This is a genomic window from Hymenobacter bucti, assembly GCF_042681145.1.
Classification (GTDB): domain Bacteria; phylum Bacteroidota; class Bacteroidia; order Cytophagales; family Hymenobacteraceae; genus Hymenobacter; species Hymenobacter bucti.
The window spans coordinates 57,060-114,730 of sequence record NZ_JBHUFD010000019.1 but is presented as its reverse complement, the minus strand read 5'-3'; the positions used below and the strand labels follow the sequence as shown (position 1 = coordinate 114,730).

Sequence of the window (57,671 nt, the reverse complement as noted above, 5' to 3'; positions counted from 1 at the left end):
TGCGAAAGGACACGAATACTGGTCCCGTGGGGCGGTCCAACCGCTGCACCCAGCTTTGCAACGTGCGGATGGGGCACAGCTTGAAATCCGGGGAGTAGAAGATAGCCTTTTCCTCAGCCGCCCCCAGCTGGTTGGTTTTGCTCTTGGCCAAATTGACAATCAAGCCTTCCTCCGAGAACGCCAAATCCTCCACGTTCAGCGCCGCCAGCTCGGAGCGGCGAAAAGCCCCTGTAAAGCCCAGCAGCAAAATTACCCGGTCACGCAGGCCAGCCAACGTTTTGCCGTCGATGCTTTTCACCGTGTGCTTAAAGTTGGCGAGCGTAAACGCCGGGGCCTGTTTTTGCCGCACGCCCTTGAGGCGGGCAATGCCCTCCATCAGGACTTTGAATTTCTTGTCATCCGTAGGCGAGTCCACGCCGCGCAGGGCGTGGGCTTTGGAAACGGCCGCGCAGTGGCGCTGAATAGTGGACACCTTCTTGCCGGTTTCAGCCAGGTGCGTGACGAAGCCCGCGAGCGTCGCGACCGTTGCCGGCAGCGGGTCGAGCTCGTGTTCGGCGCACCACGCCCCGAAGCGTTTCAAATCCCCGGCGTACGCTTTGGTCGTGTTAGCCGCCCCGCTCAGCCCGGCCTCGACGTACCGACTCGTGTGCTCGGCTAAGTGCGCCAACGCGGCCGAAGGGTTCGTGGGTATAGCAAGGGCAGCACCGTTTTCCATGTGACCTATATATAAAGGAGTAAAACGTGATTTTGGCGTTTCAAAAGCGAAGATAGGGATAAGGTCCGATAAGTAAGATTTATCGGACCTTATCCTAAAGGTGGGTATCAAGCTAACTAAATTATATACTAAGTTAAAAAGCGGGTTTTGCTCATATTGCACTAGGGCAGCTTGACGCTTTTGGTGACGCTGATAGGCACCGCTGGCCAAAGCGGCACGGGATAGCGTCGCTATGCCCCGCTCGAAACGAACCTGAATAATCAGCCGACGCTGAAGCGGTGTCCTCCGGACTTGTTAACTACTTGCGTAATACCCTCCCAAGTAGGTCCCTGGTTGTGAGGCCAACTAGTTGTAAGCAATTGGCCTCCGCTAGAAGACAGTGCTTGTTAAGTACCGTTAGGAACCACTCTTCTTAAAATCAGTGAATTCGACGTTATATAGGCGATTGGGTTTCAGATACACCATGTTTTCCTGTAAGTCCAGCACTACATTAAATCTTTTCAGGACATCATTACCCAAAATATGAATGTTTTTATTCTTAAGTGGCTTGTTGGTCGTCACTTGCTGAATGGGCACATTTTTTAACTTGTACTCCCCAATTTGTAACATTTGAAGACTAGACGTAATAACTGGAATTTCATTTCCCTGCGCCCCTTTCATAATTACCTTTTTGATTGCTCTCATCTTAGCAGTCGGAAATGCAGCCTGCTTTAATAAATCATTATCCAGCATAACCGTCCTTTGATAGCCGGTATCAAATAAAAATAGGTCTTTATTTATAATTCCATCCTGTTTTATCGAGCTACTAATTAATAATAAGTCTTTGTAAAACTCGATGGCAAGTTTGGTGTAGCGTTTATCTTTCGCTACGCCTTTTGGCAGCAGGTAATGGACTACTAGTATGTTTTTGTCATAATTCAATTCTACTACTTTATTTTTAAATAAATCCCACCCAAATCTGCCGTCCGTCTCCTGCGCGGTCAATTCGGCGTCGTATACTTTTGTTTGGTAATCTGTTTTGCCAATCTTTAAAGTATAGCTGACATTGTAAAGCTTTGGAGCAACTTTTAATTTATTCTTTAAGACGCTATTTATCAAAACCAATTCGGTTGTTCCCGTATCAAAGTTTAAAGCGAGCGTATCCACCTGGTTAAAGATTGCGTTGACATACATGTTATTTTGCCCATTCAGGTGGAAGGCAATCGTATCACTTGCGGGTGGTTTTTGAGCCAAACTAGGCAAGGCTATCAGCATCAGGGCACCGAGGAAGGACTGCTTCATGTCAGGGAGGGAGTTTGAGAAGAGGGAATGTACTATCTCCCTGGCTAACAAGCGTAACAGACCCACTAGATTTTGGCAGTACCGACTTCGGGTGCAAGCCACTTCGTTAAACGACTTTACCTGGGGACAGCCCTGTAGAAGCGGATGACTAGCCCCGCTCTAGCAAGCTGAAGAGCAGTTGCCATGGCAGCATACTCCAAGTTGTTCAACAGCAAGCTGCTGCCATAGCAGGTGCAAAAGAGGCTCTTCTACTATCCTAAGCAAAACCCCTTGCTTAGCGGCTAAATAGTAAGCTTGTTAGAAAGCCGGCATAGGTGCCCTAAAACTTGGTTTTAGGGCACCTATGCCGGCTTTCTAACAAGCCCTCAAGCAGATTACTTCTGGAACGCGGCCGCGAATTCTTGGGCAAAATTTTCCAGCTTCACTTCCCCGAGCGTAGCCGGGCGGTGTTGCGCGTAGCCCTGCCATATGCTGCCATTGTGAATGGCCGCATTCAACTCCAGCAACTGTGCAATGACGGGGGCAGGCATCTGCTGCTGGGATAAGCCTGCATAGCCCTGTTCCGGCGTAAATGTGCGCCACTGCAAGTCGGGCCGACCGATGGCCTCCCCCAGCACGCGGGCCACCTCGGTGGGGGTGCGCTCGTCGCTGGCCACGTAGCGTACCCGCGGGCCGCTGGACCGGGTCAACTCTTCGGCGGCCGCGGCAGCGATGTCTACCGGCGCTACCAGGGGCAGTAAGTCGTCGCCCCCGAAGGTGGCGCCCATAAAGCCGGCCGCTTTAATCATGCCCTGGTAATGCAAGAGATTGTAATAGATGTAGCCGGCGCGCAAGTGTGTGACGCTTACGTTGGGTAGCTGATTAAGCAGCCCCTCGATGTCGTGCGAGCCGACAATGAGGCCCGTTCCGCTGGGCAGGTCGGCTCCCCAGGTGCTGAGGTGGACCACCCGGTTCACCCCAGTGGCCTGGACAGCCTGGGCGTAGGCCGCGCCGACGGAGCGATAGTAGGCCCGGTTATCGGGAGCCGTAAAGTGAGGCGGTACCATGCAGTAGACCGCATCGGCCCCTGCAAAGGCGCTGGTCAAAAAGTCGGCATCTGTGACGGAGCCAATGGCGGCGGTAGCGCCTAACGCCACAATAGCACCTTGCTTGTCGGAGCTATGACTGATAACGGTGACCTGGTGGCCCTGCTGAAGGAGCGCTTCAGTCAGAGGTTTGCTGACGTTCCCGACGGAACCGGTGACGATGATTTTCATCGCACAAAGGTGCGGGACTGCGCTAAGCGCACCTAGGACCTATTATCGGCAATAGTAGGCAAAAAGTCGGAAAATGGCTTGCTCCCTATGGTTAGCTGTTGCCGGTAGGTCGTCGGCGTCCGTCCCACAGTGTGGCGGAAATAGCGCGCAAAAGCGGACTGGTCGGCAAAGTGTAGCTGGTCGGCTATCTGGGCGACGGTCAAGGCGGGGTTTTGCAGGAGTAGCCGCGCTTCTAACGTCACGGCTTCGGCAATCAAGGACGCCGCGCCCCGGCCGGTGACGGCCCGAATGGTCTCGGTCAGGTGCTTGGGCGTGATATACAAGTGGCTGGCGTAGAAGGCTAAGTGACGTTCCGTGGTACAGTGGGCGCAGAGCAGGTGCTTGAACTGCCGGGTCAGCAGCTGCGCGCGCGACTGGCCTGGGTCCGCCCTTCCGACTAAGGCCGCATAGGCCGCCGCCGTTTCGTAGAGCAGTACCCGCAATCTGCTCTGCAGCAGCTCTGTGCGGTACAAGTGCGACTCGTGATAACTCTGGTGTAATTGCTCAAGGGACACTTGTAGGCGCCCGAACAGCGCGGGTGGTAACGGGAGCACGGGCGCAGCCGCGCTCTCAAAGTAGGCGAACTGCCCGAGATGCCCCCCGGGAGCAGGAGCCATAAAGTTGGCGGTGAACAAGACATCACGTGACACAAAGTCGGCCGACCGGGTGCGCCACTGCTTGAGGCAGTGGGCGGGCAGGACGAGCAGCGAGCCCGCCTGGACTTGGTACGTATCGAGATTGACTTGCAGCTCCGCGTGGCCCTGGAGGCAGAGCCCAATGGTATAATAGGTACTGCGGAACAGCTGAAAACAAGGGGAGGGCAGTGGCGCTGCTGCTGGTTCCAATAGTAGGACGCCCGCGGGCTGCGCTTCGTAAGTAGCCAACGCGCTTAGCGTCAAGAGGGGAATAGCAAGGGGCAGCATCCTACACGTAGCGCTGGGGACAGTGGCAGGGGTGATAGTAAAGGTGGTAAACCTTACCTATCGGCACTAGGTTGAAAAACGCAATTTCGACCGTACTCACTTCCAAAAACGGATAAATTCCTAACGGAGCACGTACTATCCGCTCGCTAAGGTCACGCCAAGCAACATGGCTAAGACAGCGCGACGCCGCCGTTACTGCTGCTGAGTACGCCGTGAGCAAGGCTGTAGTATGTGTTGGGACAATGTGGACATACCGAAAGCTAGGCAGTAGATGGCTTACTGGCAAGCCTACCCTCAACAACTAGTAGCAAGTGTAATGAGCAAATAGCGCAGCCTTAAACGCTTATAAGATGGAGCTACCCATTTTTTCTATCCCAATGTGTGCAAGCAGTGCTAACCACTAGCGCTAAGCATGCTATAGTCACTTCATGTAGAAAGCTGCAAGCATATGATATACAATATTTTAACACATGTTAAACGTACGTTTGTAAAATGACTATAGGCAGTATAGTCGCCTAAATCTGACTGCTTCTCCCCGTGCCCGACTACTTTGCCTACTACCGCGTCTCAACTAAGCAGCAAAGCGCTTCCGGTCTCGGGCTTGAAGCCCAGCAGGCCGCAGTGGTCAGCTTTCTCAAAGGTGGCCGGCCGCAGGGCGAGTATCTCGAAATAGAGAGTGGCAAGAAGAACCAGCGCCCGCAGCTGCTCGCCGCTATGGCGGCTGCCCGGGCGGCGGGCGGCGTGCTGCTCATTGCCAAGCTGGACCGACTCTCCCGCAATGCGAGTTTCATCTTCGCCCTGCGCGACTCGGGAGTGGACTTCGTCTGCTGCGACATGCCCGACGCCAATACCCTGACCGTGGGTCTATTTGCCGTGCTCGCCCAGCATGAGCGTGAAACCATCTCCAAACGCACGAAGGATGCGCTCGCCGCCAAACTCGCCCGGGGCGCTCAGCTGGGAACCCCGGCTAACCTCACGGACGAGGCGCGCCAGGCCGGCTTGCTCCTGCGGCAACAGAATGCCCGGCAGCACGCGGGCGTGCGGCAGGCTACGGCCTTGATTACGTCTCGCCGGGCCCAGGGGGTAAGCTTTCGCCAGATTGCCGGCGAACTCAATGCGCTCGGCTTCACGGCCCGGCGTGGGGGGACATTCAACCAAAAGCAAGTCCAGCGCCTGCACGAACGAATTCCAGTAACGCCTGCGGGAGCTACTTCCAAGTGACCATATAATAAGGAGTGGAGTACAGGTGCTACTTGGACACAAACGTTAGGCCATACAAGGGTGGTTCACTTGAGTTTTTGTCAACGGGAAGGTCACAGAGTCTACCACTGCTTAGCTTAGCAAGACTCCAGCACCTGTTCCAGGCGAGCGCGGTGCACTTCGCCCCACTCGGTCATGGCCTCTACGATGGGCAGCAAGGTCCGGCCGAAATCGGTGAGATAGTACTCTACTTTGAGGGGTAGCCCCGCGTACACCGTCTTGCCAATTAGCCCGTGCCGCTCCATCTCATTGAGTTGCACGTTGAGTACGCGCCGACTGGCGCCGGGAATGTGATGAAGCAGGAAGCTGGGCCGCAGCGGCCCTTGGACCAGACAGTACAAGATGGAGGTTTTCCACTTGCCATTGAGTACCTCCTTGGTCAGGAGAATCGCGCAATCGAAGGGCTTGGGAATTTTCTTCTGATACATACAATGTATTCCGGTGGGGTTCGAACTGGAAGCAACCGCCCGCTGCCAGTACGGGTAAATTTATCGCGGGAGGATAAATTTACCCGTACTGGCAGGTCGAGGAAGGGCGGCGGAATTTTGTGGGATCGCTATCAATCGTGGTGGCGCCCGCACCTCACCTAGGCTTTAATATTATGACTACTGACAGCCACACCTCGTCCACTTCCAGCGTAAGCTCTCCCTATGACACCTATGCCACCCTTCAGGTTTCGGTGGTGGACGGCATCGCCTGGGTCACGATGGACAGCCCCCCGGTGAACGTACTGAGCTTGAAGCTTATCGCCGACCTCTCCCGTTTCGCGGCTGCCGTCCGCCACGACGAGCAGGTGCAGGTCATTGTGCTGCAAAGCGCCAATCCCAACTTCTTCATCGCCCACGTCGACATGGAACTCGTCAACCAGTGGGAGGAAGCCGCGCGGGTAGCCGCCGAACTCTTCCCCGAGCCTTCCCCACTCAACGTGTTCCAACAGCTTAACGAGCAGTGGCGCACGCTGCCCCAGATTACCATTGGTAAGCTGCAAGGACTCGTGCGCTGCGGGGGCAGTGAGCTGGCCATGGCCTTGGATATGCGCTTTGCGGCACGGGGTCAGGCCGGCATCGGCCAAACGGAAGTCCTGATGGGGATCGTGCCCGGTGGCGGGGCCACGGCCTACTTGCCCCGCCTGATTGGTCGCGCCCGGGCCCTGGAGGTGATTGCGGGGGCTAACTTATTTGACGCCGACTTGGCCGAGCGTTACGGCTGGATCAACCGCGCCCTGCCCGCCGAGGAACTGGATAGCTTCGTGGCGACGCTGGCTCGCCAGATGGCCGCCCTTGCCCCAGGGGTGGCCCGGGCGGCCAAGCAGGCGGTGGACTCGGTGCACGAGCCGCTGCCCGTAGCCCTAGCCCAAGGTGATGCGCTGTGGCAGCAACTGGTGTTTCAGCCCATCGCCACGAGCAAGATACTGGGTGGTCTAGCGGCGGGTGCCCAGACCCCGGCCGGCGAGCGCGATCTGGAGGGGCTGTTGCGTAGCCTGTAGCGCAATTGGCCGCTTCCCTTCGAAAAAGGTCGATAAAATCCGGCGTATAGCGACCTCGCACCCTCAATAAGAACGCTTCACAGCGCTAGTCATCTACCGGTTGCGGGGCACCAGTTAGTAACTCATATCCCTCTTTAGGATGCGCTGAAGTGGTCCTGGCAGGAACAGCATACTGGTCCTTACGTTGAACAGCCCCACCCAGCTTCAGCAGGGTGGGGCTGCCTATCGTTAATGCTTACTGTACTCAAGTGGTGCGCTGCGTCGGGTTGTCAAACTCAATTCTACTGCCTTCGGACAATCGCTGGGTTGCTGCACAAAGCTCCGGTAAGGTTGGCTATATAGGAGGCAGCGGCCATTAACTGGTTGCAGACCCAACAACTACCATCTCCCCAGACGCGGGGCTGAAGCTCTTTGGTCCGAGCAGAGACAATAGGTAGTGCTACACCTTCCTTATCACTACCTATCTGAGAAGCGTGAAACCAGTCACCTCACTCACCTGAGGAAAACTTTCTCTATCATCGACTGGCTCTTTTAGATGGGGAGCGTACATTATCGGCTTAGTTCAGTGATTAACCATTGGCGCGTGTCTGGAGTAGTTAGTTGAGCGACCACTGCTAAAAAGCCGGCCGTCGTACTAACTCGCTCAGCGGCGGTCTGCGCCAGGATAGCATAGAACTTTTCCGTCCCCACTCGGGCGTGTAAGGCCGCCAGGATGACGGTTCCCTTGTCATAAATTACGCGGCGGAACAGCGGATAGGGGGCTTTCTCCCGGTCAAAGCCAATGATAGCCGGGGCGTTCGCTGCTGACTGGACGCGCTTGGCCAACTCGATCCGGTAGCCCGTCGAATCGCCACCCGCTTGCAAATACAGTAGGCTTGAATAAGTGGCAAAGGCCTCATTGAGCCATTCGCTTTCGTCGTGGACGGAGCCCCACCACTTGTGGCTTATTTCGTGCGCTAGATAGACCAAAGGGAAAAAGTGAAGTACTTTTCTCGTGCGTTCCACAGCGTGCTTTTTCAATCTTAATACAGGCTCTGAAGGCCTAGCGGAACTGTCCAAAGTGGCCGTAGAACAGGAAGGGGATGCTCATTTAGCACGGGCTCGGACGCCCACCGTTATAAGGAATCTTATTCCTTCCTGTCGCAACGAAAACCCAAGTTTAAGCTTCCGCTCAAACATAGGACGTTATAAGCTCCGCATTCACATTGAGGTGGACCTTTATGGGTACAGAAGACGTGCTCTTCCGCGCTAAGCCAGACAGCCCCGGCCTTCATCAGAAGGCCGGGGCTGTCTGTATTTAACACCTGTGGAACCTGATTTTTGCTTTCGAACACTAATTTAGTTATGGTTGCTACCTCTGTGCAATGGAAAGTTAGCCATGGCACCTTGGCCCAGATGCTGGTCAGGTATGCTTCCTGTCCTCACTTAACAACTAGTTTATCTAGGCAAGAAACGTACAGGTAGAAGCGCTAGGCTATTTGCAAACCGGAGAGTTCGCTTTTCTGAGACTTACGGCGTTGGCGCAAGCGCCGCAGACCATAGGCTACGCTACTGTTTTAACACCAGTTTCTTCACGACCACGCCGGCGCTAGTGCGCAGGCGCAGGGCGTAGACGCCGGTAGTCAACTGCCGCAAGTCTAGTTGGTGGGCTACCGAGCCCTGGGCGGGCAGGGTGAGGGTCCTTACCTCGCGGCCTAATGCATCAACCAGCGTCGCCGTTACGGCTTGGCGGCCGAGGCTGGCGGGCAGCTCGAGCCACGCGCTGGTGGTGGCGGGGTTAGGGTAAAGGGCTACTTGCTGGACCAGCGTGGCCGGAGCAGTGGCCAGCGCTTGCTGCGGCGAGAACACCAGCTCGAAGCGGCCGGTGAGGAGCGCCGCGGCATTGGTGACCGTGAACTGGTAGCTGGGCTGCAGGCGCAGGTCGGTAACGGTGCCGAGCTGCAAGTCGCGCAGGTACACGGGCACGGCGCCTAGGTTCAGCAGCTGGTTGGCCGTGAAGGTGTACACGCCGGCGGCGGGCACGCCCACGGCTAGCGGCACTACCCGCGGGCTGGTGCCAAGCGCGGGCTGGCCGTCGATGCTGAGGCGCTGGCCGCTGGTCAGGCTGGTGCTCAGGTTCAGGCCCGTGGGGTTGGGCAGCTTCTCAGCATCAAACTCGGGCTCGAAGCCACTGCCCGCGCCGTTTTCGAAGTACACATACGCCTCGTCGACAAGCGCATTGCCGGCACCTTGCAGCGTGAGCTGCACCAGCGGCCGGGGGTCGGCGGTGGGGCGCTGGAAGGTGGTGCCGTTGGGCGTGGTCAGGCAATACTTGTTGCGGAAGGTCAGGGTGGCGCTGGTCTGGCCGGGGGCCACGCGGGCGAAGAAGGCCTGGCCTATCGGCAGCACGGGGTTGCCGATGCCGTTGATGTAGACGCGGTAGTACCCGCTGTACTGGCTGGTGCTGCTGTAGGTATAAATAGAGGCTTCCACGCCGATGCGGTCGGCAGCGGCTACCCGCGAGTAGTCGAGCGGCGCGGGGTACGGGTTGCCAAGCAAGTGCCAGCCACTGTCAAAGTAGTTGTCGCGATTGCTGGTAAGCGGCACCGACACGTCGCCGCTGTTGAGCGTGCCCTGGAAATCAACTACCTCGCTGGCCCCGATGTTCACGGTGTAGCCCCGGCCCACAGTTAGCGGGTCGCTGAGCGCGGTGGGCGAGTAATAGCCTTTATCGAAAAGACTTAAGTTGTTGATCAGGCTCAAGCGGCTCTCGTCGTAGCCGTACACCGTGGGGAAAGGCACTTGAGCCGTCGGCCTGGCGGCAGTGTTATAAGCTGGGTTGACCACAGGCGTGAGGCTGCTGGTCGTCAGGTCGGCCACGGTCGCATTGCTCACCGGCGCCGAATAATGGCGGTAGCCCGGGCCAGCGTTCACGCTGGGGTCAATGGCCCGCTGCACGGTGGCCGTGCCCACTACCACGCCGCCGTTGTTCACCACCAGCCCATCGGTGGCTACGCCGCCGCTGGTGCTGGAAAGCAGCGTCAGCGACTGGCCGTTGGTGGTCAGATTCCCCGTCAGCGTCAGCACACGCTGGAAGCTGGCGCTGGTACCCAGTGAGGCGCCGCCCGCGCCGATGTTCAGGCTCCAGAAGGGCAGTGGGCTGCTGCCGCCCAGCGTTTGGGCGGCGCTGCCGCTGGTGGTGACAGTGCCACCAGCGGCGGCGAAGGTACCGTTGTTGGTCAGGTCGCCCGTTAGGCCGAGCGTGCCGCCGCGCTGAGTCAGGGTCGCGCCGGGGTTCAAAGTCAGGTTTTTGACCGGTGCCGTGCCGGCCGCGAGTTGCGGCGAGAAGCTGGTGCTGGCTGGGATGAGGGCATCAATGGTGGCCGTGGGCACGCCCGCGCTCCAGTTGCCAGGCGTGTACCAGTCGCTGCTGACGAGGCCCGTCCAGGTCGTGGCTGTGACGGGGGCGGCGTAGGTAACGCTCAGCGGGCCAGCGGCCAAGTTGCCGTTACCTACCGCATCCTGGGCCGCGTTGGGGGCCACGCTCACCGCCACTGCGCCGTTGGCGGTAGGCGTCACGCTAAAGCTATAGGCGTTGCCCGCGCTGGTGATGGCCGAGGTAAGGGTACCGTTGGTTACGCTCACGCCGCTCGCCGTGAAGCCCGTGACGGACTCCGAAAACGTGACCGTGAGCGGAATGGGCGACGTGCTGGTGGGGCTGGTAGCCGTGGTACTGAGGGTGGCCGTGGGGGCCGTGGCATCTACCGTGAAGGTACTGGAGTTGCTGGCTGCACTCACGGGCTGGCCGTTCAGCTGGGCCGTGGCGTAGGCAGTGTAGTTGCCACTGGCCAGCACACTGCTAGGCTGCACGCTGAAGATGCCATTCGGGGCGGTGGTTGAGAAGGTCGTGGTCGTACCGGTGGCATTGGTGAGCGTCACCGTCACGGTGCTGCCGCTGGAGGCCATGCCGGCGAAGATGGGCCGCCCGCCCGTGGTGCTGCCATTAACTGGGGTGTTCAGCACCGGGGTAGCCGTAGTAGCCTGAGTGGTGGTAAAGCTGACGGCAGCGCCGTAGCTGGTGCCCACGCTGTTGATGGCGTAGGCGCGCACGGTGTAGGGGGTACCGGGCGTGAGGCCCGTGATGGGTTCAGCGTAACTACCCGAGCCCGAGCCATTGGCGTCTTGGGTTACCCCGGTCCCGCCGATGGTGGGGGCCGCGTTAGTGCTGCTGTACACCACGCCCCGGTCCGTCACGGCGGCGTCGCCGTTGTTCGTGACGTTGCCGCCCAGCACGGCGCTGGTGCTGGTAAGGCTGCTGGCTGCCGCCGTAGTCACGGTGAGCGCGCTCGTCACCGTAAAGGCGACCCCGTTGCTGGTGCCGCTGGGCGTGGTCACGGTCACGTTGCCGCTGATGGCCCCAGGGGGCACGGTGGCCGTGACGGTACTGTTATTGACGACGACAAACGTAGTAGCCGCCGTGCCGTTGAAGCTCACCGCGGTGGTACCCATTAAATCATTGCCCGTGAGGGTAATGGTCATCCCCAATGATGCGCTCGTCGGGTTGATGCTGGTGAGGGTAGGGGCAGCGTATAAGGTTGTATTAAGCAGCACCCCAATTGTATTGCTGTTGAAATTAGTCGTAAGCAGGTCGGGCTTGCCGTCGCTATTGACGTCCGCCGCCGCGAGGCCCATAGGATTATTGCCGCCTGTGCTGTATGTGGTGGCAATCGGCTGAAAGGTGCCGTTGCCGTTACCTAACAGTACCCCGATTGTGTTGCTATTGCGGTTGGTGGTAAGCAAGTCCAGCTTGCCGTCGCCGTTGACGTCGGCCACCGCAATGCTAATGGGATTGCTGCCGCTTGTGCTGTAAGTAACAGCTGCCTGAAAGGTACCGTTGCCGTTACCTAGCAGCACCCCAACTGTGTTATTGCCATTGTTGGCCGTGAACAAGTCAGGTTTGCCGTCACCGTTGACGTCAGCCACCGCAATACTATAGGGAAAGCTGTTGGCACCCATGCCGTAGGTCACAATCGGCTGAAAGGTGCCGTTGCCATTGCCTAGTAGTACCCCAACCGTGTTATTGCCGTTGTTGGCCGTGAGCAGGTCGGGCTTGCCGTCGCTGTTGACGTCAACTACCGCGATGCTGTAAGGAGAGCTGTTACCGCCCGTATTATAGTTAATGGGTGCTTGAAAGGTGCCGTTGCCATTACCCAGTAGTACCCCAACCGTGCTGAGGATGAAGTTAGTCGTAAGTAGGTCGGGCTTGCCATCGCCATTAACGTCAGCTACCGCGATACTATAGGGAAAGCTGCTGGGACCCGTGCTGTAGGTAGCCGTCGGTTGAAAGGTGCCATTGCCATTGCCTAGCAGCACCCCAACCGTGCTACTGCCCTGGTTGGCTGTGAGCAGGTCAGGCTTGCCGTCGCCGTTGACGTCGGCCACCGCAATGCTAATGGGGTTGTTACCGCCCGTGCCGTAGGTAGTGGTAGCGGCAAAGGTGCCGTTGCCGTTACCCAGCAACACCCCGACCGTACCAGTGCCGTTATTGGCTGTGAATAAGTCAGGCTTGCCGTCGCCGTTGACGTCGGCCACCGCGATGCTAATGGGGTTGTTGCCACCCGTGCCGTAAGTAGTGGCAGCGGCAAAGGTGGCGGCAGGATTTTGGGCCTGGACGGCGCCGGCCATAACTAGTAGCAGCCCTAGCGCTGCTAGCGGGCGGGGCAGCCAAGAAGAATAGGGGTGTTCCATATAGCAGAAGGAGAAAGGGAGATCGTAAAATGCGGATTCAAAACTACTACTGTATAGCGCTGCTATAATGTAGCTCCCTTCCGTGACCTTCGATGCCCGCTAGTAGATGTAGCCTTCGGCAGCTTTATGTATATGGGCAGGGCCAATGCGAGCGCCCAGGACAGTTTCGCGCAGCCCGCAGGCCTGGTTGAACGGCTGGCGGGATGAGCTGGCCCCCTTCTTTTTGCCCGCTAGCTACGTCAACTACTAGCGCCTAACATAGCACCGAGTTTTGGCTCGGAAAGGTGCGATGGCTGTTGCAGAACTCATCAATCTTCAAGCAAACAGCACCAGTTAGCAGCTAAGCTCAGGTAAAGGGTCGTTGTAAACGGCCTTTTTAGCTTGGTGTACTCGAAGAAACCTGACTTGGAGGTGTCGCGTCGAATTCTGTAACAGCCACTGCACCATTATGATGCCCCCTCCCCTATTCCACTCGACAGACTAATAAGCTGCGTTTTGGCGGATCAAGAAGTGGGCTCCGAAAGTTTTTGGCAGGTAGTTTTGCGAGCTATCCTTATTAAGCATTAAGCCAGGCAATACTTTTTCGGCTACGCCCGCGTGTCGGCCATCAACTAGGACCTCGACACCCCACAATAGCTTAGTGGTCCAGCCAGTACTTAAAGGCCGGCGCGCGGCCGGCGCTGACAACCAGGGCCTCCTCCGCGACCGGGGGCGCTACCCGCAGCACCAGGCGGCCCTTGAAATACGGCCGAATTTCCTGCACCGCGCCGATACTCAGGATGAACTGGCGGTTGATGCGAAAGAAGTTCCGGACGTCTAACTGGCCTTCCAACTGGTCGAGCGTGTCGGGCAGGATATACCGCTTGCCGGAGTGAGTGACGAGGAACACCACGCCCTCTTCAGCCAGAAAATACGCCACCTGGTCCACCGGCACGGCTTTCAGGGCCTGCCCGGCTTTCACCAGGAAGCGTGCGCGGGGCGTGGTGTGGACCAGGCGCTGCACGTTTTCGACGGCGGCTGGCAGCGTGGCGGGGTGCCGGGTTTCGTACTTCTGCAGGGCGCGCTCCACCTCGGCGGCTTGCAGGGGCTTAAGCAGGTAGTCCACGCTATTCACCTGAAAGGCCTGGATGGCGTAGGCGTCGTAGGCGGTGGTAAAAATGACGGGCGCGCCCACCGCCACCTGCCGGAAAATGTCGAAGCTGTTGCCGTCCGACAAGTGGATGTCGCAGAAGAGCACATCGGGAGCCGGCTGCGCGCGCAGCCAGTCCACCGCATCCTCCACCGAGCCCAGCAGCGCCAGGATGCGCGCGGCGGGCCGCAGGCGGGTGAGCAAGGCGGCCAGCGCCTGGGCGGCCAGGGGCTCGTCTTCGATGATAACGACTCTCATGCAGCGGGAGCGGTCAGGAGCGGGAGGCGGACGACGAAGAATTCCGGCGTGGGTACGATTTCCACGGGGCGGTCCGTGAGGTGGTGGTAGCGGCGTTGGATGTTTTGCAAACCCAGGTGGGTGGAGGGCATCACGTCGGTGCGGGGCTGCCGGTTGTTTTCGACCACCAGCAGGCCATCAGCCGCCGATACTTTGATGCGCAGGGGCTTGCGGGTGGTGGAGCCGTTGTGCTTGATGGCATTTTCGAGCAGCATTTGCACGGTGGTGGGCGGCACCAGGGCCTGCTCCCAAGCCTGGTCCACGTCCCACTCTACGCGCAGGGCCGCGCCGAAACGAGTCTCCATCAGGCTGGCGTAGGCGCGCACTAAGGCCATCTCGGTGCGTAGGGGTACCAGCGGGTGCGCCCCGGAGTCGAGCAGGGCGCGGTATACGTCCGCCAGCTGGCCCAAGAACTGCACGGCCCGATCGGCGTCGAGGTGAATCAGGGAGCCCAGCACGTTGAGGCTGTTGAACAGGAAGTGCGGGTCCACCTGGTTTTTCAGGGCTTCCAGCTGCGCCTGAAAGGTTTCTTTTTGCAGCTGCGCCACCCGAACCACTTCCTGCTCCAGGTTTTTGCGGACGTGCTCGCGCTCCACGAAGTAGTAGAAGAACAAGGACAGCACCGCGCTGACGGCTAGCGACAGGCGCAGGGCTTGGGGCGACGTTTCGGCTGTGGGTACCAGGTAGTGCTGCGGCCAGGTGAAGAATACTAGCCAGAAGACTAAGCTGACCAGTACTACGCACAGCCCTTCCACCAGAGCCTTGACCGGAGCGGGCGGCCCGGTCAGGCGGTCGGCCCCGAAGAGGCGGGCAATGGGCGCATGGACCCAGAAGGTGGCCAGCAGAAAGACAAACACCAGTAGCAACTCCTGGTAGCTGGCCAGCGCGCCGCCCCACAAGGTGCCATACTGGATGAACACCGTCACTTGGAAGACCGCCGTGGCGGCCAGGGCGGCCAACGCAATTTTTCGAATCATGGGGCCAAGTTGAGGCGACGCTGGCGCCAGGACAAACTTACCAGCCCGCCCGCCGAAAAGTCGCCTTCGCCCGGCCATTTCGCTCGGCTTATCTCCCGATTCAAGGCCCCGAAATCCGTCTTCGGCAAAAAGCGCTTTCGGCCGGGCGGAAAGCGGGGGAGGTTTGTCCCATCCTAGCAGCAGCCGGATGCTGCTGCTATCTCTTTCGCCCCAAACCCCCACTCCGCATGAAACTGCCTGCTTTTGATAAACCGCTGCGTATTTCCCGGTCCCGGGTCTTGTGGAAACTGACAAAGGCCGCCCTGGACCGGGACCGGCCGGTGCTGGTGCAAATCGTGGTAACCCGCCGCTGCAACCTGGCCTGCGGCTACTGCTACGAGTACGACAAGGTGTCCAAGCCCGTGCCCTTGGCCGAACTGAAAGCGCGGGTAGACGCCCTGCGGAAGCTAAAAGCCGTGTTTGTGACCCTTAACGGGGGCGAGCCGCTGCTGCACCCGCACATCGCCGAACTGGTCCGCTACATCGCCGAAGCCGGCCTGGTGCCGATGCTGAATACGAACGGCCACGTGCTGAAGGCTCCGCTCATCCAGCGCCTGAACGAGGCCGGCTTGTTTGGGATGCAGCTGAGCTGCGATAGCCTAGAAGACAACGAGGTGACCGAAAAAAGCATGCGCCGACTGCGTCCCAAGCTGGAGTTGCTACGCCAGCACGCTAAGTTCATGGTGCGGGTAAACGGCGTGCTGGGCTCCGGCAACCCGGCCGAGATGGAGGAAGTGGCCAAGGTGGTAGTCGGCTTGGGCTTCGGGTTCCAGTGCTCGCTGATGCGCGACAGCCACGGGCAGGCCCTGCCCCTGAGCGAGGAAGCCCTGCAAGCCTACCTGCGCATTCGGGCTATGAAAGGCCGCTTACCGCAAGTGCTCAACGATAACTTCCAGCTGCCCCTGGCCCGCGGCGAAAGCAAGCCTTGGAAATGCCGGGCTGGGGCTCGCCACTTCGAGGTCGATGGGGCGGGCCTAGTGCACCTGTGCCAGCCCAAAACCGGCTCGCCGGCCAAGCCCCTGGCCGACTACTCGGTGGCCGACATCCGCCAGCAGTTTGACTGCGGGAAGACGTGCTCGGCCCGCTGCCCCATTGCGTATGCCCACCTGGGTAGTCGGCTCGACGGCTTCCGGCGCCAGTATAGCGCCCAGGCCTGATGGAGCTGAGCCTGATTATCCCGGCCTTTAACGAAGCGCTACGCATTGGGCCCACGTTGCGGGGCGCGCATCGGTTTCTGGCCGCGCGCCCCGCCAGCTTCGAAATCATTGTGGTTGACGATGGCTCGACGGACGACACGGTGGCGCTGGTCACGGCCCTGGCCGGCGAGTTGCCCGGCCTACGCGTGCTCTGCTCCCCGGCCAACCGGGGTAAAGGCCACGCGGTGCGCCTGGGCATGCGGGCGGCCACGGGGAGCATCCGGGTATTCGCCGACGCCGATGGCTCCACGCCCATCGCCGAGCTAGATGCGCTGCTGCGGGCGCTGGCCGCCGGGGCCGATATTGCCATTGGCTCGCGCTACCTGGCCGACTCCCGAGTCACGCGGCCCCAGCCCTGGTCGCGCCGGGTTTGGAGCCGGCTCGTCAACCGGGTGGTGCAGCGCGGGCTGCTGCCCGGCATAGCCGATACCCACTGTGGTTTTAAGGCTTTTACCGCCGCCGCGGCCGCGCACATCTTCGCGGCCTGCACCGTGGACGGCTGGTCGTTTGATCTGGAGGTGTTGGCCCGCGCCCGCGCCTATGGGTTCTGCATCCAGGAAGTGCCCGTGCGCTGGGAAAACGACGAGCGCAGTAAGGCCCGCCTCCGGCAGCTGCCCCAGGAGTTTCGGCACGTGTACCGCCTCCGGCAGCAGCTGCGGCAAATAGATTCTGTATCCTGCACGCTCTCAGTTGCAAAGGTTAGTTAACGGCTGCTATTACTCTAATTAAAATTCTACTTATACGCATGGATTCAGGTTCATTAGTGGTCGTGTTCTTGCTTTTATTGCTAGCCATAGTAATCGGCATTTGGTGGTCGGGGCAGCGCTTCTGGCACTATAGTTTAGCGCCCACGCTAGCAGGCGCTAGCTACTGGACCAAGGTAAAACTGGTCTTGCTGGCGAGCCTGTGGCACTTGCTGGTATACGGCGTCACGGCGGTATTCTTTTTGCCGTGGCTTAAAGGCGCCGCCCACGGAAGTGGTGCTTCGTCAGGCGATTGGCAGCAGGCGCATTTTAATCACGACTTCTGGCTGCTGGTGCTCGGTGGCCTGGGTGGGGCAGCTACGCTCTTCGTGCGTGGTCGGCGGGTAGCGGCACTTTGCTGGCTGGCGGGGGGTGTGCTCGTGCTGGCCGGCTTTCGCGGCCCCCGCACCTATCAGGGTTGGGCGAGCGAACAGCGGCCGCAGGTAGAGCGCCCCCTGTCAAACGAGCGCGCATTCACCAGCCTATCCGCCGCGACACCTGCGCCACCAAGTTCATCTGGTGGGGCGGCCAGGGGAAGTGTTGCTGACCTCCTGGACCACCCCACTCCCCACGGGCGGCCGGCTACCTTTTTATGACAGCCTAATGGATTTACTCTTTCTTTTTGCCTTTATTGTTCTGCCGCCGCCACTCATGGCCTTACTGGTCGCCTGGCTCTGGCAGCTGAGCCGCCAGACGGCCCTACCGGGTGTGGAACGCTATGTCCGCTTGGCCGGGATCCTGCTCCTGGCAGGGGGGCTTACCTGGGCGCTCCACTACTGGCTGGGAGGCATTACCCAACCGATACCTTCGGCACACGCCGCGGGTCACAGTGCCTGGCCCTGGGCCCGAAAGCACCTAGGCCTTGCTACCCTCCTGCCCCTAGCTGGGGTAACCCTTTCTTTGGGGAGCAGTTCAGCGCGCCGGCTGGGTGCCCTCAGCTTCGCGTCTGGGGTGGCCCTGGCGAGCGGCCTTTTCTTTTTCCCGCCTTACTTGTCGCAGCAGACCGAGCAGCGTCTGGCCCAAGCGCGGCAGGCGTCGCGCAACAACGAGGCGACCGGGTGGCAGTTTGCTATCAAAGACTCGTTCCAACTGGAGGTGGTGCGGCGGGGTAACCTCTACGCCCCCGTGCCTAACATGAAGCCCCCCGAGTTCCCCGGGGGCGACGCGGCCCTTGCGCAGCAGTTGGCCCGGTTGGTCGCGCCGGCCGTCATTTCGGACGCCTACCGCATCGGATTTGCCGCCACGGTGGAGGTAGAGTTCATTCTCGAGCCGACGGGTCGTCCCACCCTGCCCCACGTCAGCAGCGGCCTCGGTCCGGGCTACGATGAGGCCGCCGTTTACGCCGTCACGCAGCTACCCGCCTTCCACCCCGCCCGCCGGGGCGACGGTCAGCCCATTGCCATCGGCTGGCAAGTACTTGTGCCTTTTAACTAGTTAGGCTAGCCGCGGCTGATAGGTGCGCTCTGTTTCAACTGCTAAAGCACGTAGGAAGCTAATTGAAGTTCGCAGAACTGGTTTACGGAATCAACATTTATAAAGCACCCCATCAGCTAAACAGAGTAAGCACCCTCCAAAAAAGGAGCGTTTTTTGGAGGGTGAATTTGCTTTCTGGTGGCACACGCTACTTTCAGGCGTTTCTTCTCAACGCCTTCGATGAACTACTCGCCTCGCCTGCTCTTAGGTCTGATTCTTCTCCTAGGTGCTGCGTGCAGCTCGCCATCTCCCCCAGCAACCGCCACACACTACCAGGCAACGCTATCCCCCGAGCTATGGGCCACTGTGCGTACCTATACGCACTTAGCCCATCTGCCCAAGAAGCAGGACGCTGTCATCCTCAATTGGACAGCTGTCCGGGATGGCCTAGTGGTCTACACGATGTCAACACACAGCTATCCCAGGCGCTTTCAAGACTATCCGCTATTCTGGGCTTATGCAGATAGCACGTTGGTGTTCGTTTATGACAATAAGTATCCCAATTTGCTGGCTGACTCGCTCGGGCTGAAACGAGAAATCGATACGGTCATCCGGACAACTGGCGTGGCGCTATCTCACCAAAACGATTTTGTCGAAGACCCCCTCGCGCTCTGCTTCCTTACGGTGCATGGCCAGCAACGAATTGATACTAGTAACTTATATGTGTGAATGTGTCAGTAAGCTAAAGTCATTCTAAACCTACTGTTTTTCGAACGACTTCCCCACCTACGCCAACGGCCCTGAAAACCACGTTTTCAGGGCCGTTGGCGTAGGTGGGTTTCTCGAACGCCTCTGCTGGCTCAGAAAGTACCGGTCTCCTACTATTGATTCAGACCCTACTTCTTGAGCTGCTGAGATACCTCCTAGGCTAGCTTCTAGACTCATAGGAGGGGGCCTCAGTATGGTGCGCCTTTCGGACGCACTCGCTAACACTAACTTGAACCTAATAGGCAATGGCCGTCCAGCTACCACTACTGAACACTATTTTAGGGCAGCCAGCGGCGCTTCGCCGGTTCAAGCTAGTTGCATTTGCTTGCCTTAATTGCCTTGAACCTCTTGTTCCAGGCTGTCCAGCTTGACTAAACGCTTGCACATGACGTCTCTCCGCTACTGGCTGCTACTAGTGCTGTGCCTAGGTGGCAGCCAGGTAACAGCTACTTCAGTTATTGGTCGGCCGGCTGACCTAGGGGTACCCAGCCTGCCAGCTCTTTCTAAACTACAACTCGAAAGTCTAGTACTGCTAGGACGGGTATGGGGCTTTGTCAAGTACTATCACCCCGCTGCCACAACCGGTGAAGTAGACTGGGACCACGAATTGCGCACGCTCTTACCTCAGGTTACCGCCTGCCGCACGCCGCTGGAACGCAGTCAGGTCTTCGGCCAGTGGCTTACTAGCCTCGGACCGGTCTTGCCCTGCCCAAGCTGCGCCCCCGTGCAAGCCACCGCTCGCTTGCAGCCCACACTCCGTTGGCTCACCGACCTGCGGGTAGTAAGCCCCGCGCTGAGCGCCCAGCTGACCTTTTTACGCGACAATCGCGCCCAAGAACCTGCTACTTCGGTGCATCTAGGTGCGGCGGGGCAAGTGCTCTATAATGAGGATGTGGGCGCTCCGCTAACGTATCCAGCGCTGTCGGAGCGCTTACTCGCCCTGTATCGGTACTGGAATATTATCGAGTACTTCTTCCCTTATAAATACGCCATTGGCGAGCCCTGGGAACAAGTACTAGCCGAATTCATCCCGCGCTTCCGGACGGCGACCGATGCGCCAGCCTATCACCTCACGGTGTTAGCCCTAATTACGCGCCTGCACGATACCCACGCTACCCTCTTTATGGACCCCGTCTTAGAAAAGTATTGGGGAGCTTACCAAGTCCCGGTGCGGCTCGTCTTTATTGGCGCGCAGCCTGTCGTCGCCGAAGTCTACCAAGTGGCGGGGCCAGCCTTTCCCCTCCAACGGGGCGATGTGCTGACCCAGGTAGGTGGCCAATCAGTTGCCTGGTGGGTCGCCGCGCACCAAGCCTTGGTTCCAGCTTCTAATCTGGCTTCTCAGCGGCGTAACATGGCCGCGCTTCTCTTGCGCGGCGATACCACCCACATTCCGGTGCAGCTTCGACGAGATGGGCAGTCGGTGACCGTCACCGTGCCGCAACTCCGGATTCGACGGGGCTGGTTACGACCGCCTAGCCCGGCGCCGGATACGACGCGCTGTTATCACTTGGTGCAGCCCGATATCGGGTATCTCACGCTGGCCACCTTGGAGAAAAACCAATTACCGACGATTATGCAGGCCTTTCGGCACACCAAAGGCCTCATCATCGACCTGCGTAATTATCCTCACGAGTTTGTGGTCTATGACCTAGCGCGCTATTTCGTGACGGAACCAACTCCCTTTGTCCGCGTGTCGGCGCCAGACCTGACGTATCCGGGGCAGTTCCTCGATAAAGCCCCCTTGCTGGTTCGGCCCGGGGGAGGACTCCCTCCCTATCAGGGCCAGGTCCTGCTCCTAGTGAATGAGCAAACCCAGAGCCAAGCGGAATTTACGGCTATGGCTCTACGCTGTGCGCCTAAGGCCCGGTTACTTGGGAGTAGCACCGCTGGCGCGGACGGCAACGTATCGGATGAAATCTTTTTGCCCGGTGGCCTAGCTACGCGCATTACGGGCCTAGGCGTTTATTATCCCGACGGCCGCGAAACGCAGCGCATTGGCCTAGTGCCCGATATCATGGTGTCTCCTACTCCGGCGGGGCTAGCTGCCGGCCGGGATGAACTGCTAGAGCAAGCCATTCAAGTGCTAAACGACAGCCACTGAGCGGCTTAGTGCCTAACTAGCTTACAGCGTACTAGTTAGTTACTCACTCACTATTCTATACTGGGTCTGCTTGCCTAGGTGCAGCGCAGTATTAGTTAGTCTCTCCTTCAACAACTGATTATGGCTAGCCCTAGTCATTAGTTAAACGTTAGTTTGTAAAACGACTCATCGCTTAGCAGCGAGTTGACAAAAGATCTACCGACTAAGAGGAGCAGCTTCTTATTTCTGAATTCAAGTCTTGTTACGTATAACCCCCGCATGCTCAAGCAATTCGACCTCTTGTTAGCAGGCCCTGGCATCGTCTTCTTTGATCCCTTCCTATTGGACGATTTTGTCCGGCAAAAACAGGTAGCGTCCCCCAACTTATTTCCTTCGTTTCTAGACGAGCCAGCTATTAGCAAAGCGGTAGCTCAGGCTGGCCTACTGCTGCCTATCTATGATATCCCACCACTAGATTATCAAATCGTACTTAATACGTCCGAGCGCAGTGTGATCCGCGCCGAGTGGGTGCGCTTTACGACGTCCCCCTTTTCGCTTACAGTGGGTCAGCAGGGCCGACTAGTGGCGGCTGACGCCTATGCCCTCATGGAGTGGGACGCCACTTTCTACCAAGAACTTGGGTGTGATGGCCCCCTAGCGCCCCAGGTAGCCACGGCAATGATGCCCGGCAACTATCAGGTACGTATCAAGGGCTTTGCGGAGCGTGATTATAGAGGACGTGGGCCTAAAAATATTGGCTATGAGTTGCTGTTAGACAGCGTGGCAGAACTGACTATCCGGCCCGAAGAACTTGATACGCCTGAGGTTGATTTCGTGCTTTGGCGCCCTGGTCAAGTCGGCGCTTAAACATAGAATTAGTACTTAAGCATTAGTGTAGTGCAACCATTTTTTCTTTTGTTTCTAGAAATAGTCAAATAACATAATGCGTGCTTATCCGACAACTCTAGCAAGGAATACAAATTCACAGAGTTCGGCGAGGAGAGTCGACCTAGCAGTGAGGGCCCATGACTACTAGTTGTAATCGATGTGGCGCACGAGTTCATAGGAATTAGTGATCTTTCTAGCCGCCTCTTGGTCTTGCGCTATCCGCCACGCAAGCGGCTGGATCAACTGGTGTTGTAGTTGCCCACCTGCTCTTATCCACTGCATGGTGCAGGGCAAAAAGGTACACCCACCTACGCTATGTTGGTCGGGGTCGGAGTGCTGAAAAGATTCTGCATAACTGGAGATCAAATAGCGAGCCCCAGAGGCTATTGTCACCGTGAGCGAGATAGAATCGCCAGCTACTAGCTGCGACTGCATGGGCACCGTTTGGTTATAATTATCGAGCAACGTATCTGATGACGAGCAGATTACTCTAGGTGGGATACCTCCTGGCTCTATCAAGACCGCTCCCAACTCCTGTTGACCAGGCGCAGGCGAGCCGAGTCGGAGGTTGGCACGCGGGATTTTCCAGGTCAGCAGCAAATCAGAAGCCGTTTGATTGCGCAGGTAGATAGTTCGCGTGTTGCTCCAACTAGTCAAGCTAGCCGAGCAGCCTCCCGCACTTGCCCATCCTAGTAAGAGCAGTAAACAGCGACTGCCTGTAGAAGCACTTAGTACCCGATTAGTGATAAACATAGCGCTCGCCGTTTCTTGCTGATAAAACTCATCCGGCATTGATGTCTGAAAAGCAAAAAGGTCACCTTACGCCGGCTAATCTTCCTAAGGGAAGCTCTTTTACCTACTGTACCCGGTGACTCCCAAGTTGTCTTAGCTACTAAGTAGTTCAAAAAGTTGCCCCGTCTTGAGCTGACTTCCCCGGCCTTTGACCAACAAGACAAATAATCAGATAATGTTACTTTGTAAATCAAAGTACTTCGCATACATTTGTAGCCCTTAGCTGGCTAAGCTAGCTTGCCCACTGCTCCTACTTCTTGACTTTTGTTTTGCATGGACTATCTCTACTGCCTGCTTGCCTGCGCGGTTTACCTCGCCTTGATAGGGGGGCTGCCCCGCCTGTTGGCCGAAGAAACACTTCCGCTGCTGCGCTGGCTGCACTGGGGTAGCTCGGTGCTGTGTCTGCTGGCCCTGGTGGTACCCGCTTTGACACTGGGTAGCTGGACGTTCCGCTCGCTAGGCCTGTTTTGCGCCGTCCTGCTGGGTAGTGGGCTACTGGCTGGCGTCCGGCGCCGCCTGCAGGTGACGCGCGTACCACTTCTGGCTACCACACAGGCCGTGCTGGTAGGCCTCGCGGCGCCGGTGCTGCTCGGGCTCAGCCTGGACAGTACCTCGTCTGAGGTGGCCTATACGGACGGCAGCTATACGGTTACGGTCAAGGAAGGCTTCTCCCTTATGGACAACGACCCAGTCCCCGCCGAGTTAGAATTATACCGTTCCCGCCTGTTGTTCTTTGACCAATACCTGGGGCACATCGGCCGCGATAACTTGTATGAGCCCTTGTCGGCACTCAAGGCGCGGTGGCAAGCGGTATCCGCTATTTCCTTTGAGGCGGACAGCAACCGCGGCGTAGCGTGGCAGGCGGGCGTCGCCGTACCCTTCGGCGTCAATCCGCCTTACCATCGCGGCGACCAGCTGCCGCGCGCCGCCGAGTCCGCCCCCCCTCTCACCCGACCAGCCGCTATGGAAGCCGAGGTAAGCGAATTCGATAGAGTCTATACCTATGTGGAGGAAATGCCCCATTTACCCGGTACCGTAGGGCTAGAACCGGTGGCGCAGGCGATTCATCGCCGATTAGTTGTGCCGCCTCGCACCCAGGAGGGCCGGGTATTTGTCCAGCTAACGGTTAGCGAAACCGGCGACATCCAGAACATACGCCTCTTGAAGGGGGTAAATGCGGCGGTCGACGCAGCCGTCCTGACGGCCGTACGCCGCCTGCCGCGGTTTGAACCCGGCCGGCAAAATAGGCGGCCCGTGAAGGTGAGCTTAACGGTGCCCATTACGGTACGGCGCAGGCAACCAGGCAAACCGTATCCGCGCGAGTTCTACGTCAAGCCCCCACCCGTATCCGTAGCCCCCACCGTTCCGGACCTGAGTGGCTTATCCCCTGGTTAAACCTCCTTCTGTACTAAAGGGGGATTTGCTAGGCTATCTCCAATCCCCTATAGAAGTAGGCTAAGACCTTACTTGATAGTTAGTTCAATAAACTTTGTAAGCTTGTTACTTCTCAATCCTTATCTTAACATTGTCAATGAGCGCTGTTCGTCCATTATCTGCCTCTTGTCGGCAGCCCCTAATGGAGAATTGCCTTCTGCTTGGTAGTACGCTAGTGGTATACGGGCTGGGAATACTGATTTTTCCCCCGCTTATCATTTTAGCACTTCTCATGTCCTTTATATGCTTGCCTATCGAGTTGATTTGGCTACTGAAGGCGCTCGTGAAAGGCCAGTTTCAGTGGGTAGGTATCTATGGCCTAGCAAGTTTTGGTATTGGCTTTATAGATTGGTGTATAGCCACAAGCGCTGCAAATAGTAGCGGCAACTTCTTCATACTTTAACAAGTTGTATGAAAGAAGGAAGCGCTAGTAACATAAGTTAAGCTGCTTTTCTTGCTTTAATCCCTTTATATAAGGATTCTTATTTGCCGGAACGAAGTAAAATGACAGATTTTTACTGCTTTTGAACCGCTCAAAACTTGTATAAAAATAAGTAATCTCCTTAATCTTCAATTTGCAAAGTGGCGCCAATAGTGAGTTGGCGTTGGTACCAATTGTAGTCTTTTGCAGGTAAATATTCAATCGAACGAAATAAGTCAGTTAGCGCCTTGCCTGGCAGCAAGGTTCGGTGAGCATTGCCTTGTGTTACGCTCAACCCCACCAAGGCTTGGGAACGACTTAGTGCTGATTCCACCAGGGCTTGGGAACTGGAGCTAAGGGCGTACTCCGTCGTTAGCACTTGTTTCCTGTGAGGAGCTACCCGATACGTAACTACTCCGTGTACGCGGTCCAGAGAAGCCGCTCTCCCGATGGGCAGGTAGGTGGGTAACGTACCCGCCTCGAACTGCCGCCAAGTGCTTAAACTGTCGAGGCGGCCCACGCGCACGGTGGGCGTGTTGTCGAGGAAGGGATTAACCTCCCCCTGGTGTTCATCGACTTGATACCAGTGGCCCTGGTGGGTACTGAGCCGCCAAAAAGGATGACGCAGCAGGCCCCGGCCACCATAGGCCAGGGAATCGGTGTGCCACCGCTGGCGCGCTTGGCGCGCATCGCTGGCGGACAGCTGAACGGAATCCAGTAGGTAATGCACGCGCACAGTCAGCGTGTCGGCGGTGTGGTTGACCACGACCCATGTCCGCAAATCAACATGGGTTTGCTTAGGAGGCGTGCAGGTGCTCAACGCAAGCAGCATCACGGCCAGTATAGGTCGGAGCCAGCGAAGCCGAAAGGTTGGATACCAGGGACTCATCGATAGAAGAAAATGGTAGATACGAACGGGTCAACCAGCGAACGCCGTCACGCCTTGCCGTTGATTTCGAATTTGCGAAAAGGTCACCTGGATTATTTTACATTCTGCAAACGACGGATTACTATTCGTAAAAGCGGCTGCCCAGTATAACAGTTCTGCTACCCTCACGCGTGACCTAAGGACAGGTTTCGCTTCCGCATGCGAGCTTACCCACCCTAGCCCCGGCCGAGTGACGGCCCCACTTGCTGGCCAGGCGGTTTTCTTTGTGGCATGCGTGCGCTAGTTTTCGTTGCCTTGGGCTTGAGTTGGGGTAGTTAGCCCGCGCGCGCCCAATCTGTCACCCTACCTTCCCCCGATACGCTCGGTCTGACGGCGGCCTTGCAGCAGGTGTGGCAACAATCCGCCTTGCCCGGCTTTGCCGTCGCGCTCCTGCGGCCTGGGGGCATCGTCTACGAGCACGGCTTCGGCTACGCCAATAAGGAGCGTCGCGTGCCCTACACGCCCGCCACGGTCCAGCCGGTGGCCTCCGTCAGCAAAACGTTGCTGGGGGTAGCCTTGGTGCAGGCCGTTGCGGCGGGTAAGCTCCGCCTCGACCAGCCTGTGAACGAGCTCCTGCCTTTTACCGTGGTCAATCCCTACTTTCCGGCCCAGCCCATCACCCTACGCCACTTGGCGACGATGACGGCCGGGCTCACCGACGACTAGCACTTCTACAACCAGCGGGCGTATGTCCCGGGCGACACCTCGTCGTTGAGCAACGAGGAGTACTTGCGCCGCACGCTCACCGCGCGGGGCCGCTGGTATCGCCGCCAGCGCTTCCTGCCCCATGCTCCCGGCACGTACTACGCCTACAGCAACGAAAGCGCCGCCCTAGTCGGCCTGGCTCTCGAACGGGCCACGGGCCAGGCCTACAGCGCCTATACCTCCCAGCATATCCTGCGCCCCGCGGGCCTGCGCGATGCGGGCTGGTCGCGTGCAGCAGTCAAGGGGTATCCGCTGGCCACGCTCTACGACTGCCGGGGCCGGCCCGTAGCCCCCTACTACACGGTCACCTATCCCGACGGCGGCTTGCTGACGAGTACCCACAGTCTGGCCCGCTACCTGCTGCGTATTATGAACCCGAGCCTACCGGGGGCGCCTCTGACGGTAGCCGAGCGCGATTCCTTGCTCCAGCGGCAGTTTTCGCCGCGCCACCCGCCGCTGCACCTGGACCCGAGCGAACCGAACCAAGGGCTGTTTTGGGCCTACCGCCGCAATGGCACGGTGGGCCATACCGGCGGATACACGGGTGTTAGTAGCTTCCTGTTTTTTGACCCCGTCACGCAGGTAGGAAAGCTTTTTAGCACCAACACCGAACTACAAGGCCGCACGGCCACCGAGTTCCAGGCTATTTGGCAGCTGTTAGACGCCCTCCACTAGCTTGCTAGCAGCCCCGTCTAGCCGGTCAACACTGGCCAATCGGCCGGTGTTATGCCCTCCGACCAGCCGATTGGTTCGTCAAACGGCCCGTATGGCTCCCAGCAAACGCGCTATTCAGCATGCGCCACTTAACAGAAAAAACGTTATCAGACACCTTTCGGAATAGGTACTGATTACGCCTATCCATCTGTCAAGCGTACCTAAGCCACGTAGCGGTGGTAGCTTGCTGGCATGAAAAAGCTGCTCCTTGCGCTACTGCTGCTGGCTTACTCGGCGGGCGCGCAAAGCCTTCCTCCCCTCCCAGCACCCACGGAACTGGGGCCACCTGCCGGACAGGAAGCGTCCATGCCTTTTAAACTCGCCAACGTAATTGTGGTGCATACCTCCGACAGCCCCCGCACCGCCTATCAGAAACTGGCCACGCTACTACTGGAGCAGGGCTACCAACTAGAAAAGACGGACTCAGCGCAAGGACGAATTACTACTGACTACCATCGCTCGGCCTACCGCCGCATCAAGGTGTCACTGCAGTTCGTCATTAGCGCTCAAGCAAGCGGGGCCCTGGTCGAAGAGCGGGCCATCGGTCAAGTCAGCGTGGCGGCTAGTCGCTTTGCCGTGGAGTGCCGGGGAACGCCGACCATGCCGATCGCCTGCGCCTGGTCCGAGATGTGGCGCCTGGCCAGTCTCTACCCAGCAGGTGCGCTGGCCTACAAACGGGACTAGCCGGCGCTCGCAGAGCGGCTACCCGTGGAGTTCACACGTAGTGGGCCTGGCAACAGGAGTTGCGGATAGGCGGCAAAAGCCGGTGTTCCAAGTACCCATTTGTAGTCTTGTCACAGTCTTTAACAAAACCTTCAACGCCTGTGAAACCGCTAAGTAGCTCGCGCTGTCGAATACAAATTACGGCGCCCCTTAGTAGGAAATGTAAAGGAACCGGGGTAGTTTAGACTCAAATTTGCGCAAATTTGAGTCTAAACTACCCCGGCCATTATGAGAACCTATCGTAAACGCGTGCCCCAAGTGCGCTACTGCGTGCACTGTGGCGACGCCTTCGAGAGCGCCCACAAGCGGCGCATCTACTGTGGCAACTCGTGCAGCACGCTCGCCTACTACGCTCGCAAAGCGCAGGCCAACCCGCCCGCCACAGCTACCGCTACCCGCCCCCCTGCGCTCAGCACGCCAGCCGCGACCACCGCTATGGGGGCTGCCGCGCCGCCGTCGGTGACGCTCGCGCTCAATGCTCAGAACCTCGCCTTGTTCACCGCCGGCCCCCTGCTGGCCGATGGCCTCAAGCAAGTCGCCCAGTTCGTGGGCCAGCTGCTCGCCCCCACGCCCCATGCCGCGCCTTTGACGTGGCTGCCGGCCGTGTTTCGGCTCGCCAAAGAGCCCTTGGTGCCCTTCCAACACGTGGACTGGGAGGAGCCCCGCTTTTTTGTGCCGGTGCAGTGGGGCGGCACCGTGTTCTACTACCGCGCGGCCCAGGACTTGCTCTTCTGGCAGGACCTCGAGGGGCCATGCTACCAACTCACGAAACAGGCCGAGTTTGAGCGAATCCTGAGTCAGTTGCGCTTACAAAAGCAGCTGCCACAACGAGGGCTGTCGAACCCGCTGCCCCCGTTGACCAGGGAGCTACCCCGGCTACCGCCGCAGCCCAAAAACATGGGCTAATTGGACACTTCCGCCCCCCCCACTGCGGGACCTTGTTGAACATATGCCCAATTATAAGACACGTAGGAGGGCTATTTTTACCTTGGGTACAAATCAGCAAACAGGCTATGCAAACGGAACAAGGTGATTTAGTTCAGAAGGCGAAGGCAGGAGAATTCGACGTTATCGTGCATGGCTGCAATTGCTTTTGCCAGATGGGGGCTGGCATTGCCAAGACCATCAAACAGGTATTCCCCGCTGCCTACCAGGCCGACCTGGCTACGGTAGTTGGGGACCGTACAAAACTCGGTACCTACTCCATCGCCCAGGTAGATGCGTTGGGGAAAGTGCTGGTCATTGTCAATGGGTATACTCAATATCAGTGGCGCGGAAGTGGACTGAAAGCGGATTATGCGGCTATCCGGCAGGTCTTTCGGGGAGTGAAACAAGCGTATGCCGGCCGCCGCATCGGCTACCCTGCTCTCGGCGCGGGGTTAGCCGGGGGAGACTGGACTACTATCGCGGCCATCATCGACGAGGAGCTCGCCGGCGAGGAGCATGTCTTCGTGCAATGGAGCAAGTAACAAGCAACCGTCGGTACTACTAGCCAACCTGCTAACGCACAAAAAGCTGTTTATTCCGGCTGGTCGGTTCCGCTTGGCCGCACGGGATTGTTCCCGAGTGGGGCCTGTAAGGCGGCCGTCACGGCATCCAGGCGGCGAACCAGTTCTTCGTTGGAAGGAAAAAAGGGGCGTAGTTCGCTAGGCAGGGTATCGGAATAAGTGTAGGTGGCCACGCCAATGGGTTTGTTGACATCGCGCAGGGCAAACTCGACTACCGTGCGGTTCTTACTCTGGCAGATGATAATACCGATGCTGGGCTGCTCATGTGACTTGCGCACCGTGTCGTTGAGCACGGAGAGGTAGAAGTTCATCTTGCCCGCGTACTCGGGCCGGAACTCGTCAATCTTAAGCTCAATCGCGACCAGGCATTGCAGCTCGCGGTGGAACAGTAGCAGGTCAATGAAATACTCCTGTCCTGCCAGCTCCAGTCGGTACTGATTGCCAAGGAAGGTGAAGTCCCCACCCATCTCGCTGAGAAATCGCCGCACGTTGCCGAGCAGGGCTTGCTCCAACTCATATTCCGAATGAGGGACGCTCAATTCAAGAAAGTCAAAGAGGTATTCGTCTTTGAGAGCCAGCACGGCTGAAGTATGCTGCGCCGGGGACAAGGTCTGCTCGAAGTTGTGCTGGGCCGTGATGGTCTTCTGATAGGCTTGGGCTTGCAACTGATGCAGCAAGGTGGCTTTAGTCCAGCGGTGCTGGCGGGCTTGGCTCACGTAAAACAAGCGCTCGTGCGTGGACTGTGTTTTCTCTAAAATGGCCACGTTCAGGCTCCAGCCTAATTCTCGCACCAGTGGTGCGAGAACTTCCTCGTGGGCATAGGCGAGGTAGAAGGCGCGCATACGCCAGAGGTTAGAAGCCGAAAAGCCGCTGAGGCCCACAAATTCGGTTTGTAAGTCGTGCGCCAACGTTTCCACAATCTTTTTGCCCCAGCCCGCTTGTTGCTGCCGTTCCGCAATCAGCTGCCCTAAGTCCCAGTAGAGCTGTAGCTGCTCGCGGTTAACGGCCTGTAGGGCTTGGTACTGCGCATCCCGTACACGCTGCTTGATGGCGATGAGAAACTGCGGGTAATCGGCGGGAACAGAACTCATAGCAAAACCGACGCAAGCGAAAAGCACGCCTGGCGAGTGGGAGATAGTGGAAACAGGCGCAAGTTCGGCAGTTCAACTAGAAAAGCCCCGTTAGCGCTTGCGTCCTACCCCGTCAGCTAGCAAGTTGTGAACTGTTCAAAATACGCTTCCGAAGAATGGTCCTAAAAACGGCCTTTCCGGGGGTGCTGAGTGGGACACTGGAAGCGTTCAAAAAAGAATTGTATGTTGAACAACCCGTTAGGCTATCCCATCCATACTTACCGCTATGTACTACCTCGTTTATATGAGTCAGGCCCAATAAAACATGACGCTCACGACCCTTGCCGTGCTACTGATGCAGGCGCGCCCTCAACGAACGGTAACACGTAACGTCATAAAATCTATCTGCATTCGGGCGCTTCATCAACCTAACTTATATATTTTGCAGGTTAACAGCCTCATTTCCCAATTCTTATGGCAGACTATAACTATCTAGAGCATTTTCCCAAGCCTTTCCTTGCTGATTTAGTTGCGGGTAGGGTTTTGCCTTTCATTGGTGCAGGATTCTCAAGGAACGCCGACTTACCTAAAGACAAGGCAATGTTAGATTGGGACGGCTTGGGTAGCGAAATAGCATCTCTCATAGCAGGGTATTCCTATAAAGGCAGTCCAATAGATGCTATTTCAACTTATGCACACGAATGTTCTAGAACTAGCCTGATTGAGAAATTAGCCGAACTTTTATTAGTAAACGTAGCGAAGCCAGGAAAAGCTCACAAGTCCTTCTGTGAGCTTCAATTCGATATTGTATGTACGACAAACTTTGAGTTCTTATTAGAAGCCTCTTATGCCTCAATCTTCAAGTTTTGCCAACCTATAATTGATGAAGAGTAATTATCCATTTCCATTACTAAGTCTGGCGTAGGTTTACTCAAGCTACATGGTGATTTACATCACCCTAAACGTTTAGTTGCAACGGAAGAGGATTATGACAAATTCCTTAATAGCTACCCCATGCTTGCCACATTCTTAGCAAATTTATTAATTACTCGGACGGCTTTTTTTATAGGATACAGTGTAGATGATTCGGATTTCAGGCAAGTGTGGCAACTTATAAAAGAGCGGCTTGGCGACTTACGTCGCAAAGCATATACCGTGAAAGTAGATTGCCCAGCACACGAAAAATTACGTTATGAACGACGTGGGGTAAAGGTTATTGATATTCCAAGTAATGGGTTAAATTATACAACTATACTAGAAAATGTTTTTTTCTCAGCTTAGGGATTATTGGTATAATGAAACCCTTAAAGCGCCCATTGTAAGCGAAGATGATACTCTTGCAGAATTAATTTTACCTAACGAAGCCAATAATAGGTTATGCTTCTTTTCCGTCCCGTTTGATCAGCTCTCTTATTATAAAAAATATATATTTCCAATTATTAATAAATACGGCCTTGTCCCAATAAGTGCTGATGAAATTATAACACATAAAGAAAACTGGATAGCCAAGGTATCAGCATTAATTGAAAAATCAGAGTTTTTTATAGTCGATTTGTTGTCTAGTAATACTGTATTTGAATTAGGATTGGCTATAAGTGTAAGGAAAGGAACACAAAAGATATTGATAATTAATGAAGAAGGAGCTATTTTACCTAGTAGCTTTTCAGGTATGTTATACTTGAAAAGGTCAAAAAACCCTTTCGACGAGCCAGAGGCTTTGGCGAAACGTATTTCAGAATGGTTTGCAAATTTAATTGAGCCATTGCGAGCACAATACCAAGACGAATCAAGGAGACTTTTAGATAAGGGTGAATACAGAGCTGCCACAATAGCTGCTATCACTTTATTAGAAAATCATCTCAGAGTTTGTTTGACGATAATGACTTTATTATTCCTAAATCATTTCTTTTTGGCAATTTATATAGCTTAGCTGTTGAGCATGAAATCATAAATGCAGAGAAATTTTCTGCATTAAAACATTGGACTCAAATAAGGAACGCTGCTGTACACACGAATGAAGAAATATCATTAGCTAAAGCGGCAGAAGTTATTAATGGAGTTTATGAATTGATTAGAGGAACTCCTCAATAATCAAAGCTCGTATATGATAGAGCGCGGGAATTTGATTTTTTTGTGCGCTTCAAGCCCATTTTTCTACTACTTGTCTATGCAATGTATGTCACGCCATTGGTGATTACTAGATTCTTATAGGGTGCGGTAGGCATAGATTGCCAAAGTATAAAAGCCTCGGCTCCTACGGCACGCGTACCACAGCTACTATATGAGTTTATCGACGAATTGCGTCATCGGCAAGGTTTGCTGTCCCTGCTGCCAAGTACCGACCAAGTGGCCGAGCTACTCGCCTATGCCCACCATCGACTCGTCGCGATTCATCCCTTTACCAATGGCAATGGCCGCACCGCGCGCCTTTTCACCAACCTACTCGCCTATAGCTACGGCTACCAAGAAGTTGTGCTCTATCAGCGCGAAGTGGGTGAAGCACGCACGCACTATCTCACGGCCATCCGGCAAGCCGACAATTATGACTTGCGCAGCTTGCAAAAACTAATTAGCGGGCAGCTTCGCCCGCTGGACTAGCCGTCGGCTGGGAGTCAGTCTGTGCATAGAGTGCTTCCAGGCGCTCCATAGAAACCGTCTGATTCTCCAGCGCCATGGAGGCATAGACCGACCGCAACACCATGGCTTTAACCACGGCGGGGTCCTGTAATTGATGATAGCGGTCGCGCAGTTTCATGACGTCGAAGATAAAGGCTAGCAGCTAGTTGACCGGTAAACGCACAGCAAAGTTCACATCTGTGTGCCCGCAACGGCGACTTGTAAGGCTGGAATGTACCGCAAATGACTAAAAACGGTGTCTTATAATTGCCTATCTGTTAAGTTGACAGCTTTGCGAACGGGTTGGTCGTGCTTAGTCACTACCGAAACGAGGTGGCTGCGGAGTTGAATCGAGCAAATCAGCTGCTTTATCTGCTTATCGGCGGTGCCAAACTGGGTGCGAAGTAGCTGCCAAGTAGGTGTCTTTTTTCTCTTGTGCAACTTATTCAGTAGCAATACGCTACCCTATGAAGTAGGTCCCCGAGTAGGTACTCTTTTGCCTGCTTTTGCCGGGTGTACACCCAGCCAGCTAGTGGTATGCCGCTCTAGGTCCGCTTACTCATTTTGCTCTTGTTGCTAACAATCAATTTGTTAAGGGTAACAGCTACGCTAATATTCGAAGGCTACTTTCGGGCTAAAGTAGGTCCCCAAGTAGGTCCACTTTTCTCTCTTGTAACTAGCTTTCAACTAGTATCTTAGCTAGTAAAGTAGGTGGGCAGTTAGGGCGGAAAAGTAGGGCTGCTTTTTAGGCGGGCTACTTGGTCTCGCCTATGCTTGCTAGCTGGTACGTGGGAGTCTCCCGGCTCAAAACAGGCTTTGACTCCCTTACTGCGGGCCCAAACGGCCCTCGCTACCCGCCCGCCGCCTCACAGCAAGCCCCCTAACAGCTACTTTCGGGGCTGTCTCACCCCGAAGCAAGACTACCACATAGCTGGCGCAAGGAGCTGACACGTAATTTCTAAATTCTATAACTCTTACTATAGATGATAGGCAATGCTTTACAGAGTCTGCCTAAACTATTACTTGATAGCTACTTTGGGACCTAGGTAGGTACCTACCTAGGTCCCAAAGTAGCTACCTAAGTAGGTGCTCAGATTGGCAGCACTAGGCGGAAATCTGCGCAGCAGTTTTGCAAGCTATTTTTCACAGGCTTTAGTCGTTCCTTTAAGGACTGTGAAAGTGGAGCTGCCTACCTAGCGCATGAATGCACCTGGCCAAGTAGAAGGTATCCCAGCTGTTACCAGGTAGATCTTCCACTTCGGTCAAAAAGGCTGCCTGACTACTCGCCGTTCCAACTAGCATGCCCTCTTCTCAAATACGCGGGCTGGGTGTGTCAGACGTTGGAAGAAGGTGGGTATCGACAAAGGCTGGAACTCGTGCCTGGTGTAGCACCCACCCAAACAGCGTTTGCCAAGTGAGGTAGATACTAGAGACACCTACAATGTTACTCCACCGTTCTAACCCAGAACTGGAACCCAGGGCTATCGCGGGAACGACCGCCGCCAACAGGCTCGCACCGACCACCAGCGGAATACCCTTAGGCAGGGAAATAGCTTTATCGAGCAGCACCTTATAAACAAGGAGCAACCCAACTGCTCCCGCTACGCTCACCAGGGGAAAGGTCGCAGGTTGTTGTTGCCAGGAAAACGAGTGCCCCGTCACACAGAATGCCGCCGCTACAAACAAGCCACCAGCGAAAAGCAGAAAACTTAGCTTGCTAACGTTGGATGCAGCCTGCTTACCCTCCAGCAACACAACGCCGAACACAAAGCCGGGGGCTAGGATAGCCGTTAGTAACCCAAGCGGTGGGAAAAGAAGCAGAACTACCACATTAGTTAGAAAGGTGGCGGTGCCGCTGATAAAACAAGAGGTGGTAGCTACCATAGCAAAACGAGCGACTGTACCGGCCAGCTACCAGTAAGGAAAGACCATCTCAACCTAGCTGTCCTTAGCCGAGCGGGGGTAGTTTGAGCAAAATGCGCAGGCGGTTAAGATAGATCCAGTACTTGCTAAACCAATCGGGTGCAGCATCAAAGGCTAGTCCGAGAACGTGGATTATGTTCAACATGCAGCGTTTGCCTAGTGCCTCTTAGAACAAGTAAAAGGGCTGTCAATCGGTAAAACAGGACCCAATTCGCTCACTTGTGCGCACAAGTGAGCGAATTGGGTCCTGTTTTCTTAAATAGGTAGGTATCGTCTAGAGACGGCAGACAGACTAGGGGGCTCAGCAATGCGGGCCTTTCTGGGCCGCACAGGCTCAGCTTTCTTTACAAATAGTAGTCCGTGGTTTCTAGAATGTAAAAAAACTCGTCAGTTCTTGTAAACGATTATTTAAGCAACTGCTCATCGTCTTTTCCAATGCCGTCAGCTAAACAGCAAGTAGTGAGCTTAATTCACACGTATCAAGCCGCCGTCTATCAGGCCGTCGCCTTATTGAATGCTAAGTCAGAACAAGAAAAGGGCTTCCAGATGCAGCAAGAACGCCCAGGGGTTTGGGCGGGGTATTTAGACGAGTTGAAGCAAGTGCACTATAGCTTCCATGGCGCTGGTTGCCTGCTTACAACACCAGCTTTTACGGTTGACTTCGACTACGCCCAAGAAGGGGGCTGCACTGGCATCGACCCTTGGTTCCTGTTTTATTTCCTGCAAAGCAACCCAGCCATACAGGCGAATTATTCCTTACTCACAAGTAGCGAACAAGTGGCGCAAATTTTACAGGAATTGGTGCAAGAAGGCTTGCTAACCAGGTATTTGTATTCTGAAGATGATAGACGCTACTATCTGATGGCTGATATTCAAAATCCAGATTTGCCAACAGTCACCTTGTACATGCCCGATGAGGACGTTTCGTGAAGATGTCCACCAGTAGCCCCTTAATTACTGCTTCGTGAAATGCCCCATAAGTATGCGTCTTAGAATAGTCAGTATTGATGCTTTGCCTTATTAAAATACTATACTGGCTATGCCCCTGTACGAAGCCAAAAACCACCATTTTTCCGAGGTTTGTCCGGGTAGATATATTATGTAATTGAATAAAAATAGGAGGGCCTTTTAATCGAATGAGGGGTTGTTTATCTATTTTATTTAAATTGTAATATATTCTAATATATAGTTATTTTAAATTAATATTATTTTCATTTATTGCATTTACTGATAGTATCCTGTACCACTCCTAAATATTCTCCACTGCTTCCACATTTAGAATAAAATTTTATATTAAAATTATGTTTTTTCAACAGAAACCAATTACTTGTTTCAGGCTTTAAGAGAGTGTCTCCTATGGCTATAGCTTCATAGACAAATATTAACAAGCCTTTTGTTTGGTTGTATTTGACAATGCTGTTCGTATTGGGATTATATCCTTTAATATTAATGCTTCTGCCTGCACTTTTATTTTCAGTAATAACAATGTTGCAAGGTTCTAATGCAAGAAACTCTTTGTTTCCTTCTTCACATGTATGAGTGCATGCACAAGTAAGAGATAGTGATAAGAGAATCACGATGTTTTTACTATCCATTTACGTGTTTTTAAATATTCTGTTATTTAGTAAATATATAAATAAGAGGCGTGTGCCATATAACGTTTATTGAACCAACGTCTAAGAAATGACTCAGCCTGTCAGGTGCGGACTTATTTCAACAAACTAGAGTAAAAGAGTGAGATAATGTTATCTAATGTTGAGGTATTTTTTCAGAGCTAGATTGGTTGCTAGCTGTACTGCAATTCTTAGTAACTTGGTAGCATGAAGCTTTGGCTACCCACCGCCTTACTATTCGGCTTTAGCGCCCCGGTACACTTGCTAGGCCAAGGGGCGCCGCATAGCACATGCGTACCACAGCGCCCGTCTTATCAGCTTGTCCAAGTTGCGCACTCTCAGAATGTAGTACTTACAACTGCGCAGTATACGGGCGTACTGCTAAATGACCCCGGGCACCAACCAAGGCCATATGGGTTGACTGCTCGTACCTTAAGCCCGACTGAAGTAGAGGAAGCCGAACGTATTCTGGCGCGCTGTAGCCAGCAGGGACGCATGAGCTGGTACTGGTATAAGATGAAGTACTTCAAAGATTCCTCTCTACAAAGTTTTCCAGACGCTATTCATCCGTTATCCTTTTACATGCGCCAATACAAAGGCTTGAACACGGCGGATGGCCAACGAGTAGTCTGGATTAATGCCTTTCCTAAAGCGCATTCAGTTCCTTATAATTGGAAGGTCATGGAAGTAGAAGTAGAAGATGGTGGCAAAGCGTATTTCAATATCTACGTCAATCTGGATACGAAGCAGTGCTTTAACTTTTTGCGCAATTCAATAGGCGGGTAAGGTGGGAATGAGGTGGTACAATTCGTTAGACAGCGCGAAGGCCAGCTAGGTCCCGAAAGGCGCACCTTGTTGAGCCACCGATTTTCGACTTGCCCACCCCCCGCCACGCGCTGGAAACGCACATGCGGTGGACTTTCTGAGCCAGCACGTCGGCGAGGTACTTTTTGAGCCTCTCCAGGTGTACCTCTCTGGCGCAGCTGAAGCCTTACATTGGCCACCCTTTCCTGACTACCCTACACGCTACTTGTCGCCGTTGATGAGCTACCTGAACGCCTTCTCACCTCTTTTGGCGGTGGTCTTCTCTCTGGGGACCGCCCGTGCACAGCCCACCAAGACCCTTACCGGTCGGCTCCTCGACGACCGCTTGGAAGGGGTTCCGGGGGCGACCATTTACGTGCGGGATACGACCTTCATCGGGACGACGGACCGGGCGGGTTATTTCCAGACGGACGTTCCTGTTAACACCAACACACTCCTATTCACAGCGGTCGGCCTAGAACGGACCACCGTCACCCTGAGCGCAGACTGTTCACACTTGGAAGTGATTCTGCTGCTAGCTTCTAGTTATGATTTTATGTCGGTGAGGCGGGTTAATAGACAAGAACTCAAGCGGTTTAAGCACTTGCCCCAGCTACATCAGCAGGCGTATGAGCAAGGTTTGTTTACCTCCCGGGTCCCTTGCGCCTCCCCTATCTTCACCAAGTGGGTCCCACGGACAGCGAAACGGTGATCAAAGCAAGCAAATCACCCCTTACATGCCGTAAGCGACCGACTACCGCTTCTAAAACGCTGTTACGCTTGGCTACCTAAGCTTGCTGCTCGTGACGTTCGAAAAACCCTCTCCCAAAGCGACCCCGCAGACTGTGATTTCAGGGTCGTTGGCGTGGGTAAGTAAGTCATTTGGAAAACAGTAGGTTCCGGAACAAAGCGCTAGCAGTTCAGTAAAATGACCGTTTTGGTGAACAATAGCCATTCTGGTTCTCCCTGGAAAGAAGATGGGTGTCAACAACCTGAAATAAGGGGTGTCAGCAATAGCGAAGCGGAGAAGTGGTGCTGTACGGAATCATCTTTTTCCTTATTAGTACCCCGTGCCCCCTTTTTGGTAAATGGACTTGCCAGGATAGTAACAAAACCGCTTGGCGATAGCGGCATCACGACGCCAAGTGCTATCGCCGACCTGCTGCTTCGCCCTGCCGCGGTAATAAAAGTCCGCGGCCGATTCTGCCTCCAGACGAAAGTCTAGGCCGGGGTAGGCTTTCTCAAACAGGTAGGCATACTCCGCCAACGCCGCCTGGTATTTGCCTTGCTGGCAATAGACCCGGGCGCGCAGCGTCCGGGCTTCGTAATGCTTCGGATAATGACGTAAGGCGCTGTCTAAGTCAATAAGCGCGAAAGTCGTATCGCGGTCCTTGAGTTTGGTTCTGCCTCGATGGTAATAGTACTGTTCCAACCCTTGCAGCAGGTTGGGATCTTCGGCGGCGGCATACGCGATGGCGCGGGTAAAGTCCTTAATGGCGGCGGCATAATTGCCCATCATTTCGTGCGTCTGCCCGCGGTCGGAAATGACCTGTCCGTAGCTAAATGCAGAATCTTCTTGCAAGGACTTGTTCAAATCAACTAAGGCGAGGGGATACTTTTTTAGGCGGTAGTATTCGTCCCCCCGACGCCAATAGGCTCTGGCACTGGTAGAGTCTTGCGCGATTGCCCGCGTGAAGAGGCGAATGGCTTTGCGCCCACGTGCTTGAAAGCCCGCTTCTAGCAAATCATCGACACGGGTTTGCCCCCAGCTAAGGCCAGGTAGAAGCAAGCAGAACAGGAGCAGTCGAAAGGGCATGCAATGACGAGTGAATACGGTTCCCCTTGCTAAAATAATCCTCGTTTTGCTGAACCGCCCCTTACGGCGGGACTCCGCCCTCCAAAAAAGGACCTTATTCCGGGGAGTAAGTAAGCGTTCGAAAACCCTCCCCGGAAGTCCTCGAGAAACGGTGTTTTCGGCGCCGGTAGCGGGTATAGGATTGATATTCGAGCAACAGTCCCACACACATTGGTTTGATGTAAGGCAAACACAATGAAGACCTGTTTATGGCGACATCCGAGGTTCTGAAGTACCATAAGCGCTGATTTGCTTTATTTTACAACGTTCCAGCTTACATGGCGAATGTTTATACCAGTAAATGCAAAATGATATATGAATAACTTTATTCCTTATGCCAGTCTCCACCAGTGGGTGGGTAGCAAAGCATTTTTCTTCTTCTTGACTTGGCTGTGCATGCAATCAGCTTGGGCCTTTACCTACCCGCCAGCGAAAATGGGGGGAGGTACTACGCCCTCACTTGCACAAGCTCTGAACCAGGATGGCTCGCTACGGGCCGGTGCCAACGGTTCATTTAACGCCGCCGGTTATCGAATGCGCATGTCTCCCAGTGGTAAACCATTGTTCCGCCCGGCGGGTGTTATGGGAGCAGGGGACGAGCAGTGGCAGGATGGGTTCTTCATGCCCGGTACTGACGAGCCGGTGTATGCCGTGGCAACTAGTGGCAGCGACGTGTACGTCGGAGGGAATTTTGTAGTGGCGGGAAATGTGATAGCCAACGGGATAGCTAAGTGGAACGGCAGCACGTGGAGCAGCCTGGGGGAGGGGGTGAGTAGGGGTGCCAACGGGAGCGGTGGCGTACGAGCGCTGGCCGTACGTGGCTCAGACGTGTACGCGGGCGGGCTATTCATTCGGGCCGGTGGGGTATCAGCCTTTTGTTTAGCCAAGTGGAACGGCACGGCGTGGAGCAGCTTGGGGACCGGACCGAACAACCGCGTGGACGCACTGGCCCTGTCGTCCAGTGGGGACCTGTACGTTGGGGGGGCATTCACACAGGCTGGGGGCATGCCAGCCAACCACGTGGCCAAATGGAACGGCACAGCTTGGAGCCCGCTGGACACGGGCGTGAACGACGATGTCGTTACCTTGGCCGTGTCGGGCAATGGGAGTGTGTACGTAGGTGGAAGCTTTACCAGAGCAGGCGGTGTCCCCGTTTACGGCGTAGCCCAGTGGAACGGCACAGCGTGGAACGACATGAATAACGGGCAGTACCTATCCGTCCAGGTGTTGACAGTGGGTCCGAACGGGGACGTCTATGTGGGCGGCTATACCAATGGCGGTGCAGGGGTAGCCAAGTGGAACGGTACTACTTGGAACAGGCTGGGCCCAGTGTTTACTGACGACGTGAACGCCACGGCCAGCATTGAGGCCTTGGTCGTGGCAAGTAATGGGGACGTGTACGCGGGCGGCCTTTTCGCGACGGCCGGGGGGAGGCCAGCGAACGGGGTAGCCAAGTGGAATGGTTCGGCTTGGAGTCCCTTGGGCTCTGCCTCCGCATTAGCAGCCACCACCCCCGTAACCACGCTAGCTACAAACGGGACGGCGGTGTACGTCTCTGGCAGTTTCAATTCCGCTGGGGGAGTCTGCGCCCGGAATCTAGCCCGGTGGGATGGTACGGCTTGGGAAGCGCTAGGCACGGGCTTAGGGGGCAGTATCCGAGCCGTGGCCGTGTCGGGCACCGATGTTTACGTAGGCGGCGAGTTTGCTCAGGCTGGTAAGGTGGCCGCCAACTGCGTAGCCAAATGGAACGGCACCACCTGGAGCGCCTTAGGCGCGGGGCTAAACGGTTCAGTACACGCCTTGGCAGTAGCCCTCAACGGTGATTTATTTGTTGGTGGCTGGTTCACCCAGGCCGGCGGAGCGCCCGCCAATTATGTAGCCAAATGGGACGGAGCAGCCTGGAGCCCCTTAGGCTTGGGCATTGGCGCCGTGTTTGGGCACAGTCCTGTCGAAGCCCTAGCGGTGTCGGGCTCGGCCGTTTACGTTGGTGGCTGGTTCACCCAGGCCGGCGGAGCACCGGCCAATTACGTGGCTAAATGGGACGGGGCGGCCTGGAGTGCCTTAGGCGCAGGGCTAAACAGCCCCGTGCACGCCCTGGCGGTGACCGGCACAAGTGTGTACGCCGGTGGGGCCTTCACCACGGCCGGTGGGGTGGCCGCGAACCGCATAGCCAAGTGGGAAGACGGCTCTTGGAGCAGCCTCAGTACGGGCCTTCTCAACGGTGAAGTACTCGCCGTGGCTGTGTCGGGTACCAACGTTTATGTAGCTGGCAGTTTCAGTACAGCGGGTGGGGTGGCCGCCCGCAATGTGGCTAAGTGGAACGGTACGGTTTGGAGCCCTTTGGGTCCCGGGGTTGACGATATGGTTCGTGCCTTGGTAGTAGAGGGACCGAACGTATACGCTGGGGGCGAGTTTAACCGGATTGGCGGGGGGCTCCCCCGCTTTATAGGCAAGTGGAATGGCACTGTTTGGGAATCTTTGGGCAACGGGCTCAATGGCGCCGTTTGGGCGCTAGCAACGGCAAACAACGGTAAGGTCGTCGTGGGCGGCATCTTCAACGCGGTGGGTTTCAATACCAAGGTCAGTTATGCTTTCGGTGTCTACCACCCAAACTTGGTCACCAGTGTGGGGAATGCAACACCCACCCCTAGGTTGGTACTTTACCCAAACCCAGCCGCGAACAACGCCTCGTTAACCCTGGCGCCGGCCTCGCAAGCGCGCCCAGTCGTCGTGCTGGATGCGTTGGGTCGTTTGATCTGCACGGCCCTGCTTCCCGCACGAGCCTCCACAGTTGTCCTCAACTTGCGTGGCTTGCCTGCTGGCGCGTATCTGGTGCGGTGCGGTGACGCCGCCGTCCGGCTCGTCGTTGAATAATAGGCAGGCTGCAAATGCTCCTCCCAAAACTACTGGTTCTCAAACGTGAATCCTACCCACGCCAAAGGCCCCGAAAACGCTGGTTTTAGGGGCCGTTTTGCGAGAGGGGTTTTCAAACGCCTCTGCTGGCTCAGAAAGTACCGGTCTCCTACTGTTGATCAGACCCTACTTCTTGAGCTGATAAGACGCCCCATAGGCTAGCTCTTAGCACACATTGAAGGGGGCCTCAGTATGGGCGCACCTTCCTGACCTAAGCTAGCGGTTTAGAATAATCACTACTTGCTAGAACACCTAGTACTGTGGTCAGGAAGGGCTGTCAATTGGCTCCTCAGTAGTAGATGCTGTGAACGCGTTGCTGGTTCAAAAGGCATGCGTATAGGTAACTGGCACGTTCAATGGGCAATAAATGCTGTCCTGAAGCAGGATGGTGACCCCGGCTTTCTTTTTGTAGAGCTGCACCTGTGCGTATTCATTGGCGGCCGGGCGACAGGTAACGTCTGTCAGGTCACTTCTGCTTGCCGCATCCTTACCCGTTGCCGTGTCGTAAAATCGCAGGTCGCTGCCAGTAACCACATTTCCTGGTCCGCCTTGGCCAGAATACACCGTCAAGTAGGTTCCATTAGCTGCTGAGGCACCGGGGAAGCCTGTAATCAGCAGGCGCAGTTGTTCGCCACGCAGAGGCAGGTGTAGATTTTTCTCGTTGCGGCTGCCGGCCACCAACTGCAGACTCGTCTCGTACGCTCGCGTGCTAGAAGTCCCCAGCGATTCGTCACCGTACCCAATTTTGGAGTATAACAGGCGATACCGACCTCCGTTTTGCATGGCTGCCGTTGGTGTGAACTTGATGGAATACCGCCCTTCGGCATCGCTGGCAACCTCTTTAAGAACAATAGGGGGTTTGGGAAAAAAGGAATTTCCGCTCTCAACCCAACTGAGTTGAATGGACGCGCCGGGCAAGGGAACAGTTGAATTTGCGGCCGACCCGACGCGCCCGTACACTTCGATGCAACTGCCATCACAGACGTCTTCTTTCTGACAACCGGAAAGGGTCACGCTGACCACCACGGCGGACAAGTATAGGAAGCAGCTAGCGGCGCGCAGAGGCCCAAGGACTGCCCAAAACCAACGAGGGAGTAGCGATAAAAGACTGGTCATACAAGCGAAGCAGGGATGGAGGAAACAGCACACTAAAGGTCGTCGCTGTCTTGGCCAACAGCAACTCTAAAAAGGCGGATGAGGGACTTTTTGAAGTACTGCGGCTACCAGTTAATAAGCTTATAAACAATAAAGTAACTAGATATGAAAGGACTTTACGTGCACAATTAGTTGCCTCCAAAAAAGAACTGATTATTAAATTATTAGAGGGGTAACCAACCAATTCAGGCCCGCGGTGCCGTAAGACGTTTGTTAACCGTTCTTTTAGAAAACGTGACACGCCTCTTCAAGCTCCGGCGAGAGAAGATTGTTGTCCCCCAGTAGCGTAGAAACGCCTATATTAGGCTGGGTAATAGTATAACTGCGGCGGTGGCGCTAGAAGGTGAGCATTCTAAGGAATAACGACAGCAATCGGATTTGAGCGAAGCATTCTTTTAAAAGATTGGCACTGCAGAATCTCCATTGATTATTTGGCAGGTTAGCGCAATTCGTCTGCTTTTGGGCTCGTATTGAGCTTTTGTAGCTTGCAGTGAAGCAGTTATATTCCATCCAAGACAGATTACTGGTTGTACCAGCAGTAATGGTAGAACCAGCAGCCACTTCATTTCCGGAGACAAAAAGATAGAAGGGTTTGTCAACAAGACGGAAGCCGTAGTCAGATAAGACGCTTAGAATAAAGTCCTCTGTGAAGTTGTAAATGTGGCCTACTCGTGCCTTCAATTCAAGCAGCATCTGCTCCCGAAACAACGACCATACGCTCATGTCCAATGAAATATGGAAAATAGTGTAGTGCGCCTTCGGCAGGATACCGCGCAAAAACTCAAAGTAGTTGTCTAAGTGCTCAAGCACATCGATAACCAATAGCATATTATAAGACTCCGTTGCCTGGTGGGTGATATCCGCTAGTTCAAAGCGGATGTGGTCCGTTTCCTTCGGTTTGGCAATGGCCATAGCATCCTAGGAGATATTAAAGTCGGTAAAACGGGTAGTAGCAGGAAGCTTCTTTGCCAGTTGCACAAGCATTTGGCCGCTACCACACCCTACCTCACACACGGTATTCAGGGAAAGCGCATTTCGGTGAAGAAGCGTTAGAATTCGCTCGGTTTTGAAAGGAGCATCCTCTTCGTGCCAAGTCGGATCATTAGCCAGGTAAGTCGCGTTATTATAGATATCAGGCATGCAGAGGTCTTAATAAGTGCCAAAAGCGACCAGGTAATGTCAACGCACTACCTCTACCCAGCCCTGATAAGGCAGCTGACCAGTGGCCTCCAGCCGGTAGTAGTATAGCCCAGCTGCCAGGCCCTCGGCCGACCAATCGGACTGATAGTTCGCCGTCTGGTAAACTAGCCGCCCCCACCGGGAGTAGATATGCAATTGCCATGCGCCAGCCGGCAGATTGGCAGGCGCGAACGTGTCGTTGTGACCATCGCCGTTGGGCGTGAAAACGTTGGGAATGAAAACCGTCCCCGGCGTCGGGGAAGTAGGCGTCGGGGGAGTAGGCGTCGGGGGAGTAGGCGTCGGGGGAGTAGGCGTCGGGGGAGTAGGCGTCGGGGCCGACAATGGGTCGCCCAATCGGGCGGTATACCCATCGGACGGCCCTTGGCACGTCAGGTTGATGCCATCGAACCTTACGGGGGAATAGGCCGCGCCGGCCACCCACAGGTCATCGGCAGCGGCCACCGTCACGGCCTGCGCACCGCCAGCGAGCATCGAGCGTGCCCAGCGGGTGGTACCAGTTGGCGAGAGCGACACTAAAAATTGCGTGTAGTTCGTCAGCCCGCTGGGTTGCGTCAGTGTAATCAACCCTAGCAGACCCAGCACGAAGTAACTGTTACCGGCCGCGTCGACCGTCACAGCAAGGGGCGAGTCGCTGTTACCAATCGTGGTGGTGCCCCCCCCAAACTGTCTGCCCCATTGGTAAGCCCCCTGCGCCGAGAAGCTCAGGCACAGCACGTCGTCGCGGCCCACCGGCACAAATGCTTGGCTCCCGTACGTCACGGGAGCCGTAATCTGCTGGGCCGTCCAGATGGCCCCACTGGGGGTCACGGCCAACAGAGCCGCGGGGCTTGGCAATTGACGCGCCCACAGCACCTGGCCCTGCGCATCCAAGCGAGCCAGGAAGCCCGTCGGGGCACCGCCGAATACCGCCGTAATGGGCACACCACCTAGCGTGAAGGAGGTGTGGGCGGCCCCGGCCAGGCAGCAGGTGCCGGCGGCATCCACGGCTATCTTGTTCAACTCGCCGTTACCTACGGCCTGCACCCACTTGGCGTCGCCCTGGGCATCGTAGCGCGCCACGAACGCCAGTTGCCCGTTGCCACTGGTACTAACGGTGAGCGCGCCAAAGCGGGCATTCTGGTCCGTTGTACCCGTGAGGTAGGCGTTGCCCGCGGCGTCGACGGCCAGGCCCGAGCAGATACTCTTGAAGGCCGACTGCGTCTGCCGCGCCCAGAGCACCTGGCCGGCGGGGTCAAACTTTACCAGGAATATTTCCGATGAACGGTTAGTGGCCGTCAGGGTGGTAGTTCCGAACGTGACGGTATGCGCTACCCCTGGCGTGCCCCAGTAGGCTTCACCAAAGAGACCAGCCACCCACACGTTGCCGCTGCCATCCACGGCGATGCCCCAGGGCTCGATGGTGCCGCCCGCACAGGACCATTGCTGAGCCCACAGCTGCTGTCCCTGCGCATCGTGTTTCAACACGTTCAGGCGTAGGGGCTGCGCTGGGGCGGGTTGTGTCCAGCCGGCGGTGAAGGCGTTGCCCACCCCATCACGGGCGATATGGGTGTGGCGGTCGTCGCCAGCCGTGCCCCAGGAGGAGGCCCAGTGGGCAACGGGGGCCGTCTGGGCCTCGGCCCGGCCTGCCAGCACCAGCCCAGCCAGCAGCCATAACCAGCCGCAGCAAGTAATCCAGGGTCTTAACATGCCAGTAAATTAAGCAGGTAACACGTCTTTGTGCGCCCTAAGTGCTAAGCTTGTAGGGTCGCAGGGGGTACGCTACGCCCAGGCGGTGGCCATAATAGCGTGGAAGAGGCGGCGCTACGCCACTGGGAGTATTCCCATCAGCTTGGCAACGGGAAGCAAGAATAAGGCAGGAGTTCCGCAACAGCCACTGTACCTTTCTGACCTGCAAAGGCTGAGCTTTCTTTATAAATTGTAGTCCATCGTTTCCAGCACGTAAAAAACATTCTTTTATCGTCCAGTCACCTCAAATTCACACGCCACGGCCGGGAAGTTCGTCGTGGTTGCGGCCGTAGGGCCTTGCCCCGAGAAATTCCAGGTTACGGCGGGACTGAACGCCGTGCGGTAGTGCCCGATGGGCAGGTACGTAGTCGGGGCGTGGCCACAGAACGGGAAGCTGAGCGGATAAGCAGTTGCGTCCACCCAGGGAATAGTACACGTAATCGCTTTATGCGCTGGAATCACGTATCCCCCGACGTAATAGCAGAAAATGCCAGAGTATGGCTTACCTAGCGATACCTGTTGTTTTTCGGCCGTGCTAAATACTTCCAGAAAATCTCGCGTATCGAATACAGGATTTTTTACGAAGACATCTTGGTCCGACGTGTTAACTATCTCAAAGCGGAAGATGACGTTCTGCCCTTGCGGGAACACCGTGGCATCTTGGCCTTGCTCGTTGAGGAGTTGAAAAGAGGCAGTTAGGGGCCCCTTGGGTGCGCTGTCGGTCTGCTGACAACCAGCTAGACCACTCGCGAACGCGACGAAAAAGAAGGCGAATAGGTATTTCATAAGGAGCCGGGTGGGAGGGTAGAAAGAAGCTAACCACTTGACCAGGGTCAAGATGAGTACTACTTAACTATAAGGGTTGCATGAGCCTAATAAACTAGCTGATGCTACCAGAACTCCCCTCCTAACCTAGATAAAATTCTATATCAGTCACTGCATGAGAAAGGTCAAAACTCACACTGATTCTAAGGTCGGGGATATAAAACACGTGGCTGTTGCAGAACTCTCCAGTTCATTTAAAAGCTGGTCGTCGCCCTTACAAAGACGCAAATAAGGTGCGATTACGGCCGATTTACTCGCCTGATTTGACTAGCGGTATCTGCGTACGAGCCCTAGGTGGAGTTCTGCAACAGCCACTAATTTTATGTTAAGGCATAAAAAGAAGGCAGGGCCAAACAGGACTAGCCTTCTTTTTGTCCCTTTTATCCAATTGTTAGGTAAGGCCGGGTTAAGCACTGTGGGAATCTGAGGGAACCGAACCGACTGGCTGTATTCACCGGGCTAATTGCCCTTAAAACAAGCCGTGACTCCTGAAAATGACCGCCCGCAGCACTGCTGCTTAGGAAGTTCACTGGGTAAAGTGCTTTTGGAGCAGAACGGTGACCTTTTCCTGGGTCAGCGGTTTGCTGAGAAAGCCGGCGATGGGCAACTGCTGGGCGTGGGCCAGGTCCACCGGGTGTAGGGAGGTGGTGAGCATGACGATGACAGTGGCTTGCCGGTGGGCCAGGGGCATCTGCGCGTAAGCTTCCAAAAAGGCCAGCCCGTTGAGCACGGGCATATTCATGTCCAGCAGGATGAGCCGCGGACACGTTGCGTTTTCAGCCGCCTTACAGGTCTGGTCGAGCGTGCGCAGGGCCTGCTCACCGTTCTCGGCCACGAGCACCTGCTCGGCCACGCCCATGCGGGTTAGTAACAGCTTGTTGAGAAAGTTGGTGGTGGGGTCGTCATCGACCAGCAAGACACTCGTTAGGGGCGGCATAGGACAAAGACGGGTGCTTAGGCCGGGAAGGTAACGGTGAAGGTGGTGCCCGCGTCGGGCTGACTCTGCACGGCGATGGTACCGCCGCCGTTCTCCACCAGGCGCTTGGTGATGTATAGGCCCACGCCCGTGCCCTCGACGTGGGTGTGCAGGCGCTGAAATAAGCCGAAGAGTTGCCGCTGTTGCAGTTCGCTCATGCCCAAGCCATTGTCCTGCACGGTAAGTACCACAGCGTGGTCAGTTTGCGTGGCGCGCACCCCTACCTGCGAGGGCCGGTCGGCGGCCCGATACTTGATGGCATTGCTGAGCAGGTTATACACAATCGAGCGCAGGTTGGCGGGCGAAAAGGACACCACCAGGTCGGGGGCGACCGTAATAGTGAGCTGCGTACCCGCCGCGGCGATAGCGGGCATCAGGTCCAGGCGCACGGCCTCCACCACGGGGGCCAGCACGACCGGCTCGGCGGGCCCGACGTGGGCCAGTTGCAGGCGGGAAATGTCGGTGAGCTGGCCGATGGTGAACTGAAAGCGCGCCACGGTGGTGTCGAGCAAGCTCAGCAAGTGGCCCACCAGCTCATCCTGCTGCACGGCGGGCGGTAACGTCGCGCGCAGGGCCAGCACGATGCTCTCGATGTTGGTAATCGGGGCTTTCAGGTCGTGCGAGGCCGTGTAGACGAACGTGTCCAGGTCCACGTTGGTGCGCGTGAGCTGGGTGTTGCTCGCGTGGAGTTCCGCGTTGGTGGCCACCAGTTTCTGGTTAAGCGCTTCAACCTGCTGGCGGGCCCGCACCTGCTCCGTAAACTCCACCGTAAAATTGAGAATGCCGGTGATGCGGCCCTGCGCGTCGCGCCGGGCTTGGTAGACGATGGTGAAGTAGCGCTCCTCGAGTTCCCCGTCTTCGGGGCGGGCCACCGGAATGAGCAACTCGTGCTCGTGCTGCGTTTCGCCCGTCTCGTAGACGCGCCGCAGCAGACGTTCCACCGGCGTACCCGCCAGTTCCGGCATGACCGCTAACAGAGGCCGGCCCACCAGGTCCCGGTTGGGCAATAGCAGTTGGTAAGTCGGATTAAAGAACTCGTAGACCAAATCGGGCCCGCCGAAGATGCACAGGCCAAAGGGGGCCTGCTCAAAGAAGGCGTAGAACTGCCGCTGCTGGGCCTCGCGCTCTTGGCGGGCGAGCACCTGGCCGGTGACGTCGGTGGCAAAAATCAGAATGCCGTCAATCTGCCCCTGAACATCGCGGGTGGCTTGGTAGATAGAGGTAATATAGCGGTCTTCCAGCCGGCCTGAGTTGGTGCGGTCAAGCGTCATGGGCTGCTCGAGGCTGTGGGAGGTTTCGCCCGTTCGATACACGTTGTCGAGCAAGGCGAAAAACGGTTGACCTTCGAGTTCGGGGACGGCCCGGCGGTAGGGTTTGCCTACTATTGCGCGGCCTCCAAAGAGGGCGCGGAAGCCGTCGTTGGCTAACTCAACGACGTGCTCGGGGCCGCGCAGGGTGGCAATCAGGGCCGGGGCTTCGGCCACGAGTTGAAAGAGACGCTGGCGCTGGGCTTCGGTTTCGGCCTGGGCCTGCCGGACGTCTCGGGTGCGCGCGAGTACCCGCGCTTCCAACTCCTGGTTCAGGTGCTGTAACCGGTGCTGGGCTTCGCTCAAGGCCAGGTTAGCGGCCTGATACTCGTTGGTGGTGGCCCGCAGCTCTTCCACGGTTGCGGCCAATTCCTCGTTTAGTTGCTGGTACTGCTCCCGCGCCCGCACCTGCTCGCTCACGTCATAGGCGAAATTGAGGATGCCGTCAATCTGACCGTTGGCATCGCGCAAGGCCTGAAAGAACACGTCGAAATAGCGCCGCTCCAGGCGGCCGGAGTTGGTATAATCCACGGCGGCGGGCATTTCGTGGCCGTAGAACGGCTCCCCGGTCTGGTAGACCTGGTCGAGCAACTCAAAAAAGTGCTGCCCGGCCAGTTCCGGCAGGGCCTGGCGGACGGGGAGGCCCTGGAGCACGCGCGCGGGAAACTGCTGCTGGTAGCGCGGGTTCACCAGGTCGAAGACATGAGCGGGTCCCCGGTTGGTAGCCACTTGCGCCGGCAACTGCATCAGGATGTCATGCAGGTGCTGACGCTGGGCCTCGGCTTCAACGCGGGCCGCCTGCTCGGCGGCCTGACTTTGGCGCAGGTGGGCATGCGCCTGCACTTCGGCTGTGACATCGCGAGCGGAATGCACGATGTAGACGACCCGGCCCTGCGGATCCAGCATCGGGGTATTGCGCGGCAGCCAGTGGCGCTCGATGAACTGACCGGGGCGCGCGGGGTCGGGCACGTCGTAATGCTGCTGGGCCATTTCGTGCGGTTGTCCGGTGGCCAGGACCTGCTCGAGCGAAGCCCGCAGGTTGTGCACACTCTGAGCCTCGGGCGTCTGGGGATTGTCCGGGAAGGCGTCAAATAGGTGCCGCCCCACCAGGCGCTCGCGGGGGCTCAGTGTGGCGGCCAGGTAGGCTTCACTCGCCGCTTCGATGAGGAAGGCTGGCGAGAGCAGCAGATAGGGGGTGGGCAGCAGGGTGACGAGCGCGACTAGTTCGGACGTAGCGGGCATGGTAGGTAGGCAAGAACGCCTATAACTACCAGGGCTACGGCTTCGCTGCCGAAGATAGAGCTACTTACCAGACCCTGACAGGTCAGCGGTAAACCATAGAGGCTAAGTGGCTAAACTAGGCTGAACAGTATCAGAACCTGGCTCTAAAAGGTGCACCATACTGAGGCCCCCTTTGATGAGTGTTAAAGGATAGCCTAGGGGGTGCCTCAGTAGCTCAGGAAGTAGGTTCTGAATTATTAGTAGGAAACCGGTACTTTCTGAGCCAGTAGGTGCGTTCGAAAAACAATAGTGGCTGTTGCAGAACTACGCTTAGGACTTGGCATGCAGTCGCTGGCCGCTTTTGCGCGGAATAGGCACCCTGCTGAGCGAGTGGGCGAGTTCTGAAACAGCCACCTTAGTTTAAGAAACGTGACAAGCTCACTTAGCCGGGTATGATGCGCCGTTGCTAAAAGTCAGGTGCCTGACGCTGCGTAGATTTGGCGTATGCGGAAATTAGCAGCCCATGACCGGGCCTATGACTTAGTAGTTGCGGAAGAGCACCTCTTTTACCGCGTAAGTCGCACCAACTACCCGGGCCAAGAGGATACGTTCGTCCAACACGACCTCACCCGCGGCTGGGAAGTGAGCGAGCAGGCCTATAACCAGGCTAAATACCGCGGGCCGCTACTACCTTATCAGGCTGGGGAAAAGGTCGCTTTTTTACCGAATGGGGATAGCTTACGCTGCGCGTTTCAGGACTCCGTCGTGCGACGCTTTAGCCCGATGGGGCAGTTACTGCGGGAATTGCCCACCTCTATTGAGTCCGTCATGAGCATCTACAGCATCGCACTGGATGCCGAAGCCCGCTTGTGGACAGCAGTACCCAGCTTTCACCAAGTAGCGCAGTATGAAGTAGATTCCGCGCAGAAGCTCTGTGAGGTTGGGGGTAGTTGGGACCCCACTGAACTCAATCATCCGGAAGAAGTTATCTGTTACGAAAACGACTTATTTATCAGTGACATGGGTAATGAACGCCTTGTGCTGCTCGATACGCAGACGAAGGCGCTGAGCACCTATCGCACCTTCACCCAGTCCGTGTGGCAATATCGACGTCTAAGAGGACAAGAAGTGGTGCGCTTGCAAGACGGACTATATGTCCTGTAGACTGACTATCGAGTTGAACAAAAGGAAGAAAAGCAGCCGCAACGATGCTATTTCTTTCCCCCTTTTGTCTCTTAACATAATCCGGCTTACCGGACAAACCTCGGAAAAGTGGTGATTCTGCCTCAATCAGTCGCTACGCTTGGGATGGTACTTTTGCACTAGTATTTCCAACACCCAACCTCATCTGGATGATTAATTATCTAGAACTACACCATTCTATAGAGCCTAAGGTGGTGGGAGTGCGCACTGGATTAGGCGCGGCCTATGTGGATGAAGCGTTCTATCAGCGAAATCAGTGGTACAGGGAATTGTTTAGTGGCGAGTATGCAACGAAGGACCGCATGAAGAAGTGGGCTACTATGCCCGATTACGGCCACCCGCTCCTGCGTATCCCCCTACATAAAGCTGGGAAACTATCCGACCTAGTAGATGCCGGATTGCTCAAAGGCTATATTGTGAGCGAAAAGCTGCGCGTATTGCTAGAGAACTATAAGCTTCCCCGTCATCGCTATTTCGACGTTACGTTTACGAAAGGTGAACAAGAAGTCGGGGGGTATTGGTGGTTGCTTTATGATTTAGAGGACGGGCGCGAAACAGTTGATTTCTCCCAAAGCGAGTTTAACTTTTCGTGGCACGTTCGGGAATTCAAGCAGCAGTTCACGGTAACTACTTACCAGCAATACACGGCGCTCTTTGAGGAGAAGGGGCGCGCTGCTCAAGCCACCAGACTGGTTTTCAATCAACACTTCGATACCACGTTAGACCTCTGGGGCACTCATTTCCTATCCCTCTATAGGGGATATATATCACCAAGGTTATTAGAGGCATTTCAGCAGCATAATATCACGGGCTATAGTGTTCGAGAGCCACGATGCAAATTGCTATTCACCTGACGTAACACCCTCATCTGCTGAATAGGCCTTCATAGAATATAATGAGTTTTACATTTCGCAAACGACGAGTTACTACTTCGCGCTACCTACTCAACTTAGCATAACTTTCGTTATTGGACCCCGTCGGGGTGGGGCGGGGCCCGGTGCCGGACGGTTTAACGGGCGACCCGGGCCGTGGACGCAGCCAACGCCTCGGCGGCGTTCACGGCCCGTCACTGGGCCGCTAGCGGCAGGCCGGCGGGCGGGCCGCTGCGTTTCGTAGGGCTGCCGCCGCCACTGGTTTGAGCCTGCCCGCCGGGGCCGGTGCTCTGCCAGGCGCTGGTCCCGGGGCGACGCGCCGGCCAGGGCCGCGTGCTTGTCGGTGTGGCAGTGGCGCGGGAGGATTTTGTGCGGGTCGTGTGGGTGGGCATGGCCAAAGGCAGGGGAATGCCCCACGTAAATCGGAGAATTCGCTGGCTATAACCGAGGAATTCTCCAGAATTCCTCCGGCGTTTTGGGGAATTCCCAAGGAATTCCCCCCTAGTAGCCTCTGAAATAGGTAAAAAACCGCGTTTTTCGACCCTCTTACCCTCGTTTTCCGACTAAAACGGCCCCGCAAACCGCGGTTTGCACGCTTTATGGCGCGCAAGAACAACAAGTGGACCGAAGTGGGGGCGTTTTGGAGCTACTCAAGCCGGTTGGTCGTGTGGAGCGGAGCCAAACCACCCGCAATCAACCGTTTCCTACCTGGTCGTACGTTCGGCGCTAGCCACTACCCCTTGGTTGACCTGACGTATCCGCCGGCTACGTGGGCTGCGTGCACGAGCTCACTCCCCCTGCCGGCCGCCACGCGGGCGAGGCAAACGCACGCGCCTAGGGGGGCGATCATTCGTCAAAATAAGGATTCGAGGAGTTGCCCGCGCGCTTAGGGGCTCGTTCCCGGGCCGCGAGCGGCCCAACGCCAATGGCCTGGCCCCAGCAGCCGCGCGGCAGGTTGCGGCAGCGGCTTTTGCCGGGCCAAACTAAGCTGCCGCCCCCCCAATCAGCACGGCCCAGTGCGCACGGGCGGCCTAAAGGGCCCCCAAACCAGTCAAAACAGGGCGGAAATGCCGCTTTTTGGCCCGCTGAAAAGCGCTAAATAAGCTGAAAGGCAACTTGAAAGGCAGGGTGAAAGGCGTTTTACAACCTGTAAAAGGCACCTGAAAAGCATGTTACAACCGCTGAAAGGCAGCTTACACTTTCTGAAAGGCACCTAAAAGGCAGGCCACACTTTTTGAAAGGCAGGCTGAAAGGCAATTGAAAGGCACGAGCGAGCGAGCGAGCCGGAAGCGTCCGCGTCGAGGTGGCGCAGGGCGTCCGCTGTCCGCCGCCATCGCCGGTGCACTTCGTACGGCGGGCGCCAGCCCCCCTTTTGGCCTGCCCGCCGGTACCGGCGCGCGGCCAGGCGCTGGTCCCGGCGTGTCGCCCCGGGTCCGCACTAGGGCCCGGTCGTCGCCTAGCCGGCGCGGGCCGCGTGCTCGTCGGCCAGGCCGTGACGGGTGCTGGTGTGGCACGGATAGGGCCACCGGCAGGGGCAACTACCTTGGTGTTTTTGGCAACTACTTCCATGTTTTCGGCAACTACTTCAGCGTTTTCGGCAAATACTTCGGAATTCCTCCGGAAATTCCCTCGGAATTCCTCTGTAACGGCCTCAGAACAGGCAAAAAACCGCGTTTTCCAGCCCTTTTTCCTTCGTTTTTCGTCTAAACGGCCCCACAAACCGCAGTTTGCCCGCTTTACAGCGTGAAAAAACAGAAAGTAGACCGAGTGGGGGGCCGTTTCGGACTACTCAAGTCGGTTCGTCGTGTTGACCGGCGCTAACCTGCCAGCAATCGACCGTTTTAGGAAGCAAGACCGGCTTATAGAGCGCTCTTGTACGGATGCTTGGTGAAACCGGCACCTTGCGTTGGCGCTACTAGTAGCCAGGGCTGTCGGATAAGCGATATTAGAAGCACTGTTTCGCTAGTGGAAGTAGCCTGAACCCACCCCCAAACCACTCCGCAGAGCGAGCTATTTTACATATGGGCAATATAAGACACGAGAGGAGGTTAGTTCGAGTACCTCTTAGAAGTAACACGCATCACTATCCTTTATGATCGAACTGCTTACTGCGGTGGGAAGCGTACAGACGTAGGTTCGACCCCTGCCCTTATCCCCTACTCTGGTATAGCTCAGTGGAAGAGTGCTCAGCGCTCGGTCCGAGTGGACGCAGGTTCGAGCCCTGCTACCAGAGCGCTGCGAATTACGCAGTCAACCCCCATCAGGCTTGATGGGAGTTTTAGTTCTCGCATATTTCTTACACATTGATTAAAATTAAGCGGTTCTTTTTGGGGACCAGCAAAACGTAGACTGCATGAGTAATCCCTATATTTTGACGACGTTAGTGCTTCACTACTATCTTTATAGGAGTTTGGATTGCGAGGGACAGCTTAATCTGGAATAGGCTGGAAAATATATATTTGTAGCATAGCAAAGCGCAGACCATCGCTTCCTCATCCACTGTCGATCATCACCGAATCCGTAAAAATGCTCTTGAAATTACCGGCGGCGTTTTACAGGCGATTTAAGCGGCTGCTTAAAGCATTTCTACAACCACTTGGTTTCTTTAGTCGTGACTGGCGTGTACTGCTCTCTCTTAGTGGGTTACGCGGCGCAATTCCTTTTAACGTTGCCGAGCCTTTCACGCTGCCGCACTGGATGCATGAGCAGGTCGCTGCCGAGCTGGCACGCTTCAGGGACGGTATCACCCCCGGGAGGCTTGCCGTAGCCGAATCATTCTACGCGGGCGAGTACCACAATCATTTTGTCCGCTATGCAGTACAGGCAGGCAGGCTGAGGATTCTTACGTCGCAGCAGCACTTCCCGGCTTATATTACGGAACGGTTCAGGACGATGACCTCTGTATTCGAGGCGCTGGCCCCAACGTTACCGGAGCTCGATTTCATTCTTTACCTTGGCGACGGATTTGACGGCTGGTCGCGCGGCTGTGAGGCGCCGGTACTAACCTTTTCAAAGCGGCCAAACGTTGATGAGAGTGGCCTGTTGATCCCCGACCCCCTCACGCTCGCATTGAGCAGCCAGTTGCGCCTCGAAGTTAAGGCCGGCTGTGCCAAGCACCCATGGGAGTCGCGGGCGTCCGTGGCTTTCTGGTGCGGCACCACCACCGGTGGGCCGTTTGATCTCAGCAATTACACCCAGGGCGTACGTTTCCGGCTTGTCGAGCGGTCGCAGGCTAGGCCCGACCTCATCGATGCAGTGTTCACCGGCTTCCACAGCGTCACACCAGAGCTCGAAGCACTGGTCAGATCCAAGGGCTGGCTTGGCCAGTACGTCAAAATCGCTGACCACTTTCGTTACAGGTACCAAGTGTTGGTGGACGGCTTCACGTCACCCTGGCCACGATACTTCTGGGGACTGCATGGCGATTCGGCTATCCTTAAGCAGGAGTCCGGGCTATGCGGCTGGTTCGACGCCGGCCTCAAACCGTGGATTCATTACGTACCGTTGGCAAGCGACCTCTCGGACTTAGAAGAGCGCATTTCTTGGGCGCAAGCACATGATGATGAAGTGCGTGCTATTACCGTGCGCGCGCAGCGCTTCGCGTACACAGACCTCACGGATGCCGTAATGCTTGGCTATATGCGACTACTGCTCACCGAGTACGCCAAGCTACTCAGGCCGCATGGGTGACCGCGCCGGCCTAGGGCCTAGTTGCGCGTACTCCTGGGGAATGGTCCAGACTTCAAGCCTGCTAGCAGTGTTCCTCTCCAGTGAAGAGGTCGGCTTATCCGTTTCAAACCAGATGGCCAGGTGATCCTCGGGCACGTGCTCCTCCCCAGCCACGCCATTAACTTTCACGAAGTCCCCTCGGTTGAACGCCCGCATTATGGGGCTGCGGGTTTGCTTTTTTAAGTTGTGTTTTAGTTGGACAAAAGACAGGAAAACGATTACTGCCAAGTTCTCTACTTTCGCGGAATCCTTTCTTAATGCGCAACCTAACATATGGCCAATTATAAGACACTTCGGCTACCTATAAGAGGCCTTTACAGCGAGTCAGCGGGTGCTATAGCCTTACTTTGCTCGTTCCTGCTACTCACGCTTTGATTAGGCAGCATTTTGCAAATGGCCCACCTGAATACCTACATTACCCACGAGGGACAGCGCTACGATATTTATTGGACTAGTCAGTATGCGCAGCATGTATTAGAAAACTACGCTGACTCAAATCATGGGGTGACGCACACCGAGATTGCCCGTATTGTGCAGCGCGCCCGCTACATCTTCCCCCCGCTGCAGGGGCGCGGCAAGGCGCGTCCTAACCTGCATGTGTGTCTAAGTGCCTTTGGGGGGCAACTTTATGAAAGCTATGTGTATTTGCTGCCTGAACTCCAAAGCTGCCCGGCACGTTGTGTAATTGTCACGTGCTACAAATGCCGTCGATCGGAGTATCTTGCTCTCTTTAGTACGACTTTTTTCTCCTAACTATGGCTACGACGCGTAAACCAAACCCACAAAACTTACTGCCCCAGCAGCCAGGTAGTGGTCGGCCGGCAGTCTCGCTGCCTGAGCAGGTACTACCCACCACTCCTAGTCAGCAACCGATTGCCCAGGCGGCAACTAGAACCGGTCGGGTGGCGAAACGCCCAGTAGCATTAAGTGCAAATAGCTATGTGGATTCGTTGTTGTTTGCCGAGGGCATTTACCAAAGTCAACAGGACTACGACCAAACGGTAGCCGATGCAATAGCGCGCATTGGGAGCGGGCAGATTCAACCGCGACAACCAGATATAAACGAACCAGAAACGCATTGATTACAAAAGGCCCCTACTTGTTGCAAGTCGGGGCCTTTTTGTAAACGTATTGCTACTTTATAAGGCTAGTCCACAAAAGAGGAATTCCGGGATAAAATCACCGATTGACAACGCAGCTTCGAAGTGAACCTCGACCCACA

The 57,671-nt window shown here is 56.0% G+C and carries 45 protein-coding genes, 1 tRNA gene and 1 pseudogene (2 of these 47 cut by a window edge); 24 read left to right on the top strand and 23 right to left on the bottom strand.

Annotated elements, in window-relative coordinates; all coding sequences use genetic code 11:
* The 4 genes from ACFSDX_RS24260 to ACFSDX_RS24245 form a co-directional block, all read right to left on the bottom strand.
* Nucleotides 1-715 carry the 5' portion of a tyrosine-type recombinase/integrase gene (locus ACFSDX_RS24260; RefSeq protein WP_382318423.1) on the bottom strand. It extends 248 nt beyond the left edge of the window, so only the first 715 of its 963 coding nucleotides appear in the window; the start codon lies at nucleotides 713-715; its stop codon lies beyond the left edge, outside the window.
* 396 nt (nucleotides 716-1,111) lie between these two features.
* A complete protein-coding gene (locus ACFSDX_RS24255) occupies nucleotides 1,112-1,996 on the bottom strand; it encodes a pepsin/retropepsin-like aspartic protease family protein (protein ID WP_382318421.1) in 885 nt (294 codons plus the stop codon).
* 374 nt (nucleotides 1,997-2,370) lie between these two features.
* Nucleotides 2,371-3,252 (bottom strand): NAD(P)H-binding protein, encoded by an 882-nt coding sequence (locus tag ACFSDX_RS24250; RefSeq protein ID WP_382318419.1) that lies wholly within the window; start codon nucleotides 3,250-3,252, stop codon nucleotides 2,371-2,373.
* Between the two features lie 32 nt (nucleotides 3,253-3,284).
* Nucleotides 3,285-4,136, bottom strand: a complete 852-nt coding sequence (locus ACFSDX_RS24245) for an AraC family transcriptional regulator (RefSeq protein ID WP_382318417.1) — start codon at nucleotides 4,134-4,136, stop codon at nucleotides 3,285-3,287.
* Nucleotides 4,137-4,751: 615 nt separating this feature from the next.
* On the opposite strand from ACFSDX_RS24245, the gene ACFSDX_RS24240 reads away from it, so the two are divergent.
* Nucleotides 4,752-5,435 (top strand): recombinase family protein, encoded by a 684-nt coding sequence (locus tag ACFSDX_RS24240; protein WP_382318415.1) that lies wholly within the window; start codon nucleotides 4,752-4,754, stop codon nucleotides 5,433-5,435.
* A 116-nt stretch (nucleotides 5,436-5,551) separates the two neighbouring features.
* On the opposite strand, the gene ACFSDX_RS24235 is transcribed toward ACFSDX_RS24240, so the two are convergent.
* A complete protein-coding gene (locus ACFSDX_RS24235) occupies nucleotides 5,552-5,902 on the bottom strand; it encodes a winged helix-turn-helix transcriptional regulator (protein WP_382318413.1) in 351 nt (116 codons plus the stop codon).
* A gap of 173 nt (nucleotides 5,903-6,075) precedes the next feature.
* Between ACFSDX_RS24235 and ACFSDX_RS24230 the strand changes: the two genes are divergently transcribed.
* Nucleotides 6,076-6,960: an enoyl-CoA hydratase/isomerase family protein gene (locus tag ACFSDX_RS24230; RefSeq protein ID WP_382318411.1), complete on the top strand. Its 885-nt coding sequence runs from the start codon at nucleotides 6,076-6,078 to the stop codon at nucleotides 6,958-6,960.
* 549 nt (nucleotides 6,961-7,509) lie between these two features.
* Here ACFSDX_RS24230 and ACFSDX_RS24225 read toward each other — a convergent pair.
* The 4 genes from ACFSDX_RS24225 to ACFSDX_RS24210 all read right to left on the bottom strand — a co-directional run bounded on the left by ACFSDX_RS24225 (nucleotide 7,510) and on the right by ACFSDX_RS24210 (nucleotide 15,090).
* Nucleotides 7,510-7,980, bottom strand: a complete 471-nt coding sequence (locus ACFSDX_RS24225; protein ID WP_382318409.1) for a M1 family aminopeptidase — start codon at nucleotides 7,978-7,980, stop codon at nucleotides 7,510-7,512.
* 528 nt (nucleotides 7,981-8,508) lie between these two features.
* Nucleotides 8,509-12,687 carry an FG-GAP-like repeat-containing protein gene (locus ACFSDX_RS24220; RefSeq protein ID WP_382318407.1) on the bottom strand — a complete coding sequence of 1,393 codons (4,179 nt, stop codon included), beginning with the start codon at nucleotides 12,685-12,687 and terminating at the stop codon, nucleotides 8,509-8,511.
* 637 nt (nucleotides 12,688-13,324) lie between these two features.
* Complete coding sequence (locus tag ACFSDX_RS24215) at nucleotides 13,325-14,074, bottom strand: LytR/AlgR family response regulator transcription factor (protein ID WP_382318405.1); 750 nt, start codon at nucleotides 14,072-14,074, stop codon at nucleotides 13,325-13,327.
* Complete coding sequence (locus tag ACFSDX_RS24210; RefSeq protein ID WP_382318403.1) at nucleotides 14,071-15,090, bottom strand: sensor histidine kinase; 1,020 nt, start codon at nucleotides 15,088-15,090, stop codon at nucleotides 14,071-14,073. The genes ACFSDX_RS24215 and ACFSDX_RS24210 overlap by 4 nt, the downstream gene beginning before the upstream one ends.
* Before the next feature lie 278 nt (nucleotides 15,091-15,368).
* On the opposite strand from ACFSDX_RS24210, the gene ACFSDX_RS24205 reads away from it, so the two are divergent.
* The 6 genes from ACFSDX_RS24205 (at nucleotide 15,369) to ACFSDX_RS24180 (ending at nucleotide 24,404) form a co-directional block, all read left to right on the top strand.
* The gene (locus tag ACFSDX_RS24205; protein WP_382318401.1) at nucleotides 15,369-16,286 is read left to right on the top strand and encodes a radical SAM protein; all 918 of its coding nucleotides are present in this window, start codon (nucleotides 15,369-15,371) and stop codon (nucleotides 16,284-16,286) included.
* Nucleotides 16,286-17,032 (top strand): glycosyltransferase, encoded by a 747-nt coding sequence (locus ACFSDX_RS24200; RefSeq protein WP_382318399.1) that lies wholly within the window; start codon nucleotides 16,286-16,288, stop codon nucleotides 17,030-17,032. Before ACFSDX_RS24205 ends, ACFSDX_RS24200 begins: the two co-directional genes overlap by 1 nt.
* A 1,026-nt stretch (nucleotides 17,033-18,058) precedes the next feature.
* Nucleotides 18,059-18,502 (top strand): energy transducer TonB, encoded by a 444-nt coding sequence (locus ACFSDX_RS24195; protein WP_382318397.1) that lies wholly within the window; start codon nucleotides 18,059-18,061, stop codon nucleotides 18,500-18,502.
* 1,132 nt (nucleotides 18,503-19,634) lie between these two features.
* Nucleotides 19,635-21,350: a S41 family peptidase gene (locus tag ACFSDX_RS24190; RefSeq protein WP_382318395.1), complete on the top strand. Its 1,716-nt coding sequence runs from the start codon at nucleotides 19,635-19,637 to the stop codon at nucleotides 21,348-21,350.
* A 258-nt stretch (nucleotides 21,351-21,608) separates the two neighbouring features.
* A complete protein-coding gene (locus tag ACFSDX_RS24185; RefSeq protein WP_382318393.1) occupies nucleotides 21,609-22,196 on the top strand; it encodes a hypothetical protein in 588 nt (195 codons plus the stop codon).
* 1,086 nt (nucleotides 22,197-23,282) lie between these two features.
* A complete protein-coding gene (locus ACFSDX_RS24180) occupies nucleotides 23,283-24,404 on the top strand; it encodes an energy transducer TonB (protein WP_382318391.1) in 1,122 nt (373 codons plus the stop codon).
* Between the two features lie 602 nt (nucleotides 24,405-25,006).
* Here ACFSDX_RS24180 and ACFSDX_RS24175 read toward each other — a convergent pair.
* Nucleotides 25,007-25,753 (bottom strand): hypothetical protein, encoded by a 747-nt coding sequence (locus ACFSDX_RS24175; RefSeq protein WP_382318389.1) that lies wholly within the window; start codon nucleotides 25,751-25,753, stop codon nucleotides 25,007-25,009.
* 378 nt (nucleotides 25,754-26,131) lie between these two features.
* Between ACFSDX_RS24175 and ACFSDX_RS24170 the strand changes: the two are divergent.
* The 4 genes and pseudogenes from ACFSDX_RS24170 (at nucleotide 26,132) to ACFSDX_RS24155 (ending at nucleotide 29,403) form a co-directional block, all read left to right on the top strand.
* Nucleotides 26,132-27,172 (top strand): annotated as a pseudogene (locus tag ACFSDX_RS24170) (serine hydrolase domain-containing protein).
* A 231-nt stretch (nucleotides 27,173-27,403) separates the two neighbouring features.
* Nucleotides 27,404-27,895: a hypothetical protein gene (locus ACFSDX_RS24165; RefSeq protein ID WP_382318387.1), complete on the top strand. Its 492-nt coding sequence runs from the start codon at nucleotides 27,404-27,406 to the stop codon at nucleotides 27,893-27,895.
* A 267-nt stretch (nucleotides 27,896-28,162) separates the two neighbouring features.
* Complete coding sequence (locus ACFSDX_RS24160) at nucleotides 28,163-28,840, top strand: hypothetical protein (protein ID WP_382318385.1); 678 nt, start codon at nucleotides 28,163-28,165, stop codon at nucleotides 28,838-28,840.
* Between the two features lie 107 nt (nucleotides 28,841-28,947).
* Complete coding sequence (locus tag ACFSDX_RS24155; protein ID WP_382318383.1) at nucleotides 28,948-29,403, top strand: macro domain-containing protein; 456 nt, start codon at nucleotides 28,948-28,950, stop codon at nucleotides 29,401-29,403.
* Nucleotides 29,404-29,453: 50 nt separating this feature from the next.
* On the opposite strand, the gene ACFSDX_RS24150 is transcribed toward ACFSDX_RS24155, so the two are convergent.
* Nucleotides 29,454-30,533: a PDDEXK nuclease domain-containing protein gene (locus ACFSDX_RS24150; RefSeq protein ID WP_382318381.1), complete on the bottom strand. Its 1,080-nt coding sequence runs from the start codon at nucleotides 30,531-30,533 to the stop codon at nucleotides 29,454-29,456.
* Nucleotides 30,534-30,986: 453 nt separating this feature from the next.
* Between ACFSDX_RS24150 and ACFSDX_RS24145 the strand changes: the two genes are divergently transcribed.
* From ACFSDX_RS24145 to ACFSDX_RS24130, 4 genes are all read left to right on the top strand, one after another.
* Complete coding sequence (locus ACFSDX_RS24145) at nucleotides 30,987-31,406, top strand: SIR2 family protein (RefSeq protein WP_382318379.1); 420 nt, start codon at nucleotides 30,987-30,989, stop codon at nucleotides 31,404-31,406.
* Nucleotides 31,407-31,412: 6 nt separating this feature from the next.
* Nucleotides 31,413-31,793, top strand: coding sequence for an SIR2 family NAD-dependent protein deacylase (locus tag ACFSDX_RS24140; RefSeq protein ID WP_382318748.1), 381 nt, complete (start codon nucleotides 31,413-31,415; stop codon nucleotides 31,791-31,793).
* The gene (locus tag ACFSDX_RS24135) at nucleotides 31,774-32,442 is read left to right on the top strand and encodes a hypothetical protein (protein WP_382318377.1); all 669 of its coding nucleotides are present in this window, start codon (nucleotides 31,774-31,776) and stop codon (nucleotides 32,440-32,442) included. The genes ACFSDX_RS24140 and ACFSDX_RS24135 overlap by 20 nt, the downstream gene beginning before the upstream one ends.
* A gap of 293 nt (nucleotides 32,443-32,735) precedes the next feature.
* Nucleotides 32,736-33,110: a Fic family protein gene (locus ACFSDX_RS24130; RefSeq protein ID WP_382318746.1), complete on the top strand. Its 375-nt coding sequence runs from the start codon at nucleotides 32,736-32,738 to the stop codon at nucleotides 33,108-33,110.
* On the opposite strand, the gene ACFSDX_RS24125 is transcribed toward ACFSDX_RS24130, so the two are convergent.
* Both ACFSDX_RS24125 and ACFSDX_RS24120 read right to left on the bottom strand, forming a co-directional pair.
* A complete protein-coding gene (locus tag ACFSDX_RS24125; RefSeq protein WP_382318375.1) occupies nucleotides 33,082-33,267 on the bottom strand; it encodes a hypothetical protein in 186 nt (61 codons plus the stop codon). The two genes, ACFSDX_RS24130 and ACFSDX_RS24125, sit on opposite strands and share 29 nt — an antisense overlap.
* A gap of 1,172 nt (nucleotides 33,268-34,439) precedes the next feature.
* Nucleotides 34,440-35,012 carry a hypothetical protein gene (locus ACFSDX_RS24120; protein WP_382318373.1) on the bottom strand — a complete coding sequence of 191 codons (573 nt, stop codon included), beginning with the start codon at nucleotides 35,010-35,012 and terminating at the stop codon, nucleotides 34,440-34,442.
* A 474-nt stretch (nucleotides 35,013-35,486) separates the two neighbouring features.
* Here ACFSDX_RS24120 and ACFSDX_RS24115 point away from each other — a divergent pair, with 474 nt between their 5' ends.
* Nucleotides 35,487-35,981 carry a DUF6896 domain-containing protein gene (locus ACFSDX_RS24115; protein WP_382318371.1) on the top strand — a complete coding sequence of 165 codons (495 nt, stop codon included), beginning with the start codon at nucleotides 35,487-35,489 and terminating at the stop codon, nucleotides 35,979-35,981.
* Between the two features lie 281 nt (nucleotides 35,982-36,262).
* On the opposite strand, the gene ACFSDX_RS24110 is transcribed toward ACFSDX_RS24115, so the two are convergent.
* Entirely contained in the window at nucleotides 36,263-36,646 is a 384-nt protein-coding gene (locus ACFSDX_RS24110; RefSeq protein ID WP_382318369.1) for a hypothetical protein, read from the bottom strand.
* Between the two features lie 435 nt (nucleotides 36,647-37,081).
* On the opposite strand from ACFSDX_RS24110, the gene ACFSDX_RS24105 reads away from it, so the two are divergent.
* Both ACFSDX_RS24105 and ACFSDX_RS24100 read left to right on the top strand, forming a co-directional pair.
* Nucleotides 37,082-37,450, top strand: coding sequence for a hypothetical protein (locus ACFSDX_RS24105; RefSeq protein WP_382318367.1), 369 nt, complete (start codon nucleotides 37,082-37,084; stop codon nucleotides 37,448-37,450).
* Nucleotides 37,451-37,706: 256 nt separating this feature from the next.
* On the top strand, nucleotides 37,707-38,180 hold the full coding sequence (locus ACFSDX_RS24100) for a carboxypeptidase-like regulatory domain-containing protein (protein WP_382318365.1): 474 nt from the start codon (nucleotides 37,707-37,709) through the stop codon (nucleotides 38,178-38,180).
* 348 nt (nucleotides 38,181-38,528) lie between these two features.
* On the opposite strand, the gene ACFSDX_RS24095 is transcribed toward ACFSDX_RS24100, so the two are convergent.
* Nucleotides 38,529-39,284 (bottom strand): tetratricopeptide repeat protein, encoded by a 756-nt coding sequence (locus ACFSDX_RS24095; protein ID WP_382318363.1) that lies wholly within the window; start codon nucleotides 39,282-39,284, stop codon nucleotides 38,529-38,531.
* Between the two features lie 1,707 nt (nucleotides 39,285-40,991).
* Between ACFSDX_RS24095 and ACFSDX_RS24090 the strand changes: the two genes are divergently transcribed.
* Nucleotides 40,992-42,197 carry a T9SS type A sorting domain-containing protein gene (locus tag ACFSDX_RS24090; RefSeq protein ID WP_382318361.1) on the top strand — a complete coding sequence of 402 codons (1,206 nt, stop codon included), beginning with the start codon at nucleotides 40,992-40,994 and terminating at the stop codon, nucleotides 42,195-42,197.
* A gap of 360 nt (nucleotides 42,198-42,557) precedes the next feature.
* Here the strand turns inward: ACFSDX_RS24090 and ACFSDX_RS24085 are convergent, their stop codons facing one another.
* From ACFSDX_RS24085 to ACFSDX_RS24060, 6 genes are all read right to left on the bottom strand, one after another.
* Nucleotides 42,558-43,271 carry a carboxypeptidase-like regulatory domain-containing protein gene (locus ACFSDX_RS24085; RefSeq protein ID WP_382318359.1) on the bottom strand — a complete coding sequence of 238 codons (714 nt, stop codon included), beginning with the start codon at nucleotides 43,269-43,271 and terminating at the stop codon, nucleotides 42,558-42,560.
* A gap of 456 nt (nucleotides 43,272-43,727) precedes the next feature.
* Nucleotides 43,728-44,303, bottom strand: a complete 576-nt coding sequence (locus tag ACFSDX_RS24080; RefSeq protein WP_382318357.1) for a hypothetical protein — start codon at nucleotides 44,301-44,303, stop codon at nucleotides 43,728-43,730.
* A gap of 267 nt (nucleotides 44,304-44,570) precedes the next feature.
* Nucleotides 44,571-46,277 carry a T9SS type B sorting domain-containing protein gene (locus ACFSDX_RS24075; protein WP_382318356.1) on the bottom strand — a complete coding sequence of 569 codons (1,707 nt, stop codon included), beginning with the start codon at nucleotides 46,275-46,277 and terminating at the stop codon, nucleotides 44,571-44,573.
* Nucleotides 46,278-46,544: 267 nt separating this feature from the next.
* On the bottom strand, nucleotides 46,545-47,102 hold the full coding sequence (locus ACFSDX_RS24070; protein ID WP_382318354.1) for a hypothetical protein: 558 nt from the start codon (nucleotides 47,100-47,102) through the stop codon (nucleotides 46,545-46,547).
* A gap of 565 nt (nucleotides 47,103-47,667) precedes the next feature.
* Entirely contained in the window at nucleotides 47,668-48,078 is a 411-nt protein-coding gene (locus ACFSDX_RS24065) for a response regulator (RefSeq protein ID WP_382318352.1), read from the bottom strand.
* A 17-nt stretch (nucleotides 48,079-48,095) separates the two neighbouring features.
* Nucleotides 48,096-50,666 (bottom strand): PAS domain-containing protein, encoded by a 2,571-nt coding sequence (locus tag ACFSDX_RS24060; RefSeq protein WP_382318350.1) that lies wholly within the window; start codon nucleotides 50,664-50,666, stop codon nucleotides 48,096-48,098.
* Between the two features lie 483 nt (nucleotides 50,667-51,149).
* On the opposite strand from ACFSDX_RS24060, the gene ACFSDX_RS24055 reads away from it, so the two are divergent.
* Together ACFSDX_RS24055 and ACFSDX_RS24050 are read left to right on the top strand one after the other, a co-directional pair.
* Nucleotides 51,150-51,809 carry an NHL repeat-containing protein gene (locus tag ACFSDX_RS24055; protein ID WP_382318348.1) on the top strand — a complete coding sequence of 220 codons (660 nt, stop codon included), beginning with the start codon at nucleotides 51,150-51,152 and terminating at the stop codon, nucleotides 51,807-51,809.
* A 188-nt stretch (nucleotides 51,810-51,997) separates the two neighbouring features.
* The gene (locus ACFSDX_RS24050) at nucleotides 51,998-52,702 is read left to right on the top strand and encodes a hypothetical protein (RefSeq protein ID WP_382318346.1); all 705 of its coding nucleotides are present in this window, start codon (nucleotides 51,998-52,000) and stop codon (nucleotides 52,700-52,702) included.
* Nucleotides 52,703-52,914: 212 nt separating this feature from the next.
* On the opposite strand, the gene ACFSDX_RS24045 is transcribed toward ACFSDX_RS24050, so the two are convergent.
* A complete protein-coding gene (locus ACFSDX_RS24045) occupies nucleotides 52,915-53,112 on the bottom strand; it encodes a hypothetical protein (RefSeq protein ID WP_382318344.1) in 198 nt (65 codons plus the stop codon).
* Nucleotides 53,113-54,880: 1,768 nt separating this feature from the next.
* Between ACFSDX_RS24045 and ACFSDX_RS24040 the strand changes: the two genes are divergently transcribed.
* Nucleotides 54,881-54,953 (top strand) — tRNA-Pro (locus ACFSDX_RS24040).
* A 293-nt stretch (nucleotides 54,954-55,246) separates the two neighbouring features.
* Nucleotides 55,247-56,410, top strand: a complete 1,164-nt coding sequence (locus ACFSDX_RS24035) for a glycosyl transferase family 90 (RefSeq protein ID WP_382318342.1) — start codon at nucleotides 55,247-55,249, stop codon at nucleotides 56,408-56,410.
* Between the two features lie 1,218 nt (nucleotides 56,411-57,628).
* Here the strand turns inward: ACFSDX_RS24035 and ACFSDX_RS24030 are convergent.
* Nucleotides 57,629-57,671: the 3' portion of a hypothetical protein gene (locus ACFSDX_RS24030; protein ID WP_382318340.1), read on the bottom strand. It continues 218 nt past the right edge of the window; the window shows 43 of its 261 coding nt (coding positions 219-261); the start codon falls outside the window, past its right edge; it ends in the stop codon at nucleotides 57,629-57,631.

Coding starts and splice junctions, on each gene's coding strand:
- ACFSDX_RS24175 (WP_382318389.1), bottom strand. CDS start 25,753: ATGAGTCCCTGGTATCCAACCTTTCGGCTTCGCTGGCTCCGACCTATA.
- ACFSDX_RS24185 (WP_382318393.1), top strand. CDS start 21,609: ATGCTCAAGCAATTCGACCTCTTGTTAGCAGGCCCTGGCATCGTCTTC.
- ACFSDX_RS24150 (WP_382318381.1), bottom strand. CDS start 30,533: ATGAGTTCTGTTCCCGCCGATTACCCGCAGTTTCTCATCGCCATCAAG.
- ACFSDX_RS24145 (WP_382318379.1), top strand. CDS start 30,987: ATGGCAGACTATAACTATCTAGAGCATTTTCCCAAGCCTTTCCTTGCT.
- ACFSDX_RS24065 (WP_382318352.1), bottom strand. CDS start 48,078: ATGCCGCCCCTAACGAGTGTCTTGCTGGTCGATGACGACCCCACCACC.
- ACFSDX_RS24200 (WP_382318399.1), top strand. CDS start 16,286: ATGGAGCTGAGCCTGATTATCCCGGCCTTTAACGAAGCGCTACGCATT.
- ACFSDX_RS24190 (WP_382318395.1), top strand. CDS start 19,635: ATGACGTCTCTCCGCTACTGGCTGCTACTAGTGCTGTGCCTAGGTGGC.
- ACFSDX_RS24055 (WP_382318348.1), top strand. CDS start 51,150: ATGCGGAAATTAGCAGCCCATGACCGGGCCTATGACTTAGTAGTTGCG.
- ACFSDX_RS24230 (WP_382318411.1), top strand. CDS start 6,076: ATGACTACTGACAGCCACACCTCGTCCACTTCCAGCGTAAGCTCTCCC.
- ACFSDX_RS24060 (WP_382318350.1), bottom strand. CDS start 50,666: ATGCCCGCTACGTCCGAACTAGTCGCGCTCGTCACCCTGCTGCCCACC.
- ACFSDX_RS24050 (WP_382318346.1), top strand. CDS start 51,998: ATGATTAATTATCTAGAACTACACCATTCTATAGAGCCTAAGGTGGTG.
- ACFSDX_RS24160 (WP_382318385.1), top strand. CDS start 28,163: ATGAGAACCTATCGTAAACGCGTGCCCCAAGTGCGCTACTGCGTGCAC.
- ACFSDX_RS24255 (WP_382318421.1), bottom strand. CDS start 1,996: ATGAAGCAGTCCTTCCTCGGTGCCCTGATGCTGATAGCCTTGCCTAGT.
- ACFSDX_RS24165 (WP_382318387.1), top strand. CDS start 27,404: ATGAAAAAGCTGCTCCTTGCGCTACTGCTGCTGGCTTACTCGGCGGGC.
- ACFSDX_RS24045 (WP_382318344.1), bottom strand. CDS start 53,112: ATGCCCACCCACACGACCCGCACAAAATCCTCCCGCGCCACTGCCACA.
- ACFSDX_RS24110 (WP_382318369.1), bottom strand. CDS start 36,646: ATGGATAGTAAAAACATCGTGATTCTCTTATCACTATCTCTTACTTGT.
- ACFSDX_RS24100 (WP_382318365.1), top strand. CDS start 37,707: ATGAGCTACCTGAACGCCTTCTCACCTCTTTTGGCGGTGGTCTTCTCT.
- ACFSDX_RS24070 (WP_382318354.1), bottom strand. CDS start 47,102: ATGAAATACCTATTCGCCTTCTTTTTCGTCGCGTTCGCGAGTGGTCTA.
- ACFSDX_RS24120 (WP_382318373.1), bottom strand. CDS start 35,012: ATGGTAGCTACCACCTCTTGTTTTATCAGCGGCACCGCCACCTTTCTA.
- ACFSDX_RS24220 (WP_382318407.1), bottom strand. CDS start 12,687: ATGGAACACCCCTATTCTTCTTGGCTGCCCCGCCCGCTAGCAGCGCTA.
- ACFSDX_RS24210 (WP_382318403.1), bottom strand. CDS start 15,090: ATGATTCGAAAAATTGCGTTGGCCGCCCTGGCCGCCACGGCGGTCTTC.
- ACFSDX_RS24155 (WP_382318383.1), top strand. CDS start 28,948: ATGCAAACGGAACAAGGTGATTTAGTTCAGAAGGCGAAGGCAGGAGAA.
- ACFSDX_RS24035 (WP_382318342.1), top strand. CDS start 55,247: ATGCTCTTGAAATTACCGGCGGCGTTTTACAGGCGATTTAAGCGGCTG.
- ACFSDX_RS24235 (WP_382318413.1), bottom strand. CDS start 5,902: ATGTATCAGAAGAAAATTCCCAAGCCCTTCGATTGCGCGATTCTCCTG.
- ACFSDX_RS24180 (WP_382318391.1), top strand. CDS start 23,283: ATGGACTATCTCTACTGCCTGCTTGCCTGCGCGGTTTACCTCGCCTTG.
- ACFSDX_RS24215 (WP_382318405.1), bottom strand. CDS start 14,074: ATGAGAGTCGTTATCATCGAAGACGAGCCCCTGGCCGCCCAGGCGCTG.
- ACFSDX_RS24095 (WP_382318363.1), bottom strand. CDS start 39,284: ATGCCCTTTCGACTGCTCCTGTTCTGCTTGCTTCTACCTGGCCTTAGC.
- ACFSDX_RS24080 (WP_382318357.1), bottom strand. CDS start 44,303: ATGGCCATTGCCAAACCGAAGGAAACGGACCACATCCGCTTTGAACTA.
- ACFSDX_RS24250 (WP_382318419.1), bottom strand. CDS start 3,252: ATGAAAATCATCGTCACCGGTTCCGTCGGGAACGTCAGCAAACCTCTG.
- ACFSDX_RS24075 (WP_382318356.1), bottom strand. CDS start 46,277: ATGTTAAGACCCTGGATTACTTGCTGCGGCTGGTTATGGCTGCTGGCT.
- ACFSDX_RS24115 (WP_382318371.1), top strand. CDS start 35,487: ATGCCGTCAGCTAAACAGCAAGTAGTGAGCTTAATTCACACGTATCAA.
- ACFSDX_RS24135 (WP_382318377.1), top strand. CDS start 31,774: ATGTTTTTTTCTCAGCTTAGGGATTATTGGTATAATGAAACCCTTAAA.
- ACFSDX_RS24125 (WP_382318375.1), bottom strand. CDS start 33,267: ATGAAACTGCGCGACCGCTATCATCAATTACAGGACCCCGCCGTGGTT.